The 55,017-nt window shown below is 38.0% G+C and carries 43 protein-coding genes; 30 read left to right on the forward strand and 13 right to left on the reverse strand.

All coding sequences use genetic code 11. The features are described 5' to 3' along the window. The 3 genes from N3F66_03995 to N3F66_04005 form a co-directional block, all read right to left on the reverse strand. Positions 1–1,957, reverse strand: a 1,957-nt coding sequence (locus tag N3F66_03995; GenBank protein MCX8123307.1) for a DEAD/DEAH box helicase family protein, incomplete at its 3' end; no start/stop codon positions are given. A 54-nt stretch (positions 1,958–2,011) separates the two neighbouring features. Next, positions 2,012–3,718 (reverse strand): zinc-ribbon domain-containing protein, encoded by a 1,707-nt coding sequence (locus tag N3F66_04000; GenBank protein MCX8123308.1) that lies wholly within the window; start codon positions 3,716–3,718, stop codon positions 2,012–2,014. Positions 3,719–3,735: 17 nt separating this feature from the next. Beyond that, positions 3,736–4,056 carry a hypothetical protein gene (locus N3F66_04005; protein MCX8123309.1) on the reverse strand — a complete coding sequence of 107 codons (321 nt, stop codon included), beginning with the start codon at positions 4,054–4,056 and terminating at the stop codon, positions 3,736–3,738. Between the two features lie 219 nt (positions 4,057–4,275). Between N3F66_04005 and N3F66_04010 the strand changes: the two genes are divergently transcribed. Then, on the forward strand, positions 4,276–7,227 hold the full coding sequence (locus N3F66_04010; protein MCX8123310.1) for a tetratricopeptide repeat protein: 2,952 nt from the start codon (positions 4,276–4,278) through the stop codon (positions 7,225–7,227). A gap of 41 nt (positions 7,228–7,268) precedes the next feature. After that, a complete protein-coding gene (locus N3F66_04015; GenBank protein ID MCX8123311.1) occupies positions 7,269–8,960 on the forward strand; it encodes a Na/Pi cotransporter family protein in 1,692 nt (563 codons plus the stop codon). On the opposite strand, the gene N3F66_04020 is transcribed toward N3F66_04015, so the two are convergent. Beyond that, positions 8,947–9,459 (reverse strand): 3D domain-containing protein, encoded by a 513-nt coding sequence (locus tag N3F66_04020; protein ID MCX8123312.1) that lies wholly within the window; start codon positions 9,457–9,459, stop codon positions 8,947–8,949. The genes N3F66_04015 and N3F66_04020 overlap by 14 nt on opposite strands. Before the next feature lie 281 nt (positions 9,460–9,740). Here N3F66_04020 and N3F66_04025 point away from each other — a divergent pair, with 281 nt between their 5' ends. Beyond that, the gene (locus N3F66_04025; protein ID MCX8123313.1) at positions 9,741–12,161 is read left to right on the forward strand and encodes a hypothetical protein; all 2,421 of its coding nucleotides are present in this window, start codon (positions 9,741–9,743) and stop codon (positions 12,159–12,161) included. 4 nt (positions 12,162–12,165) lie between these two features. Here the strand turns inward: N3F66_04025 and N3F66_04030 are convergent, their stop codons facing one another. Next, positions 12,166–12,693, reverse strand: coding sequence for a hypothetical protein (locus N3F66_04030; GenBank protein ID MCX8123314.1), 528 nt, complete (start codon positions 12,691–12,693; stop codon positions 12,166–12,168). Between the two features lie 476 nt (positions 12,694–13,169). Between N3F66_04030 and N3F66_04035 the strand changes: the two genes are divergently transcribed. The 3 genes from N3F66_04035 to N3F66_04045 all read left to right on the forward strand — a co-directional run bounded on the left by N3F66_04035 (position 13,170) and on the right by N3F66_04045 (position 17,565). Then, positions 13,170–13,802 (forward strand): DedA family protein, encoded by a 633-nt coding sequence (locus N3F66_04035; GenBank protein MCX8123315.1) that lies wholly within the window; start codon positions 13,170–13,172, stop codon positions 13,800–13,802. 48 nt (positions 13,803–13,850) lie between these two features. Next, complete coding sequence (gene lon, locus N3F66_04040; GenBank protein ID MCX8123316.1) at positions 13,851–16,250, forward strand: endopeptidase La; 2,400 nt, start codon at positions 13,851–13,853, stop codon at positions 16,248–16,250. Between the two features lie 43 nt (positions 16,251–16,293). Then, complete coding sequence (locus tag N3F66_04045) at positions 16,294–17,565, forward strand: hypothetical protein (protein MCX8123317.1); 1,272 nt, start codon at positions 16,294–16,296, stop codon at positions 17,563–17,565. A gap of 33 nt (positions 17,566–17,598) precedes the next feature. Here the strand turns inward: N3F66_04045 and N3F66_04050 are convergent, their stop codons facing one another. From N3F66_04050 to N3F66_04060, 3 genes are all read right to left on the reverse strand, one after another. Further along, positions 17,599–19,770, reverse strand: a complete 2,172-nt coding sequence (locus N3F66_04050) for an alpha/beta fold hydrolase (protein MCX8123318.1) — start codon at positions 19,768–19,770, stop codon at positions 17,599–17,601. A 100-nt stretch (positions 19,771–19,870) separates the two neighbouring features. Further along, complete coding sequence (locus tag N3F66_04055) at positions 19,871–20,293, reverse strand: NUDIX hydrolase (protein MCX8123319.1); 423 nt, start codon at positions 20,291–20,293, stop codon at positions 19,871–19,873. A gap of 10 nt (positions 20,294–20,303) precedes the next feature. Further along, the gene (locus tag N3F66_04060) at positions 20,304–21,437 is read right to left on the reverse strand and encodes an ATP-binding protein (protein ID MCX8123320.1); all 1,134 of its coding nucleotides are present in this window, start codon (positions 21,435–21,437) and stop codon (positions 20,304–20,306) included. A gap of 313 nt (positions 21,438–21,750) precedes the next feature. On the opposite strand from N3F66_04060, the gene cimA reads away from it, so the two are divergent. The 7 genes from cimA to N3F66_04095 are packed head-to-tail and all read left to right on the forward strand — an operon-like array spanning position 21,751 to position 30,195. After that, on the forward strand, positions 21,751–23,337 hold the full coding sequence (gene cimA / locus N3F66_04065; protein MCX8123321.1) for a citramalate synthase: 1,587 nt from the start codon (positions 21,751–21,753) through the stop codon (positions 23,335–23,337). 24 nt (positions 23,338–23,361) lie between these two features. Continuing rightward, complete coding sequence (gene murI / locus N3F66_04070; protein ID MCX8123322.1) at positions 23,362–24,156, forward strand: glutamate racemase; 795 nt, start codon at positions 23,362–23,364, stop codon at positions 24,154–24,156. 4 nt (positions 24,157–24,160) lie between these two features. Next, positions 24,161–25,102, forward strand: coding sequence for a peptidylprolyl isomerase (locus tag N3F66_04075; GenBank protein MCX8123323.1), 942 nt, complete (start codon positions 24,161–24,163; stop codon positions 25,100–25,102). 8 nt (positions 25,103–25,110) lie between these two features. Then, complete coding sequence (locus N3F66_04080) at positions 25,111–26,610, forward strand: spiro-SPASM protein (GenBank protein ID MCX8123324.1); 1,500 nt, start codon at positions 25,111–25,113, stop codon at positions 26,608–26,610. Between the two features lie 16 nt (positions 26,611–26,626). Continuing rightward, entirely contained in the window at positions 26,627–27,376 is a 750-nt protein-coding gene (locus N3F66_04085) for a glycosyltransferase family protein (protein ID MCX8123325.1), read from the forward strand. Position 27,377: 1 nt separating this feature from the next. After that, positions 27,378–28,256, forward strand: a complete 879-nt coding sequence (locus tag N3F66_04090) for a hypothetical protein (GenBank protein MCX8123326.1) — start codon at positions 27,378–27,380, stop codon at positions 28,254–28,256. A 13-nt stretch (positions 28,257–28,269) separates the two neighbouring features. Further along, the gene (locus N3F66_04095; GenBank protein MCX8123327.1) at positions 28,270–30,195 is read left to right on the forward strand and encodes an aconitate hydratase; all 1,926 of its coding nucleotides are present in this window, start codon (positions 28,270–28,272) and stop codon (positions 30,193–30,195) included. Here the strand turns inward: N3F66_04095 and N3F66_04100 are convergent. Together N3F66_04100 and N3F66_04105 are read right to left on the reverse strand one after the other, a co-directional pair. Continuing rightward, positions 30,192–30,758, reverse strand: coding sequence for an HNH endonuclease (locus N3F66_04100; GenBank protein MCX8123328.1), 567 nt, complete (start codon positions 30,756–30,758; stop codon positions 30,192–30,194). The genes N3F66_04095 and N3F66_04100 overlap by 4 nt on opposite strands. A 189-nt stretch (positions 30,759–30,947) precedes the next feature. Beyond that, on the reverse strand, positions 30,948–33,164 hold the full coding sequence (locus N3F66_04105; protein ID MCX8123329.1) for a methyl-accepting chemotaxis protein: 2,217 nt from the start codon (positions 33,162–33,164) through the stop codon (positions 30,948–30,950). Between the two features lie 434 nt (positions 33,165–33,598). Here N3F66_04105 and N3F66_04110 point away from each other — a divergent pair, with 434 nt between their 5' ends. The 9 genes from N3F66_04110 to argB all read left to right on the forward strand — a co-directional run bounded on the left by N3F66_04110 (position 33,599) and on the right by argB (position 42,819). Further along, the gene (locus tag N3F66_04110) at positions 33,599–34,825 is read left to right on the forward strand and encodes a DUF4398 domain-containing protein (protein ID MCX8123330.1); all 1,227 of its coding nucleotides are present in this window, start codon (positions 33,599–33,601) and stop codon (positions 34,823–34,825) included. 16 nt (positions 34,826–34,841) lie between these two features. Next, positions 34,842–36,008, forward strand: a complete 1,167-nt coding sequence (locus N3F66_04115) for a hypothetical protein (GenBank protein ID MCX8123331.1) — start codon at positions 34,842–34,844, stop codon at positions 36,006–36,008. A 227-nt stretch (positions 36,009–36,235) separates the two neighbouring features. After that, a complete protein-coding gene (glpX, locus tag N3F66_04120) occupies positions 36,236–37,186 on the forward strand; it encodes a class II fructose-bisphosphatase (GenBank protein ID MCX8123332.1) in 951 nt (316 codons plus the stop codon). A 19-nt stretch (positions 37,187–37,205) separates the two neighbouring features. Further along, positions 37,206–37,427: a hypothetical protein gene (locus N3F66_04125; GenBank protein ID MCX8123333.1), complete on the forward strand. Its 222-nt coding sequence runs from the start codon at positions 37,206–37,208 to the stop codon at positions 37,425–37,427. Between the two features lie 66 nt (positions 37,428–37,493). Beyond that, entirely contained in the window at positions 37,494–38,690 is a 1,197-nt protein-coding gene (locus tag N3F66_04130; protein MCX8123334.1) for an aminotransferase class I/II-fold pyridoxal phosphate-dependent enzyme, read from the forward strand. Between the two features lie 230 nt (positions 38,691–38,920). Beyond that, positions 38,921–39,628: a hypothetical protein gene (locus N3F66_04135; protein ID MCX8123335.1), complete on the forward strand. Its 708-nt coding sequence runs from the start codon at positions 38,921–38,923 to the stop codon at positions 39,626–39,628. A 97-nt stretch (positions 39,629–39,725) separates the two neighbouring features. After that, entirely contained in the window at positions 39,726–40,439 is a 714-nt protein-coding gene (locus tag N3F66_04140) for a hypothetical protein (protein ID MCX8123336.1), read from the forward strand. A gap of 149 nt (positions 40,440–40,588) precedes the next feature. Continuing rightward, entirely contained in the window at positions 40,589–41,965 is a 1,377-nt protein-coding gene (locus tag N3F66_04145) for a UDPGP type 1 family protein (protein ID MCX8123337.1), read from the forward strand. Next, positions 41,962–42,819: an acetylglutamate kinase gene (gene argB, locus N3F66_04150; protein ID MCX8123338.1), complete on the forward strand. Its 858-nt coding sequence runs from the start codon at positions 41,962–41,964 to the stop codon at positions 42,817–42,819. The genes N3F66_04145 and argB overlap by 4 nt, the downstream gene beginning before the upstream one ends. Positions 42,820–42,830: 11 nt before the next feature. On the opposite strand, the gene N3F66_04155 is transcribed toward argB, so the two are convergent. Next, a complete protein-coding gene (locus N3F66_04155; protein ID MCX8123339.1) occupies positions 42,831–44,792 on the reverse strand; it encodes a SpoIIE family protein phosphatase in 1,962 nt (653 codons plus the stop codon). A 228-nt stretch (positions 44,793–45,020) separates the two neighbouring features. Here N3F66_04155 and N3F66_04160 point away from each other — a divergent pair, with 228 nt between their 5' ends. Next, on the forward strand, positions 45,021–45,221 hold the full coding sequence (locus tag N3F66_04160; GenBank protein ID MCX8123340.1) for a DUF2892 domain-containing protein: 201 nt from the start codon (positions 45,021–45,023) through the stop codon (positions 45,219–45,221). A 24-nt stretch (positions 45,222–45,245) separates the two neighbouring features. Here the strand turns inward: N3F66_04160 and N3F66_04165 are convergent, their stop codons facing one another. Further along, positions 45,246–45,848, reverse strand: a complete 603-nt coding sequence (locus N3F66_04165; GenBank protein ID MCX8123341.1) for a SagB/ThcOx family dehydrogenase — start codon at positions 45,846–45,848, stop codon at positions 45,246–45,248. Between the two features lie 410 nt (positions 45,849–46,258). On the opposite strand from N3F66_04165, the gene N3F66_04170 reads away from it, so the two are divergent. The 7 genes from N3F66_04170 to trpA are packed head-to-tail and all read left to right on the forward strand — an operon-like array spanning position 46,259 to position 52,583. Beyond that, entirely contained in the window at positions 46,259–47,749 is a 1,491-nt protein-coding gene (locus tag N3F66_04170) for a chorismate-binding protein (protein MCX8123342.1), read from the forward strand. Continuing rightward, on the forward strand, positions 47,749–48,342 hold the full coding sequence (locus N3F66_04175; protein MCX8123343.1) for an aminodeoxychorismate/anthranilate synthase component II: 594 nt from the start codon (positions 47,749–47,751) through the stop codon (positions 48,340–48,342). The genes N3F66_04170 and N3F66_04175 overlap by 1 nt, the downstream gene beginning before the upstream one ends. Beyond that, positions 48,308–49,312: an anthranilate phosphoribosyltransferase gene (trpD, locus tag N3F66_04180; GenBank protein ID MCX8123344.1), complete on the forward strand. Its 1,005-nt coding sequence runs from the start codon at positions 48,308–48,310 to the stop codon at positions 49,310–49,312. The genes N3F66_04175 and trpD overlap by 35 nt, the downstream gene beginning before the upstream one ends. A gap of 6 nt (positions 49,313–49,318) precedes the next feature. Further along, positions 49,319–50,074, forward strand: coding sequence for an indole-3-glycerol-phosphate synthase (locus N3F66_04185; protein MCX8123345.1), 756 nt, complete (start codon positions 49,319–49,321; stop codon positions 50,072–50,074). Continuing rightward, positions 50,064–50,693 (forward strand): phosphoribosylanthranilate isomerase, encoded by a 630-nt coding sequence (locus tag N3F66_04190; GenBank protein MCX8123346.1) that lies wholly within the window; start codon positions 50,064–50,066, stop codon positions 50,691–50,693. Before N3F66_04185 ends, N3F66_04190 begins: the two co-directional genes overlap by 11 nt. Then, on the forward strand, positions 50,677–51,852 hold the full coding sequence (gene trpB, locus N3F66_04195) for a tryptophan synthase subunit beta (protein MCX8123347.1): 1,176 nt from the start codon (positions 50,677–50,679) through the stop codon (positions 51,850–51,852). Before N3F66_04190 ends, trpB begins: the two co-directional genes overlap by 17 nt. Then, positions 51,849–52,583, forward strand: a complete 735-nt coding sequence (trpA, locus tag N3F66_04200) for a tryptophan synthase subunit alpha (GenBank protein MCX8123348.1) — start codon at positions 51,849–51,851, stop codon at positions 52,581–52,583. Before trpB ends, trpA begins: the two co-directional genes overlap by 4 nt. A 292-nt stretch (positions 52,584–52,875) precedes the next feature. Here the strand turns inward: trpA and N3F66_04205 are convergent, their stop codons facing one another. Beyond that, positions 52,876–54,834, reverse strand: a complete 1,959-nt coding sequence (locus N3F66_04205) for a bifunctional metallophosphatase/5'-nucleotidase (GenBank protein MCX8123349.1) — start codon at positions 54,832–54,834, stop codon at positions 52,876–52,878. Positions 54,835–55,017: the final 183 nt, after the last annotated feature.

Below are 55,017 nucleotides of genomic sequence, written 5' to 3' on the forward strand. Positions count from 1 at the left end.
TAAGATTTCTATACGCTTCTTCTAATTCTTCTAAAGAATATACTTTTTTTGAATTAGGGAGTGAAGCTAAAAATATCCTGCCATACGACTTTGTAACTATACGGGGATCAAGAATTGCAATCACACCTTTGTCAGATGATTTGCGAATGAGCCGGCCATAACCCTGTTTTAATAGCAACACTGCATAAGGCAGCTGATAGCTCATAAATGGATTGCCACCTTCTTTTTGTATTTTTTCTATCTTTGCTCCCACAATGGGATTGTCTGGAGTCTCAAAGGGAAGCTTCATGATGATAACAGCACGCGCTAAATCTCCTGGCAGGTCCACACCTTGCCAAAATGAATGTGTCCCAAAAAGGACTGCATTATCACATCCAATATATTCCTGCAATGCTGCAGTTGCGTTCATTAGGTGTTGAGAAAATATTGTATATGGAATAGCATCATAAAGCTTTTCATATATTTTTGTTAACATTGAATATGAAGTAAAAAGCACAAGGCATCTTCCCTGCACAATATTAATTATTGTTTTGATTTTTTCTGCTGCATTGTCTATAAAAGTTTCTTCTGAAGGGTCCACATTATCTCTATCAATGAATAATACAGACTGTGCAGCAAAATCAAATGGCGAAGGAAGTATCAAAGATGTAGCCTTTGTAAGGCCAATGCTCCGTATAAAATAATCAAAGCTATTATTGACGGTTAATGTTGCAGACACAAATGCAAGATGATTATAGTATTCCACTACTTCTTTATGAATGATACAAGCTACATCCAGCGGCTGTCCACACATACACAGTGTTCCTTCTCTGCTTTTTTCTTTTTCAAGCCAGTAAACGTAGCTGTCATCATCCATAAACACAATCATGCCAAGGTTATTGCAGGTATTCATGATAATGCTTTTTTGATACTCAAACTCACAACGCCAATCTTCTTCTAGCTTTTCAGCTTCAACTTTTTCAAACAAGCCAAGTATCTCTTCTAGTGCTTTGAGTAACGGAAGGCATTCCTTTAAAGGATTTCTTAACCTCAATGTTTGCAATTCCTGTAATATATTGTTGCAGATTGACTTGCATACCTGTAGCTGACGCAATGCATTATCAAATATTTCAATGGCTTCCTGATGAAGAGCGTAAGGCAACCACCTTTCAATGAGCGAAGAGCCTTTTTTTCTGTGAATAATATACTCCAATGTTTCTTTAAGTGCCTCAATATTGATTATAAATCCTAACTGGCTTGAAGCTATCCTTTCCAGCGAATGTGCTTCATCAAATACTACACCTCTGCAATCCGGCACCAGTGACTTTGACGCAGCAATATTAGAAAAAAAGAGGTAATGATTCATGACAAGGATATTAGCCTGCTGCCACTGTTTTCGTGCTTCCATATATGAGCATTTATTTCGATATTTACACTTGTGCATAGTGCATAGTTCAGATTCGCGGCAGATAGCATTCCATACAGCATCCGCTACCTGAACGTCAAACCTGGTAATAGTGTGATCTTTTTTTAACAGAGCATGGAGGTAGTGAATATCTGCTACAAATCTTTTGTCAAAACTGCCTGTATCAATTGCATGCTGCAAACGTCGTAAACAGGGATAATTGTTGCTACCTAAGCAAAGAGCATATTCTAATGAGCTATCGGTTAATTCTTCCACTAGTGATGCAACAACAGGTAAATCTTTAAGGATTAATTGCTGCTGTAGGGCTTTGGTTTCAGTAACTATCGCCACCTTAACATCCTCATACAGCGCAAACAGTGCAGCTGGCAAAAGATAACCAAATGTTTTCCCGGTACCAGTACCAGCTTCAATGACTACGTGTGTTTGGTCATACCATGATTGTGCAATAGCATGAGCCATCTGCTCCTGTATGGAGCGATACTCAAAATCGCGGATATAGCGCGCTAACATCCCGCTTGCAAACACATCATGTATGACAGATTGAACATCCATAAAAATAGTATTTATGTATAGTGGCACTGTAAGAGGTGCACTGCGGGTTGTCTATCAAAAAATGAATGAAGGATATTTGTCAACCAGTCCCATAATATACGCACTGACACGTGCGTAGTATCTGTAATACCGGTACATGAAATCAAATAACAGTGATGGCCAGCGCTTTGTTGCAATTATACAAATAAGGCCAACAGGTATAAGGACAAGCATTCCAAGCGTCAGCACTACAAGCAGCAGCAGATGAGGGAGTGCTGCAATAAGTATGCCTATTACTGTAATTCGCAAAAACGCTAACAAGCGCGATGGCTCTGAAGGATATACAATATCAAGCTGCAGGCTATGCTCAACCTTTGGCCTCCCTGCATATACAGGCTTGTCTTCAATTATCTGTGCTGCATAGGCTATAATTGCAATACAATATCGTAATGTATTTTGCTGTATGTCGGCAAAATCATCTATGAATTGCCTGGTAAATAATATTACGCACCAGTTCAAAAAGCCAACTATCGATGACACTACACTGTAGATGGTATTGACAATTATATGTGGCAGCAATGAAATAAAATAAACACCCAGGAGCCGTAATGCTGCACCTGTTCTAGAATATGACAATGCAAAATCAACGGTTACATTGACAAAACCAGCAGGCACTGAATCTATAGTTTCTTTTTCAGCATATTCAAATTCTTCAGGAACATATGTTTTAGTTTGGGTATCTTCCATTTCAAATTTATCAAGATCTACTTCGGGTAAATCCATTCCCTTTGACATTATTGTTTCAATTTCTGATTCTGTTAACTCTTTATGCAAGTCATCAACCGTTAGTCCTGGCTCAATTTCGTCTAAAGAAAGCTTTAAATCTTCCTCATCTTCCACCGGCTTCTTTGTTTCTTCTTCAATTAACTCATCTATTGTTAAACCAGCATCCTCCAGAGTAAGCTTTTCATCTTCTTCAAGTATTTGTTCACCTGGCAACACCTCTTCATGCTCCTCAAGCTGAATGTCCAGCGAATCAAGATCAAGAGTAATGTCATCTATTGTTTCTTTTTCAACGGGTTTCTTTGCTTTTGTTTTCTTAGGAATTTCCTCATCAGAAACCAAAATATCATCAAAGTCAATATCTTCCACCGGAAGCTTTTCCCTCTCAAGGACTGAAGGTTTTTCAGAAATCTCAGTTTCCTCAATTACTGTGGATTCATCAAGAGGGATGTCAAGTGTATCAAGATCAATTGTTATACTTTCATCAAGATCTTTCTCCTTGGAGAAAATCTCATCGGATTTGATGTCGCCTTCAAGCAATAGGTCTTTATCAAGTGGCTCCTCGGGGAGTTGTATTTCTTCAGTAGCGCTCTTTAATTCCTCAGCAGAAAAATCGGATAGGTCTATTGTTTCGCTTTCAATTGGGGCAAATTCGTCTTCAAGTTTTCTTTTTTTTGGTTGGGGCTCATCAAATGACTCAATATCTGAAAGCAAATCCTCATCAGCCTTTGAAATATCTTTTTCTGCATGTACGTCATAGTGTTCCTGTTGCAGTATATCTTCAAATTCGTCTGTAGTATGGACATGTTGTTCTGGCTTCCGTTCAGCTTTTTGTTCCACAAGCCTCTGGTCAAAACTTCTCTCTGGCACTTTTTCTATACGGTTGTCTATAATAACATGAGTCTTGCATTTGGGGCAGGTAAATGCAAAACGCTTGTTCTCTACCTTTTCATCATCAACCTGATAGGCTGCATTACATTCGCTGCATCGTACAATCATGAATGGCTCCTGATGATTTATTGACTGGTGAAATACCGCTCATTAATATTATGCTGAACAATCAAAAAGCCTATTGGCAAAAATAATACCATATACCAAGGCATCTGCCTGCCATTGAGCATTTCGGATTTCTGCATATATTTTATGGTAAGATAGATAAGCCATACACCACCAGTGAGGATAGTAAGCAGTATGTTGTTTACGGGATTATCATAAAATATACGGCTGACACGAGCAATCCACCAGAAATAATACAAACCTGCAGTGCATACCATTAGTACAAATAATACAACAAGATTGTCTTCAGGTATATATTCAAAAGCATTTTTTGCGTGCATATATACTCCAATAGTTACTATTGTATATATAACAAAATAAATAAATTACTGCAACAAAAAAAGTCTAAAAGCTTCTATATATAATTTACGGTAAAATCATAAAAAAATCTTAATAATTATTTAATCCTGAAAAATTCTTGTCATTTTTACTAATAACGTTTATTACGGCATAAAAATCTTATTGTGTGTTCCATATTGTAAGGAAATCCATATACATTCATGAAAATACAAGAATTTAATTATTCCAGTATAACACAGCGACGGCTTGTCCTGCTTTCAGTATTTTTCTCAATTGCGACACTTGTTGTAGGTACTGTGATAACTATTCTGGGTATCACCTCGTTAGCACTGTATACCCCTGTATGGAAGTATATCCTGACTTTGGCATTTTCCGGCCTGCTTTTTGGCATTATTGCCGGGAGTGCTATATTACGCAAGTTACAAAATCATAGAATTATCATCATTACACAGGAAGTTATAGTTTCATGCGTGGCGATAGCTCCGGTCATTGGCCTCCTTATTTACAGCGACAGCACTTTAAGATATATACAAATTCTTCAACATTACTACTGGTTGCCATATACGGTAATTTTTATATTGTACTTTTGTTCAGGAATAAAAGCATCCTACTTTCTGAAAACAACCAGCGGCGACTATATTGACAATAAAAACCCGGCCGCAATGGCAATACTTGTTGCTCTAACGTCATTCATTATATCTGCAGCGTGTGGAGTATATATATATTATCATCCCTACTATCTTATCTGCTATATTATTTTTCCAATACTATCGTTTGTCATTACGTTATTTCTTACACTGCCGTTTTGCCCTCCCGTTATCATTTCTAAAGGTATTCAAGAAGAAACTTATATTACCTCGCGCGATGATATTCTCTTCACATATTGTAATGTTTCGTTTATAGTTATATTCACTATTCTCATACTTGTTACTATCGTTGCCCGCCATGGGCTATTTTTGCACATTATTCTTTATTCACTTATTGCCATAATCGTAAGCTTCATTATAGGAGCTATCGCCTCACAATTTATAAAAACACATACTACTGTGTTTATTTACGGCGAAATGCTGTATCCATTTCTTTTCCTTGCTTTTATCATTGTAAATCACAGCAATACCATTCCTTATTATGCAAGTATTATTGCAGCAGCCCCTTTTAGTGTATTTGCAGGATTAACATTTGGTACATCCCTGCAGCAGATTGTACTGAAAAATAACCATCAGTCACGATACACTTTGCTACTCTTTTCCTTTTTTATTATTCCAATTCCCATAATTATTGCATTTATATGGATAGAATTAACCTATTTGTGGTTTTTCATGCTTATCTATGTACTGGCAATAGTTACTATAGTATTTCCCGGTTTGTATCTTTTACAGAATACCAAACGATCTGTATCGTCAATACTGTACTTTGTTATAAGTTTGCTATTTATACCTGCTATTATTATTACACATATTTATTTTAAATTGCCATTTTCAAATACACTGGTTCATAGATATTGCAGTGGCTATGACTCCATAGCAATGGCAAATTTTAATTCATCATTTATAACACAACCTGCAACTGCATATATCCAGGGCATACCAGTATGTTCATTAAACGAACACTCAGCGCGGGATATAAAGCGTTCAATTGTGCTTTCCAGCCTTTTTACAGGTTCAGGTCATACTATTGTCATAGATGGCTATCACAAATTTTTTACCAACAATCTTTATAGCATACTACCTTCCCCGGTTATCATAGATTATATTCCCGACCGCATTGTTGATTATCAAAAACCAACTATAACTGGCGTGGAACAGTATGCAACTGTTCATAGCAATATTCTTGCTGCAATATACGGTAAAAAAGGGACCATCATTGATATCCCAAATATCTTTGATCACTATATGTATGCATTTCGCTTTTCAGATGCATACATTGCCAGCATTAAACAACACGTTGATGATTACTATTTTATGATAATTGACGTAACACATCTTCCATTACAACATTTGAGTAGCTTTTCCGCGGCTTTGCAGAAACACTTTTCACATACACTCGTTGCCATTTACGGCAATCATATGATCATTGGTGCAACAAACATGCCCACTGGGTTTGTTATTGATCAGGCCAAAGTACAAAAATTGGAAAACCTCATTCAGACAACACCAGTTTCAAACATCTTTATTAATGCTGAACATGCATTATCGTATATACTATACACCTCTGTACAATCTATAGTACCGCCTGATAGTAAACATGAATACATGGTCCTTAATTTTAAAAAACCTGATGTTGTATCATACCACAATAGCTATGCTCAAACAGTCATTGCTACCAATGATGCAGTCATAAGTTTTGCTGATAAAACCCCTTACTGGGTTAACACACTACAGGTAAGGATGTTTTATGCCAAAAGGATAAATGAATTATTAAAACAATCTGAATACTATGGCATACAACAGCAGTTTGAACGTGAGATGCAGACGCTCATGGATTTGCGTCGTGCGGGAGAATATATGCCATCGCTGCGGCAATACATCATTAATGTAATCAGCTATAAAGAAAAACTTTATGAAAACATTGCATTCCTATACGAAAAAGACAAACAATGGGATAAAGCTATATCATTATATTCAGCCATGCTTGCAGTCAATCCCAACAATTTTACTGCAAATTACCGTATTGGCATAATAAGCGCAACAATCCAGAACATGGACAATGCATTTAAATATCTCAACAATGCAATGAGGATCAACCCAAATAACCCCGATGTTCTGTATCAGTTGGGGATACTCTTAATATCGCAGGGCAAATATCCCGAAGCCCTCAACTATTTGTTACAAGCCCATCAAATGAATATGGCAACCGCATCGTTATTTTTTAATATTGGCCTATGTTACGAATCACTGAAGAATCTTGAGGAAGCAAAACGATACTACGAAAAGGCAAAACTGCTTGATCCCAACGATCCATCAATACAATCAAGTCTTGAGCGCTTTTCCGGAAAAAAAGATGAACCCACAAATCAGAACGATTCGCGTACAAACCAACTGGATGAAGAAAAAGGCGAAAGCTTCCCATTACCTATCAATCAATCAGCGTATGATGTTCGTCTTAAGGAAAACGAGCTTAAGGATGAAGACAAAGTTAACATGCCACGATAGTTACTAACAGTACTTCACTTTAATAAACGAGGTATATAAATATGAATGGTTTTTCGATAGGTATCACAATCTTTGGTGGATTAGGATTATTTTTATTTGGAATGAAGATCATGAGCGAATCCCTGCAACAAGCAGCAGGTGAAAGGCTGAAGGGCATTTTATGGAGAGTGAGCAGCAACCGGTTTAAGGGAGTTTTTACCGGTTTATTCATCACATCAATAATACAGTCCTCAAGTGCAACAACTGTAATGCTGGTAAGCTTTGTAAGTGCTGGACTTTTAACATTGCAACAATCAATTGGTATTATATATGGTGCCAATATCGGGACAACGGTTACTGGATGGCTTGTTGCCTTAATTGGATTTAAAGTTAAGATTACTGCTGTTGCATTGCCATGTATAGGTATTGGTTTTTTTATACGGTTTATATCAAATGAAAAGGTACGATACTACGGCGAAGTGTTGCTTGGATTTGGTGTTCTTTTCTTTGGGCTTGATATTATGAGCAATGCAGTCAAAGACCTTCGTAATTCTGAGGCAATATTAAGCCTCATGTCACGTTATAGCGCAGTTGATATACCTTCAACATTGATTGTGGTTGTCATTGGAACAATTATAACTATGATTGTCCAATCGTCAAGTGCAACCGTTGCTATGACAATGACACTGGCAGTAAATGGCCTTATAGATTTCCCAACTGCATGTGCATTCATCTTAGGTGAAAACATAGGAACAACTATCACTGCAAATATTGCAGCAATTGGAGCTTCAACTGAGGCTAAACAAGCTGCCCGCGCGCATTTTTTGTTTAACTTAATTGGTGTAATATGGATTATGTTTATCTTTCATAAACTTTTTGTGCCATTTGTAGACTGGCTTGTTCCCGGTAATCCTTATTCAGATATTCTGGCAGTACGATCAAAGGTAATTGCAGACCATATGGCAGCATTCCACACCGCCTTTAATGTTATCAACACTATTGTATTTTTACCATTTGTCGATGTTTTGGCAAAGCTTGCAACAAAACTTGCACCAAAACCCGAAGGTGAAAAAGATGAATTCCATTTAAAATATATCACTACTGCACTGGTTGCCACACCTACAATCAACATCAATCAGGCTCGCCTGGAAATCAAGCGAATGTGTGGTATTGTCCTTGAGATGTTTGACATGGTGATGGAAGTATTCCATCACCCAAAAGAAAAATTAGGAACACAGGTTGAGCAAATTATAAAACTGGAAAACCTCACCGATCACCTTGAAAAAGAGATCTCCAACTTTCTTGTAAATATTTTGCAAAACAACATATCATATGAACAGAGTGAAGAAGTATCCTCACTTCTGCATACGGTCAATGAGTTAGAGCGCATAGGCGATAACTGTGAATCGTTACTTAAGCTTATACGAAGAAAATATGAACAGGGTATTGAATTTTCCGATGAAGCAGTAAAAGGAATTGATGAGATTGCAGTAAAAGTGAGGGAATTTTTGGTTTTGATTAATGACAACATCACAATACGCAATAAGGACATAATGTCCGATTCCAAATTCCTTGAAGACAGAATTGACGAATTAAGAAATGAGTTGCGTAAGGGTCATGTCAACCGCCTGAATGAAGGAATATGTGATGTCAACGCTGGCCTTATTTTTATTGATATGCTCTCAAAATTTGAAAAAATTGGTGACCATGCATTTAATGTAGCTGAAAGCATCTCGGGTGTCAGGGTTTTTTGACAAAAGCCCTGGCCCGTATCTTTTCAATTAGTTCTTTAGGCCTCTTTGGAACAAACACTTCTATATCATTACAATACTTTACGCCAAAGTCATGTGCTGTTTTATGTTGAGGCATTAAAATATCAAGAGTAAAACCTTTTATGGCACTGCCAGTATCAAGTGCAACATAATATTTATTATTATATTTTATTATAGAGCCAAGAGGTATAATATCTGGATCAACGGCTGCAACATTTATTCCCTGCTCCATAAGCCCGGATAATGTAACACCACCAATTGCTGCACAATTGGTATAATCATCAACACCGTTATCAGTATACCTTGTATTACAGCATCTGCCAGGACAGTAAGCAGTAATTTTCCATGTGGTATTAAAATCCATCTTTTTTGTGTGCGATAGCTCCTCAAAAAGATCATTCTTTGGTAATAAATCCTGATAGGCAAATGCCAGCAATCCTGCTATCATCAGTAATATCACACTGAATAGTACTTTTTGCATTGATTTACCCTACTATACAATTTTTACTAATTATTCAAAGGAAGAATGTAATTTGTGCCAAAATCTGTTTTTTCAAAGTGAAGTCAATCATTTTTTAATGTGACATAAAATTATGTTGACAAATTTTATTAATTGTTTTATGTACAATTTTAATGTAAAAAACGTTAATTTTTGTTCTCATTGCTCCTAATAATTATGATTATACATCGTATGATGTGAATGATATGTTTTAACAATACTATTTATATGTATAAATTTTACCAAAAAAGGAGTGTTATACGATGATATGGAATATTGCGACGCTGGTAACCTGTTTATTCATGATACTCTTCTTCCGGCGTCTTGACCGTTCCAATTTACGACTAACCAAAGTCAAACGATATACATCAAAAGTACTAGATGATTTTAAAAAGTTGGCTCAGGAAGAAGAACGCAAGTTCAATGACTCTACCATTGAATTGGATATAATGTTAAAAAAAGCGCAAGCACTGAGTAATCATCTCAATGGTTCAATTGCTGAAATTGAAGAAAAGCTAAAGGGGCTTGACATCGAAAAAACAAACCTTAAAAAGGTTGAAGAAGATCTTAAAGTAATTTCAAATGCAGCCCGTGATGTAAATCAACAAATTGAATACATAGCTGCTTCACGAGCTAGTTTTGGTGACATAGCAAAAAAAATACATTACCTCACCGAAAATCTCTCAAAACTGGAAAAGGATACCTCAATAATATTGCAAACCTTTAATGATAAGGTTCGCGAGCGATCCAGAGAATTATCCGAGGAAATTGCAGAACAAATCAACAAGCTGCGTGATACCATCAATATAAAAGAAGAACGTCTACTTATGGCTTCTCAGGAAAAGATTGACCTGTTAACCCGCAACTTTTCCGAGTCGCTATCGCGTATGGAACAAAACATCACCAACACCGGCGATGCAATTCTTGAAAATATCAGGTTAAAGATAGATACTGTTACAAAATCAGTAGATTCAATTGAACAGCGAGTTGAATCCGCTGAACGCCGGGTATTTACCGACCTAAACCAAAAAATTGCAACGCTGGCAAAATCTATTGAAGACTTTGAACAGGATTTAGACCAAATACGTATCACCTCTGTCACTGCAATGCGAAAAGAGTTAGCTGAAGTCAGCGATCAGATTGTTGAATTAAAATCTTCTATCACAGAAGTTGAAAACAGCATTTTTGCTGATCTTAAAGAAAAAGCAAATGATGTCAAAACAAGCATATCCTTCTCATTAAAAGAATTTAAGGATATGCGCGAAAGCTTAATTGAACAGGTTAATACTGACATAGAAAAGGTATATGATAAACTGCGATTAATTGAACAAAATATTGATGAATCAAAAGCTCAGCTCATTGCTTCATTTGATGAGGAAGTAAATAAAATACGTACTGCATTTGACAATCTGAATATTCATGCTATTTCTAAAAAAGATGAGATTGTAAAAGCAGCACGCAAGGAAGCTGAGGATATCAAAGCACGAATAGAAGAGTTTGGCGAAAAGTTTATAGAAATGGAACACCGGCTTGTAGATACATCCCAAGAACAGCTTAAAATGCTTGTTTCAGAGTACCAGTCCATTGAATTGCGCTTTCAAAACCTTACTGAAAGAGCCAATCATGTTGAACGTCAGCTGCAACTGTCAATTGAATCAAAGCTAGCTGAAGCTAAAAATGAATTTGACACCATGAGTCAGCATATTGCTGCCATGAAAGACGAACTTTTAAGCCTTGAAGAAAATCACAAAATTTTTACACGAACCGATGATATGCTCAAAACAGTTCAGGGTGCATTGACCCAATTGAATACCATACTTGCTCAATCACGTGAGGAATCTAAAAAACTGGATGAATTTTTAGAAAAAGTTGAATCTATCAAAGATATCCGCCGAACAGTAGAACGCGAATTAAAAGTATTTGAAACACGAAAAGAAAAACTGGCAACGGTTGAATCTCAAATTAAAGCACTCATGGAACTTGCTGATATGATTTCAATTAAGGCAGATTCCCTGCAGGATGGCATTTTGAAAATTGACCAATTTAATGCTCGTATTGATGCACTAGCAAAAGTGTATAATGACCTTGAAAACAGAATCCATGAACTCCAAGAATATGAAAACACCATAACAAAAAATTTAGAGTCGGTTAATAAGACTGACCTGATCATGAAATCAATTGAAACCCGTATTAAGGCATTCCAGTCAACTTTAGAAAAGTCAGAAAAGAAAATTGAACGGCTCACAGGGTATCTGCATAGCATTGAAGAAAATACACTTATTTTGAAAACCCGCGAGCAGGAAATACGTGAAGTCAAAGAACATTTTGCCGAACTTGAAGGCCTTACAGCGCACATTGAAGAGCGGATTAAACAGGTGAATGCTATGTTTCAAAAGCTTGAAGATATGCGGGATGAAATCAGTCAGACCGACAACCGCCTGCAGCTGATGTTTACTGAAACCGATAAGCGCATGAAACAGTTTGCTGATTTTCTTAAAGCTGTCGATAGTAATACAGTTATAGGCAAAGAGATAAAAGGAATTCCAAACGTAAATATCAATGAAAGATTAATCAAGACAGTTCGTGAACTTTCAAATAAGGGGTGGAGTTCAAAGGAAATAGCCAACAAACTCTTGATAGATGAAAATGCAGTACGATTAATAATCAATACAACATCTATGTAGTACGTTACTGTGTTTTATCTTTTATTTTTTCTCTGATTTGCTGCATTATCTGTTCATCAGAAAGTTTCTTTCTTAACACTATTCTGTATTTTACATCAAATTTTGTTGGCTCAACTGCTTTGCCGGGAAAGGAAAAAGTCCAGCGCTGTAGGTCCTGGACAATTAGGTTGTCCAGTTCAACTAGAAATGTCAGCTGAGTAGGCCGTATTTTCATTATTGCCCCTGAATCAGGGAATAACCACACTGTGGCAATCCCTTCACGAGCTTCATCAATCTGATTATACTGTGCTGCTTCTTCTAGAATATATTTATCCCCGCTTTCATCCTTATTACGGGTTATTTTATCATGATAGTTCATCTGAACAACCTGATAGGTATCAGGAGTTATCAATACCCTGAAAAGTTCAGCACCATTCTTTTCCTCAAGAAACTTTTTATTTTCCAGTGCAAAGGGGTCTTCTGTCTCTTTTACAGCAGTTGTGCTGCAGGATAGTAATGCGAATATAATATAAAATATAATGTACTTACGCATAGATTATTCCTCCAAAATAATTTTCTATGTCATTCTGAGGTCACAAAGTGACCAAAGAATCTTGCCTTCAAATTTTCGATTCTTCGCTTTGCTCAGAATGACATCACAACACATTTCTCATCCAATTTCAACTACACCGTAACTATCGCCCACCCAATAAAATTTTTCCATTTTCATCTTTGCATGTTATAGCTAAATTGATTATCATTGCATATATCAGCGTACTTGACAAAATAACAAGCTCTTTTTATAATTGGTTCAAAACACTGTTTTCCTATCCAGTTATAGATTCATAGGATATCAAGTAAAGAAAATTTTTCTATTACGATAATTTTCATCATACGAATTCAATGTATCAATATGCTATAATAAAATAGCAATGCCAACAGTGTTTATATTATATAGTAAAATCAATAAAATGTAAATTATTTTTTTGCAATCATACACAACAATGTACTTTAATAAAAGTAGCTATCATGTTTGATGATTTGATACAACAGTTGCCTTCACTCATCGAATCCCGAAGTAATCCTTTGCTTTATTTATTGTTATGCATATCTGCAATTTTGGAAAATCTTATCCCCCCTGTGCCAGGTGATGTTGTTACTGCATTTGGGGCTTTTCTTGTTGGCACAGGAAAATTGGATTTTTTCTGGGTTTACATTTCAACAACTATTGGATCTGTTATGGGTTTTGTCATGTTATTTTTAGTTGGCAAGTTTTTTGGCAAGGAATTAATCATCAAAAAAAACTTTTCTTTTTTCAATAAAGAGGCTATATTGAAAGCTGAGAAGTGGGTACAGACGTATGGGATTTGGCTGGTTTTGGCTAACAGGTTTTTACCAGGCATACGAAGTGTCATATCCTTGACTACGGGCTTTTCAAACCTTTCTACATATAAAGTTGTGATGTTTTCTTTCATCAGCTCATCCTTATGGAACTGTATTCTTATATACTTAGGATATTCCCTGGGTAATAACTGGATTATTGTACAGGGTAAAGTAAGTACTATGTTATCGCAATACAGCACAATAATAGGTTTAATTTTTTTAGGTATTGCAATGGTATACTTTTTTATTAAATTGAAAAAATATGTAGCTAAAAAATAATTTATTGAATATAATTCACGATGCATACACAATTTATGGAGATAGCTAATGAATTTTGAAGAATACTTTGATAATGACACCATTCAAATAGAAAATACCATTCTTGCAAGTGACCTTTCCAAGATTGACACTAATCTGCCTTCAACAATTCACATCATTCCTGTTAGATACAGGCCGATATTTCCTGGCATTATTACCCCACTTATAATTGCTAAACCCAGATTCATGCGCTCAATTGATGACGCTTTAAATTCATCACGTGCTATAGGAATAGCTGTGTTAAAAGACGACGATGTTGAAGACGTTGAGATAGATGATATTGAAATGTTTGGAACTGCAGCAAAGATAATCAAAAAGATTAACCTTCCAGATGAAAGTATAAATGTTCTTATCAACAGTATATGTAGATTTAGAATCACCAAAATCATTGATGATAAAAAAAGTATCATTGCCAAAGTTGAATATATTTACGATAAAGCAAATCCAAAAAACCTTGAGATTAAAGCATTAACCCGTGCTATATTAAGCCAGCTTAAAATTTTATCCGAAAGCAACCCGCTTTTCACAGAAGAAATGAAACTCACCATGCTCAATGTTGATGAACCCGGTCGTATTGCCGATTTTGTGACATCAATATTGAATCTTGAAAAGCAGGAATATCAGAATATACTTGAAACAATAAATGTTAAAAAGCGTCTTGAGAAAGTTTTGGTTTTATTGCAAAAAGAACTGGAGGTGGTATCCGTTCAGCGAAAGATTCAAAACCAGATAAATGAAAAAATATACAAACAACAGCGGGATTATTTTCTGCGCGAACAGCTTAAGATCATTAAACAGGAATTGGGGCTTGACGATGAGCGCAGTAACGAAATTCAGCAGATGAAATCTACAGTTGACACCCTTAATCTTAAGGGCGAAGCAAAAGAAAAAATTCTAGATGAAATTAACCGCCTTTATTATATCGAATCAAACACTCCGGAATATATCATTGCACGCACCTACATAGATACAGTGCTTTCCCTGCCATGGAACACGTACACTGAAGACTGCCTGGATATTGCCAGAGCCGAAAAAATTTTAGCAAAAAGCCACTATGGGCTTGAAGATGTTAAAGAGCGAATTATTGAGTTTCTATCAGTGAGGATGTTAAAACCTGATTCAACCGGCTCAATCCTGTGCCTTGTAGGACCTCCCGGTGTAGGGAAGACATCTCTTGGTCAGGCAATAGCTGATTCATTAAAACGCACCTTTTTCAGAGTGTCATTAGGCGGTATACGCGATGAAGCTGAAATCAAAGGGCATAGGCGTACCTACATAGGTGCTATGCCCGGTAAAATTATACAGGGTTTAAAAATAAGCAAATCCAAAAACCCCGTCTTTATGCTTGATGAAATTGACAAACTGTATCAGAGCTATCAGGGCGATCCGGCAGCCTCTCTTCTTGAAGTACTTGATTATGAGCAAAATCATTCATTTAGGGACCACNATGTTGACATGCCTTTTGACCTTTCAAAAGTTCTTTTTATTACAACCGCCAATACCACTGATACTATACCTGATGTATTGCTTGACCGCATGGAGGTGATACGAATACCAGGCTATATTGCTGAGGAAAAATATCACATTGCAAAACATTTTCTTTTGCCCAAACAGCTTAAAAAGCATGGTTTACCAAAAAATTCCATACAGCTTGATAAAAATGCTCTTTTCTATATTATCAATGGATGGGCGCGCGAAGCTGGAGTACGAAATTTGGACCGACAGTTAGAGCGTCTTTGCAGGAAAAAGGCAAAATCAATTGTGAAAAAAGATGACTCATTCCCCAATCATCTTACCCAAGAATCGTTGCGTACATTACTTGGTCCAGAATACTACACTGGCGACACCATCCCCGAAAAACTAAATCCAGGTATTGCAATCGGGCTGGCATGGACATCTACTGGTGGATCAGTGCTTATTGTAGAAGCATTATCTACACCAGCTCAGGGTTCATCAACTCTGACACTTACCGGCAATATTGGCGATGTAATGAAAGAATCAGCTACTATCGCATATAACTATATTAAAAATTACTTTGAAGGCGACTCAAATGCCATAGACTTTTTCAACAAGAATAACATACATATTCATGTCCCAGCTGGAGCAATTCCAAAAGATGGACCCTCTGCAGGTATAACTATGGCGTCTGCACTTTATTCACTTGTGAAAAACACGACAGTAACAAAACGCATAGCCATGACCGGTGAGCTGACGCTCTCAGGCAGGGTGTTGCCTGTTGGCGGTATTAAAGAAAAACTGATTGCAGCAAAGCGTGAACATTGCAACACAGTGATACTGCCACTGGAAAATAAAAAAGAGATGAATGATATACCATCACATATTACCCGTGGACTTTCTTTATTTTTTGTTGCACATGTAAATCAAGTGTTTGATATAGTATTTAACTAATATACAATCCGGATATACTATTATAAAAATACAGGTGGGGCCGGTGAAAAAAATAGTGCTGATTTTGTGTTTCATGGGTTTTACTGTACAGCTTGCTGCCCAGATTCATGGTACTGCGATGGGTGGAATCTCAACTGTTACCTCTGAAGGAGCTATAGACACAACCCGCAACCCGGCATTGCTTGGCACACTTTCGTATACCACAGCCTCATTCTATCTGATGGGCGATGTGTACCATACTGAAGATGCAAAACCTAAATTGAGCGCGTCAGGAATAACTATTAACTCTGTGGATCAGGCAAATGATTATTATTATTCTTTCTCACTCTTTGCAGGATATGCAAAGCCTTTAGGTCAGGGAATGCTTGGTTATAGTATTTCATCAAAAGATAATCTATATTTGCGCAAGAAAGATACACAAAAGCTCAATGGCAGTATTCCTAATCCTATTCCACCTCCACTATCGTTGACATTTGAACAAACAGAAACAACTATAACTGATGAATTAAAACCAACACTTAGCATAGCGTATGGGGGCAGTCTTTCAGATAATACCTTTTTTGGCATCCAATGTGCAATAACACCGTTTTTTTCCAATAAAAAAACACAAAATGATAATTCACTTTCTCCTACAGATTATTCATATATCATTACCGAATATGGGGTTCTTCTGCAGCCTTCATTGGGATTTTTACTAACACAAAATGATACTCAGGTAGGATTACGGTTTACCCCCTCAGTCATTAAATGTGTGAAAAAGCAAGTTGAAGCTGATTTCAGCGTAACTGACATCTCCTACAGTGACAGCTGGGATATCCAACAGTATGAAGGCCCACAGATTATAGCAGGTGGTTATGCAAAAATTTTTCCACAAACCGGCATTGCACTTGAATTTGGGATAATTATGCCCTCTTCCTACACCAACACAGACATTAATGTCACAAATAACCCTTCACCAACAATAAAACACTCATCCATAACCATCCATAATGACACTATTATCAGTATGAAAGGTGGCATACAGCTATCCTTTACACAAAATATGGAATGTATGGTTGGTGCAGCTTTTTTTCATTTTGTCAACACAGCAGGAAGCACTAACACCTACGGTAAAGGTACATTTAATCTGACATTGATTACACTTGGAACTAATTATTCACTTTCATCCACAACAATACTATCAACGGTAATAATAATAACTAACGGTTCTTACGAATCCACCTACCATGCTGAAGATACATTATCACTTTATGCAAAAACAAAAACTACTACATGGAATTGTACTGTAGGTGCTGGATTATCTTATAGACTGTAATGTGACACAGATATATGCTGCATAGACTAATCACTATTTATAATCTTTAATAAACGCCGCAACCCTTCGCGCTACCAGCTTGCCTTCTTCGTTACGGGTAATCCCATGGCTTTTTGAATGCACCATGGTAAATTCTTTTTTAGTTGAAGGTATTTTTATAAACATTTCAAATGCACCCTTAGGGTCTACGGTTTTATCTCCTGCACCCTGCATAAGTAGTACGGGAATTGTTATATCAGATAGCCGCTTTTCCAAAAGACTCATTAAGGATTCCATCTGGTGAATGCCCGAAACCGGGTTACGTAGATAATTAATATCAGGATTATCAGGATTATTAGGAATAAAATCCAGATGCCCAATTTTTTTTATTTTTAAAAATGAAAGAAATTTATTCCAGGTATCCACCACCGGCGCCAATCCTGCTGCAATGTTTTGTAATCTGAAAGGAGCGCTAATTGCTATCGCCCCCTGTAGATAACCATTTTTATTGGCAGCATGCAAAAGTGTAAGCCCTGCCCCAGTGGAAAATCCGCACATAAAAACCTTACGTACGCTGTTTTTAACAACTACATAGCCTCTGTTTATTGATTCATACCATTCTTCCCACTTTCGAGTGGCTAAATCTTCCGGCGATGTACCATGCCCCCTAAGCCGTGTGCAGTATACGGTATACCCCTGCTTGTATAAATACTCTGCCAACTGGCGCATTTCCTCCGGCGCTGCCATATAGCCATGAACAAGAACAACACCGGTGTGCGCACACCATCTTTTTTTGTACACTGGCATACCTATATGCTTTGGTTTTGTTTCACCCTGTTTGAAATACTGTGCGTAATCCTTTTCAAAAATCTCAAGGTCTTTTTTGTAAAAATGTTTTGCCAGTTTTCTGCGTATGCAAAACATGGGGGTAAAGTAGACTCTATTGAGCGCGTTAATGACATGAGGCAACGGCTCAATCTCATTTTTCAACACTTCAACTATGTTATCTTTGCGTATGGTGTGAAATTCATACATTCTGGAAAACTTTTCTTTATTTTTGTAAATGACCCCATTCTTAATTGAAATAAGTCCATCAGATTTAGCTGCATCAATAAAATCGTTATAACGACGATGTGGGTCATCTGTCAGCAAATATCCCTGCTTAAGTTTAAGCGATGTATGACAGGTTGTTAGCGTAAGTTTTTTTACTGCTTCTATAGCACAATATGCCTTTGTTTTAAAATCAGATTCTTTGATTTTGTTACCGGATCTTGTCAATAGATACGAAAATATATGATCGTGATTTACTGTGGTCATTGCATAGATATCACGCATATACCTGTACATAATATCAATTGCTATTTTCCTGAGCAATACATCCTTTTGCAATTCATTTGGATCAAGATATAACTTCTTGCTTTCAATTTTTTGTTTTGCAAGATAGCTCTTTAAATACGGGCTTATGGCAATTGGATTACCAAAATTAATATCAATATCAACGCCCTCAACAAGCATGGTCCCTTCTACCTCAAGTTCTTCCTCAATGCGCTGTGGTAAATTTTTTACCAGTATATTTGCAATTTTGTTAATAATATTGGTGCGCGCTCTTATAGGGAAATATGTGATATTGACCGGCACAATATATGTCTCCTTATCAATTATGTGCGATAGTTCCTGCTGAGATATTCCAAAATGCAACATCAGGCTATTGAGGTCATCACAGGCATTGCGCTGGCTACAACTTTTGAGCTCTTCCCGATAGAATTGTGCCCGTAAAGCAATATATGCTGCACCGGTATGCGGAGGCCGCCGTATACCGGAATTATACACCATATACTTTCCATGCTCAACAAGCTTTTTATCTTTAACCATTTGCCCTTCAGGGAATATTATGCAATCAACATCCCCACGCAAGAGTGCACCAATTAATTTTACATCGCGCATAGGATCTTTTGTTGAAACCGCTCCTAGTTTTTCCATGAATTTGCCAAATCCACCACCAAAAAAGCTATAATGCGCTAGTGAATAGATATATTTACCCGTAATTTTATGAATAACATTGGGCAGGAAAAAGGTCTCCATGCGGGTAAAATGATTTACCACAAAAACAACTGGAGCGTTAGGTATTCTGTCAGCATCATGCACACGTATATCAGCCTTACTAAACCGTGCCAATGCATCAATAGCCATACCGGTAAGTTTTAGCAGGTTATAAGAAAATTCCATTATGCTCCCTCTAAAAAATAGAATTTTGCCAATGAATGTTTTATCTAGTTTTTATAATTGCATTAAATGTATACATAAGTCTAGCAGAGCTTTTCACTGATTAATATTTCTTACATTTATAATCTTCAATTATTAATGCATGATCAAAGGCAATTGGTTGTGGCAAATCATCAATACTAAATATTTTAGCTTCTTTTGCATCATCGTTTGCCTGCGGTGTACCCTTTGCTTTTGCTATATAGACTGTGGTAATAGTATGCTGACGTGGATCACGTGATGGATCAGAATAGGTATGAAACTGCCGCAGGAGTGTAACATCTAACGATGTTTCCTCTTTTGCTTCACGTATTGCTGCCTGTTCTAGCGTTTCGCCATAATCAACAAAACCACCCGGCAAAGCCCAGCCAAATGGTGGATTCTTTCGTTTGATTAAAACAATATTATTCTCATGAAGCGTGCCATTTTCATCTTCTAATAATATTATGATGTCAACTGTTGGTACAGGATTGCGATATTCTGCCACGGCTTTTTCTCTATTCAAAACGTTTTACTAATGTTATTTCATTGCCCTTTTCATTAAACGATACTTCAAAGATATCCTGCAACATTGTTAGCCCAACACCATGATAATTGTGCAACAGGTTATTGTCACCTGAAGCAGTGATGTACTGTTTCCAGTCAAAACCCTTCCCTTCATCGGTTATAATGTATTTAACACAGCTATCTAAAAGGTAATATTGTACTTTAATCTTCCTCTTTTCTAGATTATCCTTATTGCATATATCAAGGACATGGTCCCAGTAATTGCCCTCCATTTTTTTCAACCTACTTTTTGTTTCAAAATCTATTTCAAGATTACCATGCTCTATAGCATTAATTATTGCTTCCTGTAACCCCAATTGAATACGTATAATTTCACGTTTATCCAGATACGATTCTAAGTTACGAGTAAGCCGGTACGATAAAAGGTTAACCATTCGTATATTGTTATCAATAATGAATTCTGCATACTCAGATTTGAGATAGTTACTGGTAAGAAAATCTGACTGAATAACCCTCCCGATTACAAGAATATACTGTAAAGTGCTTTCCTGAAAAATTGGAATTAATTTAAAAGCTATCGACTTAATTTCGGAATAATGCTGTACTCTACAAGGCAGTACAATTTCAGCTTCATATCCTTTGAAAACATCCCGAAATCTGCTGAGCAAAAGATCGCGTAATTTTATTGAATCCTCAAATGATTTTTCATATAAAATAAATCTGAATGGCTGGCTAACAATATCTTCTTTATTAAATTTTAGTATGGAAGTGAGCGCAGGATTAATACTGAGTATTTTGCCAAACATATCCAATAAAATGATTATCTCATCCGAATGCTGAATAATAACATCTTTTAATGCTAACTCATTTTTGCTGGTTACTATCTCCCTTGTTGCCAGTATTAAATACCGTATGGTGGTATAAATACCCACTCCTAATGTAACAATAAACAAAAAAAACAAAAAAATATACAGTGGCACTGAAATCAAGTGATTGCTGACATGATATATAAATATGTACACTACTAATGGCAGGGTAATAACTAAAAGCGTCAATATAACATATAATAGCGTTATCCATTTTTTTTGTTTTTGAGTATATGTATATGGTGTAATATGTTTCATAGGTCACGCTGGCAATACTAACTTAAGTAATTTATTACAATTTAAGCAATTTTAACGCAACCAACCCTCACTCAGCTATCCCCTAAAACATAATAGGTAGCATTAATAATAAAATACAAGCAAATTGTTATAAAAAGAAAAAAAATAGCTTGAATAAATTGTGCACTGCTATTTGAATACATTACCCTGAAATCTTAATGAAATGCAAAAAAATATAACAACTGAGGTAAAATTATTCAATAATATTTGTAGTATATAAAAAAATGTAATATATTTATTTTCATAAAAAATTATTGGTAGTTAGACGCTATATATGGATACAAAGAAAAAAAATATTATATTGTACGATACTACATTACGTGACGGGGCTCAAACTTTTGGGATATCTTTTTCCCTTCAGGACAAAATACGTATTGCACTGGAGTTGGATAAGCTAAAAATAGATTATATTGAAGGGGGTTGGCCGGGCTCCAATCCCAAAGACAATATATTCTTTTCCGAAATTCGTAAAGCTAATTTGCAACACTCAAAAATAGCAGCATTTGGCTCAACCAAACGTCCAAAAATGAAACTTGCTGAAGACAGCCTTTTACAGGATCTTGTTAATTCAAAGGCACATACTCTTACTATTGTTGCAAAATCCTGGGACTTTCATGTTACCGACGCCCTCAACATAAGCCTTGAAGAAAATCTTGTACTTGTGTATGATACAGTTGCCTACTTAAAGGATAAGGGCTTTGAGGTATTTTTAGATGCAGAACATTTCTACGATGGCTATAAAGCTAATCCTGACTATGCCATGAAAGTTCTTGAAACTGCACAACATGCAGGTGCTGACATGTTGGTATTATGCGATACCAATGGAGGCACACTAACGCATGAAATCAGTTCAATTACCGCAACAGTATGCTCCACTTTTAATACTCCTGTGGGTGTACACCATCACAATGATGCAGGAGTGGCTGTTGCAAATGGAATAGCTGCTGTGTTAAGTGGTGCCATTTCAGTGCAGGGAACTATCAATGGTTATGGCGAACGCTGTGGTAACTGTGATCTGACAGCATTAATTCCCAATCTTGTAGTAAAGTTAGGATATCACTGCAATGCTGCACAATCACTGCACCATTTAACTGAAACAAGCCGTTATATCAGCGAAATTGCAAACTTGGCACATAATGAACGCGCACCGTATGTAGGAGATAATGCCTTTGCTCATAAAGGCGGTATTCATGTGTCAGCACTCAAGCGAAACACATCTACCTATGAACATATAAATCCTGAACTTGTAGGCAACAGGAGAAAAGTCCTTATTTCGGAGCTTGCTGGCAAAAGCAACATACAGGGAAAAGCACAAGAACTTGGCATTTCCATTGACAAAATAGAGCTACCTGAAAAAATTCTACGGCGTATTAAAGAGCTTGAAGACCAGGGATTTCAGTTTGAAGCAGCAGAGGGCTCCTTTGAATTACTAATACGCAGAAGCAATGGCGAATATGCGCCATTTTTTACCTTAAAAGGCTTCAGAGTAATCACCGAGAAAGATGAATCTGGCAGGGTAACTTGTGAAGCCACCATAAAAGTGGAAGTAGACGGCCAAATTGAGCACACTGCTGCAAATGGCAACGGTCCTGTACAGGCGCTTGACAATGCCCTCCGTAAAGCACTTGAAAACTTTTATCCTGAAATTCGTGAATTGCAGCTTTCTGACTACAAGGTGCGTGTCCTTAATGAAAAAGATGGCACCGGTTCATCTGTCAGGGTTCTAATTGACCATAAACGGCATACAGATCATTGGGGCACTGTTGGAGTATCAACAAATATCATTGAAGCGTCATGGCAGGCACTTGTTGATGGTATAGAATATATGCTGCTTAAAACCAGAAAAAAAACAACACATTAATATACAACAGGCACAATCACAGTTATGGATTCACGACCAATTGGCATATTTGACTCAGGTATTGGCGGGCTTACTGTATGCAAAGCCATCCACCAGCTTTTGCCAGGGGAAAATCTCATCTATTTTGGGGATACAGCCCGTTTCCCTTATGGAACACGCTCGCAGGAAACACTTATTCGGTATGCACGCCAGATTACTTCATACCTGCTATCACGTAATGTAAAAATGATTGTAATTGCATGTAACACATCTTCAGCAGCAGCGCTCCCAGTGCTGCAACAGGAAAATTCCATCCCCATTATTGGCGTTATCAATGCTGGTGCACGGGCAGCATGCAAGCGTGTACACAACAATTTAATTGGTGTTATCGGTACCAGGGCAACAGTGAACAGCAAATCGTATGAAAAAGCAATACATGCCATAAACCCGGATATTACGGTCATTCAGCAACATGCCACATTGCTGGTATCACTCATTGAGGAGGGATGGATTGAAGATGAAGTGACACGGTTAACCATACAACGGTATCTGCATCACATGATAGAGCAAAATATGCAAACCCTCATTCTGGGCTGTACACATTTCCCAATACTAAAAAAAACTATTCATGATGTATACCCCCAGCTTGACCTTGTTGACACCGGTGAAGAAATTGCCAAAGAAGTAAAAGAAATTTTAACTAAAAAAAATCTTGCAAATAATTCCTTATCAGGCACAATAGAGCTCTATGCATCGGATATCACCGATACAATGCAAAGTTTAAAAAAATTATTCTTCAATGGACATGATGTCCCCATTGAAAAACTCATTATAGGATAGCTCTATGGTAAAACAACTTGTGGTTATACTTGTAACTATCGTTACAGCCGTACCTACATTTGCCTGGGAAACTTTTGATAGGGTAATAGCTGTTGTAAACGATACAGCAATAATTCAAAGCGAACTTATGAGGCGGTATCAGATAGTTACAAAAAAACAAACCCCAAAAAAGCCTGAGGAACTCAATTCCATCTTGGATAATCTTATAGAAAGAGCACTTATTGAACAGGAAGCCAGAGAACAGGCAATCATAATAAGTGACGAAAAGGTAATGTCGCATATTAATAACATTATGAAATCACAGAAGATTCCTTCACTTGACATTTTTAAAAAGATGGTAGAAGAAAAAGAGGGAATAAGTTTTGAAGAATATAAAGAAGAAATACGCCAGAGCCTGCTTACTGAAATGCTTGTTTCACTTGCAATAGGAGTTACCCCACCATCAAGGGAAGAAGCATATCAATGGTATAAAGAAAATAAAAATAAATTAGGTAATGAAGTACACATTAAGCAGATAGTTATACGACCAAAGAATTCAAGTTTTGCTGAAGAGAAGCGCGCCAACGAACTTATAAATCAGGTGCGCGACCGTATTTTAAAAGGTGAGCAATTTGAGAAGCTGGCAGCACAGTATTCAGAAGATCCCAGCGCCAAGAACGGCGGCGACATTGGGTGGGTTGCGCTTGCCGAAATGGACCCGTATATGGCAAACACAGTTTTCAGAATGAAAAAGCCCGGTGAAATATCAACAGTCATAAAAACACAAACAGGTTATGCCATAGTGAAGCTCATTGATTCCCGCCCCACATCATTTGAAACTGTGCAGGATAGAATTTTGAATATGCTTTACCAGCGAAATATGGGAGAACAGTTTAAAAAATGGATTGTAACCCGCAGGGCACAATCCGATATTAAAATATACCTTGAAAACTACAAGCAGAGCTAAGGAATCACGTGAATACACACGCAGTAATCTTTGTCGATAGCTCCATTAAAGATGACACTCTATTAACATTTAATGGGCAATTTATACCACAAATAATTGCCCAAAAATTACAATCTTTGCCTGCCATTACTTCATTCCATTACTGTGTTCCTGATTCATACGTTGGGAAACTTAAGCAGGCTGAATCCGTAATTTCCTATTCTGCTACTGACACCCCGCACACCTGGCACAATATATTTGAGAAAACCGGCGCGCTGCATATCATCAAAATACCTGCAGATGCAGCATTTATGCAGCCATCAATAATTTCTGAAATGCTTTCCACGCATATTAAATATCTATCCGAGTTTACCTTTTCCTACAACCTGCCTTCAGGATATGCCTGTGAAATTATATCAAAGACTGCCCTTGAAAATCCACTTGCAAATCCCACTACTACGGATTCACTGTGCGATATTATAAAAAACAATCTCAACCAGTTTGATGTTGAGCTGTACTATAAAGAACCTGACCTGCGCTGGCATAGAGTACAATTCAGGGCTGCTAACATTCGTGATCGCCATGTGATGCACAACATTATTACTATTACCAAAGAGGCGCCACAGTACGAATCACTACAGGAAATTATCGATAGCCACCCGGAAGTACTTTTTACCACTCCATCGTATGTTGAAGTTGAACTATGCGGGCTGTGTACTCTTGATTGCCTGTTTTGTTATCGCAATGAGCTGTCGCCCCAACATGGCGAAATGGAACTATCCACCCTGCAAATACTTATTGAAAAGATGCGATCATTTAATACGCCCTACGCTGTTTGTTTTGGCGGTAGCGGGGAGCCTCTTATGCACCCTCACTTTTATAAAGCGCTAGAGCTATGTAATAACGAAGAACTTATCCATACCATTGTTGTTGAAACAAACGGCATCAGTGCAGATACAGGCTATGCATCAGCACTTGCTTCATTTGCAAACAATAAAGTTACCACAATTATCAATATCAATGGCCACAATTCTGAAAGCTATACAATGCTGCATAATGCTGATCATTTTGCGTTAGTCCATGCTAACATCTGCAAACTAAAAGAAATCCTTGATGCACACAATAAAAGCAACAACCATCTGTATTTGCAAATTCTTAAAATAAATGAAACCGAGAGCTTTTTAGATAGCTACTATGATTTCTGGGAACAGTATAAAATTCCGATAATTCTTCAAAAACAAAACACATATATTGGCCGTATTACCGATAGGCGTTATGCCGACTTAACCCCCCTGCAGCGAAAGCCGTGCTGGCACTTGCGGCAGGACCTGTATATTTTAAGTGACGGTACCGTTGCATTTTGTAAGCAAGATATTGATGGCAGCGCAAAGCGCGGCAATATTATTACCGACGATATTGTCAGTATATGGGCAAAGCAGAGAGAGCATTTTGTAAATGACTATCGCCAAAATCGTGCAAAAAAACCCAACTGCTCCTTATGTGACGAATGGTATACCTACAATCTATGATAGGTAGCACCGAATCATGAAGAAAAAGCAATCGCACACTATCACAGCAATTATACAGGCACGCATGCAATCATCACGGCTGCCTGCAAAATCTGTGCTACCTCTTGCTGGCAAACCACTTTTGTATCATGTAATAACGCGCGCACAAGCAATCAAACATATATCCACAGTGGTTGTTGCCATTCCCGATGATGAAGATAATGACGAGCTTGCCGATATTGCAACTTCATGCAATGCACATGTTTTCCGTGGTCCTCTGCACAATGTACTTGAACGCTACTACCTAGCATTTAAGCAATACAACGGAAGCTATGTTGTGCGCATAACTGCCGACAATCCATTTACCGATAGTCACTTTGCTTCAGTAGCAATAGAGCGAGCTTTAGACACACACGCCCACCTGTGTGCAATAAAGAATTTGCCGCTTGGCACCGGAGTAGAAGTCATTGCATCACAAGCACTGGAAGAAGCGTATTTGTATAGTACAAAGCCATATCACTTTGAACATGTAACACCTTACATCAAGGAAAATCCCGATAAGTATACGTTAGATTATTTTGAAGTGGATTATTATAATCCCTTTCCATCACTTCGATTAACGGTTGACACACAGCAGGATTACCTTTTGGCATCAACCATCTATGACGCACTGTACAAAGGCACAGTGTTTTCACTTAACGACGTGATAGCATTCCTTGAAAAGAATCCCCATTTAGTTGAAATAAACGCTCACATCCAGCAAAAACCAATGACATCACATGAATAATATGAACATAACCATTGTAACTGATTCAGGCCCACACATAGGGCAGGGACACTGGCAGCGGATGTTACTTTTAGCATACCACTGTTACCACAATTCCATACCTGTTACAGTGCTCCATAAAACTGGTATACGCCCACCTGAAGGGTTTCCCGTAAAGTTTGCCAACAGTATCCCGCACACCACACACTGCATTATAAGGGACATGCGTGATTCATCAAAAGAAGATATAGAAATTTTAAGGGCGATAGCTCCTGTTATTGTCATCGATGACTGCGGACAAGGCCGAACACTTGCACACGCAGCAATTGACCTTTTGCCAAACATTTATGGCACAACTGCCAACACCTTTACATCTTCAGTGCCGCTTTTTCTTTATGGCTACAATTTTTACACCTCACTACTCCATGCACCACCCATCATTACAAAAGACATAGACTGCTTTATCTACGCCTCCACTTTTGATGCAGGTCCACTGTGCAAAGCTCTGAAACCACATTGTAGCTATGTATGTAGCAATGGAAACACTCTTGACGCAAACACGGTAATAATCAACAGTGCCTATGCAGAGCTTATTGCACGCAGCAAAGTTGTCATCACACACTTTGGCATCACTGTGTACGAAGCGCTTTTGTGTGGATGCCACAGTGTTATACTCAATCCAACAGACTATCATGAAAAGCTTTCGCACACCCTAACCCACCCTACACTAAAACTTTACCATCAATTGTATAACCCAGCAGATATCCCACACATTGTTAACATAGTAAAAAATTTTGTTGATGAAGGCAATGCGTTTACTGATACTGCCACCTGTATCAACGCAATTCAGACAAATCTGAAAAACTTTATCAATGCGCTACGATTAATTATTACTCAATAAAAAGGTGATAGTAATGGGAGATTCTGTTTGTTATAAAATTCTGAAAGCACACCTCAAAGAAGGCACTTTGCATCCCGGAGAAGAAATTGGCATAACCATTGACCAAACATTGACGCAGGATGCAACTGGCACCATGGCATATCTGCAATTTGAAGCAATGGGCATTGACCGTGTAAAGACTGAAATTTCAGTATCGTATGTTGACCACAACACGTTGCAGATGGGCTTTGAGAATGCTGATGACCATAAGTATTTGCAGACAATGAATTCTAAGTTTGGCATTTACTACTCCAAAGCTGGCAATGGCATTTGTCATCAGGTGCATCTGGAGCGCTTTGCAAAACCAGGTAAAACGTTACTTGGCTCTGACAGTCACACTCCCACGGCAGGTGGCATTGGAATGATTGCCATTGGGGCTGGTGGTCTTGATGTGGCAGTGGCAATGGGTGGAGGGCTTTTCTATTTAACCTGCCCCAAAGTTATTAATATTCACCTAACAGGTAAATTGCAACCCTGGGTAAGCGCAAAAGATGTTATTCTTACCATACTAAAGCAGCTTACCACAAAAGGCAATGTGGGTTATGTGATAGAATATACTGGCCCCGGTATAAAAAGCCTTACAGTTCCCGAACGAGCTACCATCACCAATATGGGTGCTGAATTAGGCGTTACCACATCGCTTTTCCCCAGTGATGAAGTCACACGTCAGTTTTTGAAAGCACAGGGCCGAGAGAAGGATTTTACAGAAATTATGCCCGATAGCAATGCATCCTATGACAGGGTAATAGAAATTGATCTTTCAAAAATTGAGCCTATGATTGCCTGCCCCCATTCACCCGATAATGTGGTAACCGTTGAATCAATCAAGGGGTTAAAGGTGGACCAGGTTGCCATTGGCAGCTGCACCAATTCTTCATATAAGGATCTTGTTACAGTAGCTAAAATTCTTAAAGGCAAAAAGATTCATCCGCAGGTAAGCTGCATTTTGGCACCAGGTTCAAAGCAGGTTTTACAGATGCTGGCAAGGGAAGGTTATTTAGCTGACATTATTGAAAGCGGTGTGCGGATTATGGAATCAGCCTGCGGCTTTTGCATTGGCAATGGCGGTGCACCTATCTCTGGTGGTGTGTCGCTTAGAACCAACAACCGCAACTTTGAAGGACGGTCAGGCACTAAAGACGCAAAGGTATATCTGGTAAGCCCTGAAACCGCTGCGCTATCGGCCATTGAAGGCAAACTGGTAAATCCTTTAGACATGCCATCCAGCAATTATCCCAACGTGCAATTGCCCAAAACCTTTATTATAGATGACTCAATGATTATTCCACCTTTTGAGTCAAATGAACCAATTTTCCGCGGACCAAACATTGGAGAGCCACCCAAAACTCAACCCCTGCCTCAAACCATCAATGCTGTTGTAGGTATTAAGGTTGGCGATAAAATCACTACAGACCACATCATGCCTGCAGGACAGCGCCTAAAATACCGCTCCAATATCCCGGAGTATGCAAAATATGTGTTTGAGCTTGTCGATAGCTCCTTTGCACAACGTGCCATGGAAAACAAAGCAAAGGGCCTTGCTACAGTGATTGTAGGAGGGGCAAGCTACGGACAGGGTTCAAGTCGTGAACACGCTGCCATTTGCCCTGCATATCTGGGAGTAAAAATAATAATTGCAAAATCGTTTGAGCGAATTCATACCGCCAATCTTATCAACTTTGGCATACTGCCACTGGTGTTTAACAATGAAGCTGATTATGATGCAATACAGGTTGGCGATAGTATTCAGATGACCAATTGTATACAGCAGGTGGAAAGCGGGAATGCCATAACACTTGTAATAAATGATAAAACTATTGAATGTACATTGCTTGCAACTGACAGGCAGCGAAAGATACTCATTGCAGGTGGTCTTCTTAACTATACCACACGTCATTAAGGGATCATCTCAACAACCTTGACATTGAATCCACAGAAGGGGAGCCACCCCTTCTTTTTTGCTTTTTCGGCAGTGACAACAATATAAGGTATATATTCAGGTTCAAACGGTGTACGGAGCAGGCTCCATCCAATTTCGTGCACCAGCTTATTGCCCTTCTGGTTGTTGCACCATTTACATGCACACACCAGGTTATGCCAGCTTGAAAAGCCTTCCTTCAAGGATTTGCCGGTCACTGCTTCCCACCTGCTACGTGGAATAACATGGTCAACGGTAAGGTGTTTCATCTGAAAGCGCTTTCCACAATACTGGCACTGCATATCATCGCGGTAGATTACGTTGAGCTTTGAAAACACCACCTTGCGTCGTGGCAGATGATGGTAGTTGAGAATTGCAATGACAGAAGGGACTTTAATGGCTATTGATGGTGAGCGGATAAAAGTATCTTCCTCAACGACGGGCACAGCCTTATCAGACAGCAACAGGCATATTGCCTCTTTCACCGTTGTTATGCGGATGGGGACAAACCCTGCATTAAGTACCAATACCTCAGATTCGATCATGGTGTACCACCTGTACGCATCTGTAGCGTTACAGGTAATAAATACCTTTCACATTAAATTTGCGTAATTGTAGCTGTTGTTCAGGGTATGTCAACAATATTTGTTGAAAAAATATTATTTTTTTTCACATTAAAAAATGAAGTGTCAAAACCACAGATGCAGGTATGGGTGTCGTGTGATAAACTTTATTTACATTTGTCTTCCCACAAGCATGGACAGCCTTTCAGATTTTTCGCTTATTGTTTGAGAATATTCCTTAATCCTGTTGTTTGTTGTTATAATTTCATCTGCCATTGCCGAAATACTGCTCACTGATTCTAAAGTATTTGCCATTACTTCGTTAAGCTTGTGCGATAGCTCTAAAATATTGCCCCCCAGCCTGTCAATATGCAGCACCTGCAGTTTCACTTTTTCCAGTTCATTACTTTGGCTTGTTACCACCTGCTGAAATGAAACTATGCCGTTTTTTACCGTATCAATTAATGCAAATATATCCGATAATGCAGCACTTGATTCCTTCGAGAGCATTACACTGCTGTTAATATCATTTGCGATACTAATCACGCGCTGGCTTATCATCCGTGATTGTTCAGCTGTAGCTGAGGCTAATTTGCCAATTTCATCTGCAACAACAGCAAAACCCCTTCCCGCTTCACCTGCACGTGCAGCTTCTATAGAAGCATTCAATGAAAGTAAATTAATTTTATCCGAAATATCATCAATAACGGCAACAAACTGTTCAATTTCATGACTCCCCTGCTGGAGTATATTCATATTAGAAATCATTGTAGTAAGGGTGTGTTCGGCATTTTTGGCTGCTGAAACAATTGATTCGATGATGTGCAAAAAGCGTTTGTTTTCACGCTGGAGTGCAGCATACGATTCTTCCATAGTTTGGACATATTCCTGTGATTTTTTTCCTTCATCCTTCTGTGATTTAAGCGCTACGTGCAAATCATCTAAAGATGCTTTCAAGTCGGTAAATGCATTGCGTATTTGTGCTGTAATCTGAACCTGTTTGCCCGAAACTTCAGAAAAAGTGTGGCTTATTGATGCTAGTTCTCTGCTTACCATAATAAAATCATTTGATACAACATTGGCAGCATTAACTATCGCTTCAAGATGTGCCGCCTTTTGCAATGCCTCAGCTTCGCTAAGCTTTTTTTCTTCGTATAGCAGGACAATATCTTTGCGCATCACATTAATCCTGTCAGCAAGGGCAAATGATAAAAACAGAACAACAAATGCTGAACCAAGTTGTATACTCCATTGCGTTACAAATGTAGCAGGGATCACACCAAATGTTTTTAATGCATACAGCACCACACCAATAGATAAACCAAGAAAGCCTGCAGCAAAAAAACGTGCAATACGTGATTTTTTTAATAACGCATACGCCTGCATTGGAAATAGTATACATACCGCATATATGGTAAAGCCGGTTGCAATTTTTATGGCTACTTTATACTCAATAGCAAGGCTTGCAAATGCAATTGAAAGTCCCGGAACAAGTATGAATACAACATTTATTAGGCGTATTATCCTGCTTTTCCATAAAATATCAGTTGCTCGCAACAGGAATGCTGTACAGCTTACAATAGTCAATGCCATAAAAAACGGCAATGAATTGTTCCCCCACCACACCTGTGTAGGCCACAAATACTGAAATGCATACCCATTAAGGCTCATCTGCAACAAAATCCATGAGGCAATAAAACATACATACAGCAAATATGAAATATCCCTTATGGATACAAACACAAATAAATTAAAAACTACCATAATAATCATGAGGCCATAATATATCCATATAAGTGGCTGCTCAATATTAAGCTCGCGCAAAAACCCTTTCACAGAAAAAAGTGTTGAGGTAAAATTTAATGAACTTGTTGTTGTTACTTTGTAATAATATGTATTGTTGCCAGGAAAAACATCCAGTGAAAATACAAATCCTACATCCGTAATAGCTCTATGATGGAAAGGGAAACTATCGCCTGCTAACTCTTGTATATATGTACCATTTTCATTGGGCTTGTACAACTCAATGTAATCAATCATAGGGTAGGAAATCCTGAATAAAAGTGTGTGTTTTTTTTCAGATGTATTGTTAATGCTAAATTTAAACCAGTATGAACTATCCGTAAATCCAAAATTTACAGTTTCTTTACCAATTGGAGTCCACTTCTTTATAGCTGTAATATCATTGAACGATAGCTGATTGTTTTTATCTTCTATATAATCTAAAAAGAGCAAAACTTTATCCGGCACTATTTCATTAATTTGTACTGCAGCATACAAATGCAATGGGATTGAACATAGCAACACTACTAAAGCTGCCACCAGTATTTGTAAGTTTGAGGAAGTATTTTTGAGTGGAATGCCAGCCCTTTTAATAATTTTTTCCATCATTATCCTCCTCCAAAATACAGGATTTCTTCCATTTATGCTTTGCCTTGTACTGTACTTCTGGTAAAAGTGTAACACCATAGACAGTGAAAAAACCCACCTATTCACAATTTCTTCCAAGTAAAGGTAATAATTGATACTACCAGACCCTGACTTTTAAGAACATGGCAGCATGAGTAAATGTGCCAATGATTGTGCCCGCTAACAAAAAGCTACAAACCAAGTTTAAAAAATTACATGATATCACCTGTTATGCAATTGTCATTGAAATAAAAAGAATCGGGAAGATGAAAAAATTATTCCCGATAACTATCGCATAAAAAAATATTAAAAATAAATCTTGATATTTTATGCTACATACAGTATTCATTGTACCGTTATAGTATTGTACAGTAAATATATGCACTAAACATAACATTAAGGAGACACTCGCCATGAAAAAAATAACCTTGTATATAGCCGTTGTTTGTATTGTGGGTGCTATAGGTTGTGCATCAGACCTCCCAATAAAAGACATGTCCAAGGCACGCTATGGCATTACCCAGGCACAAGAAGTAAAAGCTGAAAAATACGCACCTGAAGAACTTGAAAAAGCAAAACAATATTTATATGACACCCACTCGCTTATTAAAGAAGATAAGATAAAAGATGCCAAACAAAAGTCTGTTGAATCACAGGTTGAATCACAAAAGGCAATAGAAAAATCCCTTCCACTGTATGCAAGTGATATGCTTGCACAGGCTACTGAAAGCCTGCAGCAGGCAGAGATGCTCAACGCAAAAGAATTTGCCAGCGTTGAATATGCACAGGCAGTTGCCTCGTTAAATGAAGCAACACAGCTTACTACTGATAAGAGCTATCGCCAATCAATTCAAAAATCAAAAGAAGCAATAGGTTTTGCAAATGATGCAAAAGCAAAATCCATTGCAATGATTCCACAACTCAAAGAGCAACTTATTGTGATGGAAAACGAAAAAGATTCATTGCGCACCCAGCGTGGTGATGAATTTGCAAAAAACGAACTGATAGCAGCAGAACAAAAACTCAGTGAAGCCTCAACCAAGCTTGAAGAACAGAATATAGTTGCTGCAATCGCAGCAATGCAAGCGGCAAAAGAATCTTTGTCTTTGGCAAAAACTGCCATTGAAAAAGGGAAAGCGTTAGAATCATTGGAAGCTGCAAAAAGCCTTTACACGCAGGTAAGCGAAAGAGAATCATCTCAGGAAATGGCCGAATCGCTTACTGAAGCTGAAAAGCTTATTGCAAACAGCCAAGACCAGTTTTCAAAAGAAAATTATATTGCATCATACGACGCTTCACAGCAAGCCATCACCGTACTCAACTCACTTCTAATTGCAATGGAAAAGAAAGAAGAAGCATTAGCACTGCAGGAAGAAACAAAAGAGCAAGTTGCCAACCAAGAACCAAAACCAGAATATAAAGAATACATTGTTCAGTACAATCCTAACGCTCGTGATTGTCTATGGCGTATAGCCCTGAAAGTATATAACAATGCACGGCTATGGCCATTGATTTATATTGCCAACAAGGATCAAATCAAAGACCCGGATCTTATCTTCCCGGGCCAGCGTTTTGTTATTCCTTCATTAGAAAAGGAAAAAGCACAAGAAAGCACTGAAGCGAAAACAAAATTAAATTAACCAAGTGAGCCCTGATTTGCCAATGCAAGTTGTGTATATCATTATATTTGTGTTTTCAATGCTGCAGGCGCTGTGTGCTCGTGGCATACCGATTGATTCAATATATATTTCCACAACATCCCCCGAATATCAGCGATTGCTTTTTACACGTCTTGATTACTACCAGGCTATTGGCGCTCAATTTATCGATTCTGGCATTGCCTATGCTGCCTGGCTCAACGGAAAAGAAGTTGTGTATATAAAAGAAACCGGCAACACCAATGCCATCATGGTTTGTAGCATCACAACCCGCAAAAAAACTACAGTGTATCAATTCAAAGGCACCGTCATAGCAGCACGTACATCTGCAAACGGCATATATATTGCAGTAAAATATTTCAGCACCCACAAAATACCACAGCCAATGCTGATTATGGTAAATATCCCAAAGAAAAAGGCCACACAATTTACCACTGCATCAGCGGGGGTTGATTTTTCTTTTTCACAGGATGGTAATGCATTCTATTACAAATATAATTCATGCATACGGCAGGTTATGTGCGATAGTTACCAGGAAAAAGAAATTCTTTGCAGAGAGCATGCACCACAGTGGGATGAAAACACAGTCCTTTTAGATAGCAGCCACAAGCTTTTTATCAGCGGCTCATCTGGTAATTACGACGTTTACATGCTTTCAGGACAATCCTTTAAAAGAATTTTTTCGGCAATAACTCCTATGGAAATTTTTTGTGCAGGTACAATAGCTTTTTATTCGGGTGGTTTCCCAGGTGGATATTCTGTCAACCTGTATTCCTTCACTAAAGAAAAAACTCTTCAAGTGCTATCGGGCACATTTAATCCTTCACTTCATGTTGTAGGAACCACTGCCATTTTCTTACACAATGCATTTATCACAGTATATGATAGCTCTCAAAATACATTAATAAAAACAATCATTGAAAGTGATGAGGCAACCCTTTCACCAGACCAGTTTTCCATTGCATCCCTTTTGTACAATCGCCTCTTTATATTGCCATATTCAAAAGTTCTGCTGCTTGATCCACAGGCAAAGCGGTACTGCACTACACTTGAATCACAGTATGCCGTTATATCACAAAAAACTGCTATACACACTTCACCCTATAGCAACACCTATCTGCGTCAGAAAAGAGCGACTGTGGCATCGTTGCTGAAATTATTTTAATAATATTAATTTGACAATTTTTGACTTTTTTTATTGATAATAACAGCATTACTGACTTTTGCAGACATGATGCACGGTTATAGTGATAGATTGCCGTAATGTACCACAATACTAACAATGTGTGCTATTCTTGACACGGTTAGAGTAGTGCAAGGATCCAAGGGTTTTTAAGATTTAAATATGCCAATGAATGGAAAAATGTATAACCAATTACAATGGGGTATGCTATGGATCGTAATTTAGCACTTGAAGTTGTCCGTGTTACCGAGGCTGCTGCGCTGTGGGCTGCCCGTTACTACGGCAGAGGCGATGAAGCAATTGCTTCTAAAAATGCTGTAGAGGCAATGTATAAAGTGTTTTCCACTGTATCCTTCAAAGGGCATATTGTAATGGGTGTAAACAACCCCGACTCGCCTCTGTCGCCGGGCAATATTATGGGACATGCTGACCATCCTGAGGTTGATATTGCTCTGACCCCTATAGATGGCCATGCCACATTGGCTCAAGGTGGATATAACACCATTTCGGCCATTGCAATTGCCGAACACGGCTCAATGCTCACCGCACCGCCAATCTATATGGAAAAAATAGCAGTAGGAAAGGAAGCACGTGGCGTCATTGACATCACACAATCACCTGAGGTCAACATTAAGCGGGTTGCCCGTGCAAAGGGAAAATACATTGAAGATATTACCGTATGTATTTTAGACAGGGAGCGCCATCGCGAGCTTGTGGAACGCATACGGGCAATGGGAGCAAGGATTAAATTAATAAAAGATGGCGATATTTCCGGAGCTATCGCCACCGCTCTTGATGAAACGCCTATTGACATGCTTATGGGAGTGGGTGGTGCACGTGAAGGGATACTGTCTGCCGCTGCTCTTAAATGCCTGGATGGCGACATGCAGGCACGGTTTGTATACCGAGATGAAAATGACAGGCAACTGGTAAAATCAATGGGTATTAGCGATTTAGACAAAATTTATACGCTGTCGGACCTTGCAAAAGGTGAAAACATTATGTTTTCAGCCACCGGTATTTCAGATGGAGAACTTTTACCCGGAGTGCGTTTTATGGCTGGAGGGGCAAAGACCCACTCAATAGTTATGCGCTTTAAAACCCACACTATACGCTATATTACTGCAATTCACCGTTTTGATTATAAACCGGTATATTAAATATTACAGGATGCTACTTATGAATATTACAGCATACATTTTACAACATACAACTGCAGCGCTGATAATTGCAGGCATATTGATTGCAGTTGCAGGCCTTATATTACGAAAATTTAGAATTTTGTCGATAGTTATGATAATAATTGCATCTATGATTATCTACGTACTGTTGTATAAAACTTTTCCTATTCCAGGAATCAATCCTGAAGCGCAGGAAAGTCAAAGTGTTGAAAAAAGATAAAATTTTAGTTGCAAAATATATACAATATTGTATATTAAATATAAACTACTTTTTGGGAAGTTGTCTATGAAATTGCATCTGGTGAAATCACATAACATTGAAGATCACATTTCGGATAATGTAAAGACGCTACCACCTTCTGGTATTCGCGAATTTTTTGATATTGTCTACAATACACCTGATTGTATATCGCTTGGTGTTGGTGAGCCTGATTTTGTCACACCCTGGCGCATTTCGGATGCAGGAATTTATGCCATAAAAGATGGCAATACACATTATACGTCAAACAAAGGTTTGCTTGAATTGCGACAAGCTATTGCAAGTATGCTTTCTTCAAAATATAAAATAGAATATAATCCCGAAACACAAATTCTGATAACTAACGGAGTAAGCGAAGGCCTTGACATAGCGCTTCGTGCTATCTGTAATCCGGGAGATGAAATCATATACTTTGAGCCTTGTTATGTTTCATACGCAGCAACAATAAAACTGGCACATGGCACGCCGGTTGCTATCGCCACCCATTTTGAAAATGAGTTTGCAATTGATATTAATGCAGTCAAAAAAGCCATAACTGCCAAAACCAAGGCAATAATGCTCAACTACCCTTCTAATCCTACCGGTGCATCTATTAACAAGGAAACGCTGGAAGCGATAGCTGCTATTGCTGTTGACAACAATTTACTCATCATTTCAGACGAGATATACGATGCTATTACCTATAACGGCACACACTTTTCCATTATTGAAATCCCAGGCATGGCAGAGCGAACCATTTACTTTAATGGATTTTCAAAAGCATACGCAATGACAGGCTGGCGTCTGGGTTATGCTTGTGGTCCTGAAGCCATTATTGCAGCAATGAATAAAATCCACCAGTATACCGCACTATGTGCATCATCAATTGCGCAGTATGCTGCTATAGAAGCTATAAAGCATGGGAAGCGCGACGTGGCCCAAATGACAGCGCAGTACCTTAAACGCAGGAACTTTGTAACATCGCGCCTCAATGAAATGGGACTTTCATGTCATCCACCCAAGGGAGCATTCTACGCTTTCCCTGATATTTCAAAAACAGGACTATCCTCACGTGACTTTGCACTACAGCTTTTAAAAAGCTACAAGGTGGCTGTTGTGCCTGGCACTGCCTTTGGAAGCGCCTATGACAATCACATTCGATGTGCCTACGCAACATCTATGGAACAGCTCAAAGAAGCTATGGACCGCATGGAAGAATTTGTGAAAAAAATAAAAGGGCGATAGTAAATTAAAAATTCATCCATTACTGAGCATTGCCTATGGTTTAATTGAAATACCTAAAGATGAAGAAATAATCAATATTGAACAATTATTGTCCATTGCTGACTCCAGAATGTACGAACATAAAAAAATGATAAAATAACTTGACTATCAATTGTTTTCATTATATGATACAGTGCATATAATTGATTCATTTTATTCATGTTGGGGTATTTTATGAAAGGAGCACCCATATGAAGATATTACAACTATCAATAATTTTATTTGGAATATTATTTCTTATATCACCACTGTACCCCAGCGATCTTGGCTTGGGCATTTCAGCATGGTATGCTGACTGGAAGATGTACAACCCCAATGAACCAATAAGCAAAACAACCAAAATGGATCCTGTTGTTTATATTGGTCCTTCAATTTCATACCAGTTTGCCCCATCCTGGAGCACTACACTGGTTGCGTTGTATACCCCTTCACCATACAAAATGACAAATGACTACAATGAAACCACAGAGATAACCCGCTACGATGTTGACTTGGCATTAAATTACCAATTATCCAGATATATAAAGGTATTTGTGGGAGCAAAATATCTGGGATTTAACTTTGACGGTGGTCATCACCAGGGTGCTGGACCGGGTGGTGGTATTGGGCTGACACTTCCATTAATCAGCAATTTTTATTTTCTTGCCAATGCTTCGGGATTATATCTGTGGGGCAATCATAAAGATCCTGATAAATCCAGAGATTTTGCCGAATATGGATATAACCTTTCAGTTCAAATTGCATATTATGCGGCTTCGTTAGGGCTAACAGCTTCATTGGGGTACAGATATCAACTTATTGCATCAGAATACGATACCAATGATCCTTATGCCAAAGAAGATGAGCATACATTCAAAGGGTTTACCATTTTAATAGTAAAATCCTTCCACTGGGAATAGAATAATTGTACAAATGAACTGTTTATATCAAAACAAATTTGAAAAAAGCAACAACATAAGTTTCTTAAATATGTAATTTTATTACAGGAGTGGCATAATGAAATTAAGATTTTTTTATACAGTGCTTTTTGTTCTTACATTATCAACAGTACATGCTGCTGACATGGGAATAGGCATTTCTACCTGGTATGCTGGCTGGGATGTGAAAAGGAATGATGCAAAAGTCAAAATGGATGAAGTGTTATATATTGGGCCATCTATCTCGTATCAGTTTCATGAAAAATGGAGTTGTACATTGGTGGCACTGGCAACCCCGCAAAAATACACATGGCAGGTTGGGACCGAAGAGATGGAACTGCGCAGGTATGATGTTGACCTGGCATTAAATTATCAGATTAATCGCTATACAAAAGTTTTTGCCGGTGCAAAGTACTTAGCTTTTGCATACCATAATAAAACTAACGGCAATGATGGCTTACATCATGCCACCGGCCCGGGCGCTGGCATAAGCTTTACCATGCCTGTTTTTACTAATGTATATGTGTTGGCAAATCTTTCTGGGTTATACATACTAGGGAACCAAAAAGAGGACCAGCAAACAGGCACAAAAAGTATCAATTTTTATGAAATAGGGGCAAATGGATCGCTGCAATTGGCCTATTATTTCCCTTCAGTTGCAATTACTTTAGCAGCGGGGTATAGGTTGCAATATGTTGAAACACATTATCTGGAAAAAGAACCAAATAATCCCAACCTTGATCATACATTTAAAGGGTTTACTGTATTACTTGTAAAATCCTTTAATTTATAATACATACTTCTGAGATTGACATAGAAATTATCACTGTTACAATTTTAAGCGTTAGGAGCATATATTTCTCTTGACGCTTTTTTAATGAAATAATGATATATTTTGCTACTATGACAAATAAATACTCACTATAGTAAAAGGTCCTTATTATGATATATGTTGAAGGTTACAATGATGTTATAGAAAAGGTGTATCAATCAGGCAACCAGCATGTATTTGCCTTCTGGGACAGTTTGAATGAGGAACAGAAAAAGCATCTTTTGCAAGAGCTATCGCTTATAAATTTTCAACAGTTGCATGAATTGTATGAACTTACAAAAAAACATGTAATACCTATGGATTTTGAACCTGCTTTTTTCACACCATTACCACAAACAATTGAAGAGCAAAAATTATTTGAGGAAGCCAAACATATTGGGATTGACACCATTAAAGCTTCTAAGGTTGCAGCGTTTGTGGTAGCAGGAGGACAGGGGAGCCGTTTAGGGTTTGAGGGGCCAAAGGGTATGTTCCCTATTGGGCCAGTAAGTAACAAAACATTATTTCAGATACACGCCGAAAAGATAAAAGCATACGAAAATAAGTTTGGTGTTGATATTCCATGGTGCATCATGACATCACAGGCAAATCATGATGCAACGATTGCGTACTTTGAAGAAAATAACTATTTTCAACTCAATAAAAACAAGGTTTTTATATTCAAGCAAAATATGATCCCCTCGCTTGATGAACATGGCAAACTCATTCTGGAAACACCTTATTCTATTTTCAAAAATCCCGATGGCCACGGTGGAAGTTTAACAGCACTATACCAATCAGGTACCCTTGATACACTGCAAGGTATGGGAATTGAAGTGCTTTCATATTTTCAGGTGGATAACCCGCTGGTACGCATAATTGATCCGGTCTTTATTGGGTTTCATATCAAAAACAACGCTGAGGTCTCAAGCAAAACGTTAAAAAAAGCTTACCCAGAAGAAAAGATAGGCGTATTTGTAAAATTTTCTAACGGCAGAGTTGGTGTTGTTGAGTATTCTGATTTGTCACATGATAAACAATTTGAAAAAGACCAGCATGGTAATCTGCGGTATATTGCAGGAAGCATTGCAATACATCTGTTTAATATACGCTTCATTGAGTCAATTACAAAGGGCAATATTACTTTACCTTTTCATGTGGCAAAAAAATCCATACCGCAGTATACACCCCACGGCAAAAAAAATATTACCGGCTATAAATTTGAAAAGTTTGTCTTTGATGCACTGCCACTAACCCAACACAATTTTATCCTTGAAACAAAACGTGAAGAAGAGTTTGCACCGGTTAAGAATAAAACAGGCGTTGATTCAGTTGAAACAGCTCAGCAACTAATGATAAATCTATATAAAACGTGGTTGAGTGAAAAAAATATTTCTATCCCAAAAGTTGTTGAAAAAATTGAAATTTCCCCACTCTTTGCTGTTGAACCTGATGATATACCAAACTCATTAACGCTACCCCAACAAAAAGAGGTTTATATTGCATGAAACGGTACATTGAAAAAGTTAATACCCTTATTGAATCTTTTCCATACATTAAAGAATTTTACGGCAAAACCATAGTAATTAAATATGGTGGGCATGCCATGGAAACCAACGAAGGCAAGCGTTCATTTGCACAGGACATGGTATTGTTAAAATACGTTGGCATAAATCCTGTGATAGTTCATGGTGGTGGTCCTCAAATTAATACGCTTTTGAAACAGGTAGGTGTTGAAAGCTCTTTTGTTGGCGGTATGCGCATAACTGATGCTCCCACCATGGAGATTGTGGAGATGGTACTTGTAGGGAAAGTAAATAAGGAGATAGTAAACTACATTAACCTAGCTGGCGGGAAGGCAGTGGGATTATCTGGCAAAGATGGCAATCTTTTTGTTGCTGAAAAAATTTATCATGATGTCAATGGTCAAAAGATGGATATTGGCCAGGTAGGTACTATAAAACAGGTAAATCCTTTAATAATAGAAACACTTGACAAAGAAAAATTCATCCCTGTGATTGCACCTATTGGATGCGATGAGCATGGTGTCACATACAATATTAATGCCGATATTGCAGCAGGAAAACTAGCAGAAGCGCTAAAGGCCGAAAAATTAATCCTGCTTACTGATGTTGAAGGAATAAAAATTGATGATACGCTTGTTTCCACGTTGCACAAAGAGGAAGTTGGTAACCTGATCGCAAGTAACAAGATTACCGGTGGAATGATACCAAAAGTGAACTGCTGCCTGAGTGCATTAAAAGAAGGTGTATGTAAAACACATATCATTGACGGTAGAGTGGAACATGCGGTGTTGCTGGAAATCTTTACGGATGCAGGCATTGGCACTGAGATAGTATAACGATAGAATATCTATACTATCTCTACAATAATAAGTGTAAAATCGTCATCAAATTTTTTTCGTGGATAAATCCATCTGTAGGCTGCCGCAGTTATTTCATTCTTCAGTGCTGTTATATTCTTACCATTATACTGTTGTATAATATCAATAAGACGTTCTTCTCCAAACAGCTCCCCCTTTACATTTCTTGACTCAATTATACCATCAGTAAATAGTATAATTCTATCACCTTTGCCTATTGTTACCTCTTCAATTTCAAAAAAGGCATTCTGATAAAAACCAATAGCTCCACCTTTAGGCCTCAACTGGAGTATTGTATTATTGGCTTTACACAGCAATAGCGCATAATGCCCGGCATTACTGGTTTGTAATATCATGTTTTTTGTATCAATAACAGCATACGCTGCTGTTATAAACTGATTCCCTATCCTTTCTAATAATGTATTTTCTATTGAGTGGAGAAATTTATCGGGATGTTCTTTAAACTGATTTGCATGTGCACACGCCATTTTAACCATTGCAGCACCAATTGATGCAGGAATGCCATGCCCTGAAATATCAGCAATAAATATTCCAACTTTTTCATCATCTATTTGCTTAATTTCGGCAATATCACCACCAATTTCCTCTGCTTGCAGTATCACTATCTCTATTGCTATATGTGGCAATTCGGGGATTCTAGTCTGAACAATTGAATTATAAATTGTTTGTGCAATCTCAACTTCATTTTGTAGCATCACTAGTTTTTTATTTTCATCTTTAATTAAGTTATAGCGGTATCCAAGCGCTATTGAAAGTAAAATTACATCAATGCTGGTGCCCAAATGAAATCCATATCGTGTAATAAATACATCGGGAAGAATACCAAAATTTCGCAAACTAATGAGGCTCACACCCACAACAACTGCAAGCATTGATGCTAAATAAAAATAAGCAGGTTTATATTTATTTATTACTGCAATGATACATGCAATGAATGAAAAAATTGAAGCAATTATTACCATTGTATTGAGGCAAATAATTGAAAACGAAAGAGGTACAAATGGGATAATCACAATTATTGGTATGATTAAAAAAATAAATGCTTTTATTATAACATCGTACCCACGTGCAAACGTACCGGTTAATAAAAAGCTTCGTGTGAAAAGCATGTACGAAATAACTGCCAGGTTACCCAAAAAAACTATTGAAATGTTATGAAACCACGGAGAATGAGGCCAGAAAAACTGATACGCTATACCATTAAAGCTGATATTGCTCAATGCTGAAAATAATACATAAAGTATATAATACAGATAGTTGATATCCCGTAAAATTATTAACAAAAACAGGTTGTATAAAAACATGGATAGCATTATCCCAAAATAAACCCATAGACCACTGTACTCTTTTATGCTATGCTCAAGCAGTGATGCATGCGAGCGTATTTTCAATGGGATGATAACCTCACTGGTAGTTTTAACACACAGAAGAAATTGTTGAGTTTCTCCTTTTTTTATTGCTACAGGTACTACAAAATTGTTCAATAAAATCTTCCTGTGATTGAATGGAAACAAATCTCCTTCAGTTGTTAAAAGAGTAACTGTTTTACCCTGTAGTGAATATAACTCAAAATAATCCAAAGTGGGAAAAGCCAAATCAAATACCCATGATTGATTCGATGAATTATTGGTCAAAGAAAAGTAAAACCACCACCAAGAAGCCGAATAGCCTTTATTGATTACTTTTTGGGCATTTGGATAAAATTTTCTTAAAATATCTTTTTTTACAATGTCTTCAGCTGTAAGCTGTGAACTAGCATCTTCATAGAAATATATACAGGGAGCAATATCATACGTATGCTGTGCATCATTAAGGACACAATTATATGCAAAACCTACAACTGGTAGCAACAAATATATAATTATAATTAAAAGTATCTGCACTAATCCTGCTACATTTTGTTCATCTTTACATGAAGTTCTATTAGCCATTAAATATACCAGCACATACTTAATATAAAATCACAGGTTTACTTTTGAGTTGTAAAAACAATTTGTTCAACCTGATAAGTCTACCAAATATACGTATCAATGTCAAGGCATTGTCATAATTCAGGACAGACGTTTTACATTCAGTACTAATGAAAAAAATTATCGGCTACTTGACATACCATTGGTATTTTAGTATAATAATATATACTTAAATATAGGAGGATAGTAATGAAAAAGAATATGGGAACAGTAGACAGACTAGTGCGAACAATAATTGCCATAGCTATTATAGTATTGTACTTTACCGGGCAAATTACAGGTACCGCAGCAATAATTTTAGGAATCCTTGCTGTGGTTTTTCTGCTGACCAGTGCGGTAAGCTTTTGCCCATTGTATGTTCCACTCAAAATCAATACTACAAAGAAATAAAACTACCATTGCAAATGAGTCTCTTTATATGGGCCTGCCAACAGGGATAATATAGAGAGGCTCTTCATATTTATCTAGTGACAAAACTTCCTTTACCACCTCATCCTGAAAAGCTCCTACCATAACTGTACCCAAACCCAGGGCAACAGCCTGCAGGCTTATATTCTGACCAACATGTCCGGCTTCCATATGGACATACCTGATACCGCGCTGTCCATAATGCCCTGTTGTCCGCTCATATACCGCAGTAACAACGATGCTCACCGGTGCCATTTCAATAAATTTCTGGTGTAATGCTGCCCTGCACAGAGCGCTTCGCAAATCGTATGGCAACAATCGCTGCAACCTATGATTTTTTACAACATAGCGATATAATCCTTTTTCAATTGTTTCTACCTGCCCAATCACTGCATAGCAACTGAGAGGATAAGTAGCACCCGCTGATGGCGCAGTACGGTAATATCCACTTGATAATCCATTGGCAGCCCACAATATTTGCGATAGCTGATATAAAGAGATAGCAGTGGTAGCAAAATTTCGCACCGAGCGCCTTTTTTTCAGTGCTAACCCCACACTCATATTGTCATCAAATAACGGTTGTGGGAGGGTAATACTATCTGGATTCACAAACTTTCCTTCCTTAAAGTGATAGTTATACTGTACTTATATAAAAATGTAAAGTTGGCAAATTCAAGAATAATTTGATTGAGACAAAAAAAATTTGAAAAATAAAAAAAATGTTGACATTTTTATTTTATAATTTTTATGTTTTGTCATCTTTTGTGTGTTAGGATAATTGGCAATTATAAATTTTTTAAAATAGCTATGATGCATAAAAATCTTACATCAATGATCAATAATAGCTGGTGGTGGTGGACCAAAGCGATGTCCACCTGACCGGCGCGTGTGTAATTTTATAATTGTAATAAAAGCCGTGGGTGGGCATCAAACCCACGGCTTTTTTATGAGCTCTTATTAAGCCGTGGGTTCAACCAAAAATCCACGGCTTTTTTATTTTCTAAGCAAGGAGCAGCACAATGTACCCAACATTACAACAATGCAAAAATTTAAGCAAAGCCTACAACCGCATTCCTGTCTATAAACAGCTTAATATATCTCATCCAGGTCTGTTGCTATTACTTAAATCATTTATTACAAACGGCGATTGTATTTTTCTAGAAAGTGCCAAACAAAATAAAAAGCAAAGCAGGTTTTCATTCTTAGGCTTTAACCCTGTATGCACCATTTCATTCAGTCCACCATATTTAATTATAGGCGATAGCTCAAATAAAGCAATCCATTGCTCTGACCCCTTCAAATTCATTGATGAATATGTTGCCCGCTATCGCTCACCTTCTTTCACCCGTTTTGGTTCATATAATGGTGGTTTAACCGGTTATTTTTCATATGACCTTGTAAACTACACCGGACACTTGCGACAGCGTATTCATGAAGACACCCTGCATCCACTTATGGTACTACACCATATCGACGACTTCATATGCTATGATAACAAACTGAACACATATTATATTGCTACCTGCATTTACACTGATAGAGGCACCATTGAATCAAACTATAACGACGCACAACAACGACTCCATAAGTATGAAGAAGATATTATCAACGCTTTGCATGTAACATCGCTACCATATCTGCCTGCATATACTGATCAACTACCACTTCAATTTGCCATTTCACCTGAGCAATTCATGAAGAATGTATTAATGGCAAAAACACTCATTGAAGACGGTGAAGCATTGCAGATTGTATTGAGCATGCGTGCATATATCACTGAACCTGTTGACCCTTACCGCTTTTATCTTAAATTACGGCAAGTAAATCCTTCACCATATATGTTTTTTATGAAGCACGGAAACCTTACTATTGCCGGAAGCTCACCTGAGATTCATGTTAAGGTTGAACATAATACAGCAACATTGAGGCCAATTGCAGGAACTATCGCCCAGGGTAAAACACGAAAAGAAAATATCAAAAACAAACAGCTGTTGCTTGAAAATGAAAAGGAACGCGCCGAACACTTGATGCTGGTTGACCTTGCACGAAATGACCTTGGGATCATTGCGCATCCTGGCAGTGTAAAAGTAACACAATTCATGCAACCTGAAGATTATTCACATGTCATTCATCTTGTTTCAAATGTTACGGCTACACTTGATAGCGGGATAAGCTTAAGCGATGTGTTGCGCCACAGCTTCCCCGCTGGCACAGTGAGCGGTGCACCAAAAGTTCGTGCCATTGAGATTATTGACCAGCTTGAACCTCACCCACGCGGTATCTACGCTGGCTGTGTTGGTTACATTGGATTTAACAATACTATGGACACCTGCATCACCATACGCACCGCAGTGTTTTCACCACAATGCTCATTTTTACAAGCCGGTGCAGGCATAGTGTACGACAGCATCCCGCAAAATGAATACAATGAAATTGTACACAAACTTAAGGCGCTTTCGGTAAGCCTGCCTTTTGCAAAAATTAATTCATCATTAAAGGAGATTGTGTGATGTTCTGTATTATTGACAACTATGATTCATTTACCTACAACCTTGTGGAATACATGCGCATACTGGGCCATGATGTTGAGGTATTTAAAAACGATGTGTTGTTTGATTCAATTAATTTCCAGCGCTACTTAGGCATCATTCTTTCACCAGGACCTTCATCACCACAAAATTCAGGAATTACACTACCCATCATAGAAAAAGTAAGCAACATTCCCATTTTTGGTGTGTGTTTAGGGATGCAAGCAATTGGCTATGTATATGGCGGGGCGATAGTTCATGCTAAAAATATCATGCATGGTAAAACTGATACCATTGAACATTATGGTGGAAAACTTTTTGAAAATATACCGCACCGTTTCACAGCAGTTCGTTACCATTCGCTTGTGGTAAGTCAGGAAAATTTTCCTAGTTGCCTAACCATTGAAGCACGTTCTAGCGACGGTGAGATAATGGCACTGTCGCATAAAACTAAATTTATATGGGGTGTACAGTTCCACCCCGAATCGTACGCATCTGAGTACGGTTTACAAATACTGAAAAACTTTATAGGAGGATGTTATGAATACAGGTCAGCTTATAGCTCACACAATTGAAGGAAACCCCCTGTCAATTGAGCAATCAGAATTTTTATTTGATTCTATCTTTGATGGCAAATTGTCAGATGTTGAACTTGCTGCTGTGCTTGCGGCAATGAAAGTACGCCGGGAAAAGCCACAGGAAATATGTGGTGCAATTAAATCAATGCGCAAATTTGCTCTGAGTCTTCCTATTACTGAAAATGTATTTGATACGTGTGGCACCGGTGGTGATCACTCACACTCATTCAATATTTCTAGCGCTGTTGCCATCATCCTCAACGCAATGGGATATTCAATTGCAAAACATGGTAACCGCTCAATGACTAGCAAAAGTGGTTCTGCTGATTTTTATGAGGCATTACATATACCGGTACACCTAACCGGGGAAGATGCAGAGCGTTATTTTGAGAAGCATAAATTTATATTCCTCTTTGCGCCAAACTACCACCCTGCCATGAAATACGCTGCGCCTGTACGAAAGAAACTGGGAGTTAGAACTATTTTCAATTATTTAGGTCCTCTCACCAATCCCCTTAAACCAAAACGGCAGATGATTGGCATATTCCACCCTTCATTCCTTGAAGTGTATTCCGAAGCAGCGTTGCCACTTGGATATGAACGGCTGGTGCTGTACTCTTCCACAAATGGAATGGATGAAGTATCACCATTGTACCCAACTGCAGTGATAGATATTCAAGACACAAACTCAAGGAGTTTTACTATTATTCCTGAAAAATTTATCAACACACACGAAGCGCATGCCATTCCAAAGGATTTAACTCCACAGGAAAATGCTTCTCTTTTTGTTGAAACAATAACTGCCAAAAGCCCTACCCCACTTAGCAAGCTGCTTGCACTCAACACTGCTCTTGCCCTGTATGTACTGGATTATTCAGCATCAATTGAAAAAAACTTTAACACTGCTATTGAAGTAATTCACAGCGGCTGCGTAGCACACACTCTATCAAAACTTCAGGAGGTCTGATGGTCAATGTTTAGTCTTGAAAAGGTAAAGCAACAAAAATTACACGAGCGTCATACAATTGCACAAAAATTAAATGTATTTAATGAAAGAAAGCGTCCGGTGTTTTCATTTGTATGCGATAGCTCCGTAAATATCATCGCCGAGATTAAAAAGGCATCACCTTCTAGCGGAATAATCAAAGATGTTGATGCTGGCATGCAGGCTATGCTGTATAGTAATGCAGGTGCAAAAGCGATAAGTGTTTTAACCGACACAATGTACTTTGGCGGAAGCTTTGATGACCTACACCAGGCTGCATCAGCCACAACATTGCCTGTGTTATGCAAAGAATTTGTGTGCTTTAAGGAACAGATTGACGTTGCGTACAATGCTGGTGCAGATATAATATTGCTTATTACCGCAATGCTTTCCTCAAATGAATTACAGTATCTTTACGAATACACATGCTCAAAAGGATTGCTACCACTGGTTGAAGTGCACACCACATCTGAACTTGAATGTGTGCTACCGTTGAATCCACAATATGTAATGGTTAACGTACGCAACCTTGCCACACTGTCGCTTGAATATGATACTGCAATTGAAACGTTACGTAACATTCCCATTGGTATTAACAAAATCTGTGCAAGCGGCATCAACACTCCCAACATGCTGCAACACATTAACAAGCTAACAGGTACAAGAATATTTCTTGTGGGCACATCATTGATGAAATCTGAAAATCCCATGAAAATGCTTGAGGAGTTGCGTAATGTTTGTTAAATTTTGTGGATTTACCCGACCTGAAGATGTTGATGCTGCATGCAGTTTAGGTGTGAGTGCCTGTGGATTTATCTTCTATGCTGGCTCACAACGCTTCTGCAATTTTTACACAGCCAGAGAGTGCATTGCTATCTGCAAACAGCACGGAGTGAAAAGCGTTGGAGTATTCGTGGACAACAATCCCACTTCCATAGCATCCATAGCATACACATTGGGATTGGACGCACTGCAAGTATATTCGGAGGATGCCTACGTGGAGCTATCGCCACACTTTACCATTCTTTTTGGAATGAGAGTTGGTAAAAATTTTTCCATGCACAATATTCCTGTGATTGATACAAAAGATTTTTATCTTTTTGATACGTTCGATAGCTCACAGTATGGTGGAACCGGCAAGCAATTTGACTGGAATATCGTAGCATCATTTCCACACATTAACAGATCTATTATATCAGGTGGATTGCGCAGCAGTAATGTTGCACTATTATGTACAACAGTAAAACCTTTTGGTGTTGATGTTGCTAGCGGCATTGAAGATGCACCAGGAATTAAAAATGTTTTCAAAATGAAAGAGTTTATTCAAGCAATCAAGGAGTGCGGTTATGACATATCCCGATAAAAACGGTTACTTTGGAAGCTATGGTGGACGATTTGTACCCGAGACACTTATCAATGCTCTTATTGAGTTGCATGAAGCATACACGTACTTTTTAAAAGATGAAGCAATGCAAAAAGAGCTCAACGATCTTCTGCACCATTATGCCGGCAGGCCAACACCACTGTACTTTGCTGGTAACCTTTCCCGTAAAACTGGAATTAATATCTACCTTAAGCGTGAAGATTTGCTCCATACCGGTGCGCATAAATTAAACAACACATTGGGTCAGGGGCTGCTTACACGTTTTATGGGCAAAAAGCGTATTATTGCAGAAACTGGCGCAGGTCAGCACGGTGTTGCCACTGCAACAGTGGCTGCGCTATTAGGACTGGAATGCACTATTTATATGGGTGCCGTAGACATTGAACGGCAAATGCCCAATGTAAAACGGATGAAGCTATTAGGTGCTCAAGTTGTACCGGTAACTTCAGGAAGCCAAACCTTAAAAGACGCAATCAACGAAGCATTGCGTGATTGGGTACGCAATGTGAAAAATACACACTACCTGTTAGGCTCGGTCAGCGGACCACATCCATTCCCAATGATTGTCCGCGATTTTCAGAAGGTTATAGGGAATGAAGCACTACAGCAATTCAAAGCATTAAATGGCACCCTGCCACAGTATTGTATTGCATGCGTTGGTGGTGGCAGCAATGCTGCGGGGTTTTTTCATGCATTTGTTGGTACCAGTTCACAGTGCATTGGTGTTGAGGCTGGCGGCAAAGGGCTTTTCCCTGGTGGTCACTGTGCTTCACTTACACTGGGCAGGCCAGGTATTCTGCATGGTGCGCTGTGCTATCTGTTACAGGATGATGATGGTCAGGTTATGGATGTGCATTCTATATCAGCAGGGCTTGACTACCCAGCTGTTGGCCCTGAACATAGCTTTTGGAAAGACAGTAAAATGGTTGAATATGTAACATGTTCTGACAAACAGGCGCTTGATGCATGCATTACACTAACACGCACTGAAGGCATTATCCCGGCTCTTGAAAGCAGCCATGCATTAGGATATGTGCTTGATAATACATCACGGTTTGAAGGCACAACAGTCATTATTAATCTTTCAGGAAGAGGCGATAAAGATTTAGATACTATTTTAAAGGAAGTGGGAGTATGAGTTATAATGGATTTTATTTAGTTGGCAATTATCCTGATACTGAAACATTCATCAAAGCTGCAAAAGCAGGTTTGGAATACTTTGACTTTATTGAAGTAGGAATCCCCTTTAGTGACCCAGTAGCCGATGGGCCTGTGCTTTCTACTGCATCGCACAACGCTCTGAAAATGGGGGTGACAACTGAATCTGTGTTGCACAGTTGTAACATATTGAAAGAATTTCTAACTAAAACTGGTAGCAACAAAAAAATATATGTTATGACATACGCCAATAAAGTCTTTCACTGTGGCATTGAAACCACAATGAAACTGTTTGCATCCAATGGAGTTGATGGGATAATTCTTGCAGATGTGCCGTTTGTTGAATCTAAAACTTTTGTTGAAGCTTCCATGCAATACAATCTTGACTATATCCATTTTATCACCCCAGAATCTACAACCAAACAAATACAAGATACATGTGCAAATGCGAAGGGTTTTATTTATACTGTTTCACTCAGGGGCACAACTGGAAGCTCTCTGGTTCTATCAAATGAAATTATAGATATACTATCACTGGCAAAAAAATATGCTAACGTTCCGGTGGTGTTGGGATTTGGTATTCAAAACAAGAACGATATTCATAAGGCCTTGGAATATGCTGATGGCTTCATTATGGGTACTGCACTGGTTAAAAAGATTGAAGAAGGCTTTGATAGGTATCATCAATTTTTAAAGGATATGTTTGTGTGAAAGGTGTTATTATCAATATTTCTTGTTGTTCAAATGTACATTTTTTTCAAGAGCAAATTCGTTTGCTTTTTTAATACATTCCAATCAATTCAGTATGTTGTTATAATTTTTATAATAAACTTTTCTTATCCATTATAAATATTATTATCCAAATATATTATTATGTTATACCTTTTTTCAAAGGTAACTCATCCCCAACATTTGCTATGCAACTTCGCTCCCTTGATAGGATATAATCTAAATTTTAATGACTAAATTTATTTACTCTACCTATTGAAACTTTAATTACAAACTACCTTTTCACTTTCCTAACAATAGCAACCACTACTAAAGCTACTATCGCCACAATTAAAAGAAATACAAAAAATCCAATCCACGTAACCTTTGTCCCGCGTTTGAGCATATTGTACGGATTAATGCTTGCCTCAACTACTATTCTGCCAAGTTTGCCTTTATACAGGGCTGGTACATCTGCTATGCCATCACCATCCTCATCCTTGAAGCTGCGTATGTATTCAATGACCCCCTGCCATTCTTTGAGTTCCTGAATGCCAGGCATGCGCTTGTCAGCATCAACACGCGCCTCTGTGAGTTTTTCTATTGGTTTTCCATCGCGCCATTTTGGCTTGATGTCCAAAATATGCCAGGTAAAGTTGCCTATAACTTTTAAAAACGTTGCATTGTAAATATCAGCAGCAACCCGGTATAGTTTGGTATTGCTATCCGAATAATCAAGCGGCACATACCCATTTTCTTCGTCCCCAATCCAGATTTCTGTTACGCGGTCAAACAGCATGCGATTGGGATTATACGTGAATTTAACACCAGAAATCTGTATAAAATAATCGCTCCCTTTCAGCGGGTAGATACTTGTCAAAATTTCAAGCGCCTTCTTTATTTCCGATGCATACAGGTAACAGGTAATAAGCGGATAGCCCATTGTCTTTTTTTCATCCATACCAATACCAAGCGGTATTGCTGCAAATGCATCTGAAAATGCAATCTTTCCAGTCTTGCCCACAACTATATTGTCACGGATAACGCCATTTGATATAACCCCCATCGTAACTTTGCTGTCAGGATCCTTGGGATCCGAATCATATTTATTTACATACCAGCGTATTGAATCAGCTATAAGATTGCCCAAGTTTGTTTCATCCTCTTTTGTTACAAGGTCATATTTGGTTTTTGCCAAAATACTATTCCATTGTAATTTTAAGGGCGATAGTATCCGTTGATTAATCACCTGCGCAAACTGATTGATAAGCGCAATTATTGCCGTATCACCTTTTATTGAGTCATCGATATCTATGTATTTATAATCTTTCAGCTGCAACACTCCATTGGAAAAATTACAATCCAGGACAGCTACCTGCTTGCCATATTCATACGATTGGGTGATTATGGTAGAGCCAACAATAATAGGCTTGGTAATTTTTTCATGAGTGTGTCCACTGATAATAACATCAATCCCCTTGACTGCTTTTGCAAGCTGAACATCTTCGGAACGTTTTGGGTCAATTTCATTGCTATCTTTATACTTACGTATTCCACTGTGTGAAATACATATGACTATGTTGACCTTCTCTTTATTGCGCAGAATATCCACCATCTGTGTGGCAGTTTGCACCTGATCTGCAAACGTTACCGGCGATGCAAATGGTGCAACTTCTGCAGCATCCTTGCCAACAAGCCCAAAAAATCCTATTGTGAGGTTCCCCCTTTTCAACACTATGTAAGGTTTGACCAATTCATCCTCAAAGACTTTTTCTAAGCTATCATCATCCTTGCTATCGGCACTGAATACAATGTTGGATGCAACAATATGGGGCAGTGCATTGTATTTCTGAGCAGAGCGTAAAATGCGCGCCAATCCATCAGGATACAGGTCAAATTCATGATTGCCAAGCGTAATGACATCATATCCCATTTTCTTCATCAAGCGCAATTCAAACGCTTCTTCCCGACACAAAAGATGAAAAAATGAACCCATAAGGAAGTCGCCGGAATCAAGCACCAGTACTGGATTTTTGCGGCTTTTCTTTACATCCTGTATTACAGTTGCAATTCGGGCCCATCCGCCTTTTGTATCGTCATCATTAATTTTATCAGGTGTATAATCAATGTTTGGAGCAAAACCCAAAAAATGTGAATGCAGGTCTGTTGTTTGAATTATGGTAATATCCTGAGCAAATGATGGCAATGTTACACATACAATCATAATGACTATAGCAATAATATATTTTTTCATATTGCTAAACCCCCTGAAAATTTTTATAAAGTGAGTTGAATATATTATCCTGAATACTTTTTATCAAGTATAAAATGATATTAAAATGACAAAAATTCATTCCTCAGGGTTTTTTGGAAATTTATTTATAAATACTACAAAATGCATGTCTACAGTCACAGTACAAAATGTAATAGTAAATAC

Source organism: Spirochaetota bacterium (assembly GCA_026414805.1).
Taxonomy (GTDB): domain Bacteria; phylum Spirochaetota; class UBA4802; order UBA4802; family UB4802; genus UBA4802.

Coding starts and splice junctions, on each gene's coding strand:
- N3F66_04000 (MCX8123308.1), bottom strand. CDS start 3,718: ATGATTGTACGATGCAGCGAATGTAATGCAGCCTATCAGGTTGATGAT.
- N3F66_04005 (MCX8123309.1), bottom strand. CDS start 4,056: ATGCACGCAAAAAATGCTTTTGAATATATACCTGAAGACAATCTTGTT.
- N3F66_04010 (MCX8123310.1), top strand. CDS start 4,276: ATGAAAATACAAGAATTTAATTATTCCAGTATAACACAGCGACGGCTT.
- N3F66_04015 (MCX8123311.1), top strand. CDS start 7,269: ATGAATGGTTTTTCGATAGGTATCACAATCTTTGGTGGATTAGGATTA.
- N3F66_04020 (MCX8123312.1), bottom strand. CDS start 9,459: ATGCAAAAAGTACTATTCAGTGTGATATTACTGATGATAGCAGGATTG.
- N3F66_04025 (MCX8123313.1), top strand. CDS start 9,741: ATGATATGGAATATTGCGACGCTGGTAACCTGTTTATTCATGATACTC.
- N3F66_04030 (MCX8123314.1), bottom strand. CDS start 12,693: ATGCGTAAGTACATTATATTTTATATTATATTCGCATTACTATCCTGC.
- N3F66_04035 (MCX8123315.1), top strand. CDS start 13,170: ATGTTTGATGATTTGATACAACAGTTGCCTTCACTCATCGAATCCCGA.
- N3F66_04050 (MCX8123318.1), bottom strand. CDS start 19,770: ATGGAATTTTCTTATAACCTGCTAAAACTTACCGGTATGGCTATTGAT.
- N3F66_04060 (MCX8123320.1), bottom strand. CDS start 21,437: ATGAAACATATTACACCATATACATATACTCAAAAACAAAAAAAATGG.
- cimA (MCX8123321.1), top strand. CDS start 21,751: ATGGATACAAAGAAAAAAAATATTATATTGTACGATACTACATTACGT.
- murI (MCX8123322.1), top strand. CDS start 23,362: ATGGATTCACGACCAATTGGCATATTTGACTCAGGTATTGGCGGGCTT.
- N3F66_04075 (MCX8123323.1), top strand. CDS start 24,161: ATGGTAAAACAACTTGTGGTTATACTTGTAACTATCGTTACAGCCGTA.
- N3F66_04085 (MCX8123325.1), top strand. CDS start 26,627: ATGAAGAAAAAGCAATCGCACACTATCACAGCAATTATACAGGCACGC.
- N3F66_04090 (MCX8123326.1), top strand. CDS start 27,378: ATGAACATAACCATTGTAACTGATTCAGGCCCACACATAGGGCAGGGA.
- N3F66_04095 (MCX8123327.1), top strand. CDS start 28,270: ATGGGAGATTCTGTTTGTTATAAAATTCTGAAAGCACACCTCAAAGAA.
- N3F66_04100 (MCX8123328.1), bottom strand. CDS start 30,758: ATGATCGAATCTGAGGTATTGGTACTTAATGCAGGGTTTGTCCCCATC.
- N3F66_04105 (MCX8123329.1), bottom strand. CDS start 33,164: ATGGAAAAAATTATTAAAAGGGCTGGCATTCCACTCAAAAATACTTCC.
- N3F66_04110 (MCX8123330.1), top strand. CDS start 33,599: ATGAAAAAAATAACCTTGTATATAGCCGTTGTTTGTATTGTGGGTGCT.
- glpX (MCX8123332.1), top strand. CDS start 36,236: ATGGATCGTAATTTAGCACTTGAAGTTGTCCGTGTTACCGAGGCTGCT.
- N3F66_04125 (MCX8123333.1), top strand. CDS start 37,206: ATGAATATTACAGCATACATTTTACAACATACAACTGCAGCGCTGATA.
- N3F66_04130 (MCX8123334.1), top strand. CDS start 37,494: ATGAAATTGCATCTGGTGAAATCACATAACATTGAAGATCACATTTCG.
- N3F66_04135 (MCX8123335.1), top strand. CDS start 38,921: ATGAAGATATTACAACTATCAATAATTTTATTTGGAATATTATTTCTT.
- N3F66_04140 (MCX8123336.1), top strand. CDS start 39,726: ATGAAATTAAGATTTTTTTATACAGTGCTTTTTGTTCTTACATTATCA.
- N3F66_04145 (MCX8123337.1), top strand. CDS start 40,589: ATGATATATGTTGAAGGTTACAATGATGTTATAGAAAAGGTGTATCAA.
- argB (MCX8123338.1), top strand. CDS start 41,962: ATGAAACGGTACATTGAAAAAGTTAATACCCTTATTGAATCTTTTCCA.
- N3F66_04155 (MCX8123339.1), bottom strand. CDS start 44,792: ATGGCTAATAGAACTTCATGTAAAGATGAACAAAATGTAGCAGGATTA.
- N3F66_04160 (MCX8123340.1), top strand. CDS start 45,021: ATGAAAAAGAATATGGGAACAGTAGACAGACTAGTGCGAACAATAATT.
- N3F66_04170 (MCX8123342.1), top strand. CDS start 46,259: ATGTACCCAACATTACAACAATGCAAAAATTTAAGCAAAGCCTACAAC.
- N3F66_04175 (MCX8123343.1), top strand. CDS start 47,749: ATGTTCTGTATTATTGACAACTATGATTCATTTACCTACAACCTTGTG.
- trpD (MCX8123344.1), top strand. CDS start 48,308: ATGAATACAGGTCAGCTTATAGCTCACACAATTGAAGGAAACCCCCTG.
- N3F66_04185 (MCX8123345.1), top strand. CDS start 49,319: ATGTTTAGTCTTGAAAAGGTAAAGCAACAAAAATTACACGAGCGTCAT.
- N3F66_04190 (MCX8123346.1), top strand. CDS start 50,064: ATGTTTGTTAAATTTTGTGGATTTACCCGACCTGAAGATGTTGATGCT.
- trpB (MCX8123347.1), top strand. CDS start 50,677: ATGACATATCCCGATAAAAACGGTTACTTTGGAAGCTATGGTGGACGA.
- trpA (MCX8123348.1), top strand. CDS start 51,849: ATGAGTTATAATGGATTTTATTTAGTTGGCAATTATCCTGATACTGAA.
- N3F66_04205 (MCX8123349.1), bottom strand. CDS start 54,834: ATGAAAAAATATATTATTGCTATAGTCATTATGATTGTATGTGTAACA.